The organism is Methylocystis rosea (assembly GCF_003855495.1).
Lineage (GTDB): Bacteria > Pseudomonadota > Alphaproteobacteria > Rhizobiales > Beijerinckiaceae > Methylocystis > Methylocystis rosea_A.
This window is the reverse complement of sequence record NZ_CP034086.1, coordinates 2827718-2882896: the sequence shown is the minus strand read 5'-3', so window position 1 is coordinate 2882896 and position 55179 is coordinate 2827718. Positions and strand designations below refer to the sequence as shown.

Genomic DNA, 55179 nt, shown 5'->3' with positions numbered 1-55179 from the left:
TCACGCGAGCGGCGAACTGAAAGACGTCAGGCCGGCGGGCAGTTACACCGTCAGCCCTCCCACAGACGAGCCTCATCGAGAAGGCGGCGGCGATCAGGACGTCGTCGTGCTGTTCACCATCTATGATCGAGAAGGTCCGCTCTATGAGATTCTCGATGACGATTCGAATGTTGTCGCAACGCTCTCGACGAATGATTTCGTAAATTTTTACGATCGCAGACACTAGAGCGCTTCCCGATCACATGGATCATGTGATCGATAAGGAATCGCTCAAAATCGAAATGGTGGGGCAGGTTCTCATCGAAAAAGTCTGTCATCTTTTTCGGAACCTGCTCCAGGCGCGTTCAGCGCGCTACGAGAGCCACGCCGGCACATGATCCTGCGCAATGAGCGCGGCGACGCTTGGGCGGGGACGGATCACCGCGAAGCGGTCGCCGTCAACCAGGACTTCCGGAATCAGCGGCCGCGTATTGTAGGCGCCTGACTGCACGGCGCCATAGGCGCCGGCCGTCAGCACGCAGAGCAATTCGCCGGCGCGCGGCTCCATGATCTCGCGTCCATGCGCAAGATAGTCGCCCGTCTCGCAGACAGGTCCGACGACGTCGGCGACGATCTTCCGCCGATCGGCGTTCTTTTGGACGGGGATGATGTCGTGCCAGGCGTCGTAGAGCGTCGGACGGATAAGATCGTTCATGCCGGCGTCGACGATCACGAAGGTCTTGGCGTCGCCATGCTTCACATAGATGACGCGCGTGACGAGTATGCCGGCGTTGCCGACGATGAGCCGTCCCGGCTCCAGCACCAGTCTGCAGCCGAGCCCGCCGAAATGCCGGCGCACGATCTCGGCGTATTTGTCGGGATGGTAGGACTGCGGATCGTCGCCGTCACGATAGGGAATCCCCAGCCCGCCGCCGAGATCGACATGCGAGATATCGTGCCCGTCGGCGCGCAGATCGCGCACAAGCTCGGCGAGCAGCGAAAAGGCCTCGTCGAAGGGCGCGAGGTCGGTGAGCTGGGAGCCGATATGCACGTCGGCGCCGGCGAGTTCGATTCCCTTGAGCTTGGCGGCGAAGGCGTAGACTTCCCGCGCCCGCGACAGCGGCACGCCGAACTTGTTTTCGGCGAGGCCGGTGGAAATCTTCTTATGGGTGCGGGCGTCGACGTCCGGGTTGACGCGGAGCGACACGCGCGCCGCGCGCCCGAGAGCGACTGCGGCTTGCGACAGGGCTTCGAGTTCGGGCTCCGACTCGACGTTGAAACAGAAGATTCCGGCGTCCAGCGCCGCCACGATCTCCTCGCGCGTCTTGCCGACGCCGGAAAAGGTGATTTTTTCGGGCGCGACGCCGGCGGCGAGGGCCCGCGCCAGTTCTCCGCCGGAGACCACGTCCATCCCCGCGCCCTCGCGCGCGAGGAGACGCAGCACGGCCTGATTGGAGTTGGCCTTGACGGCGTAGCAGACCAGCGCGTCGAGGCCGGCGAAGGCCTGTGAAAACACCCGATAGTGGCGTCGGATCGTCGCCGCCGAATAGCAATAGAAGGGCGTGCCCACCTCATCGGCGAGCGTCGCCACGGCGACCTCCTCGGCGTGGAGCGCGCCGTTTCGATAGTCGAAAAGATGCATCGGCTTACAGCAGCGGGTCGAGCGGGAAGGGATATTGCGCGGGCGGGCGATTGCCGATGGTGCCCGGAATCGGCGGCGGCGGGAGAGAGGTTTCAGCAGCGCCGGCCGCCGGCCGGGGCGCCCCCCGCGCCGCTCTCGCTTCCGCCTCCGCCCGCAGGATCGCTCCGCGCGCCTGCGTTTCGGGCGGCAGCTCCACAGGCCCGCGACGGCCGCAAGCGCCGAGGCTCGCGGCGACGAGCGCCAGCGCAAGAACCGCCAAGGGGCGGCGGGTGAGGAGCGGCAATGGAGGCGTCACGGCGATTCGTCCCAGGGGAGAGCCGGCGCACTATAGCGATGAAGCAAAAAAAGGCGAGGGCGCAGGCGTGACGAAGATCGGCTTCTTTGCGGGCGAGAGAAGAGTCCGGCATCCGCCGCATGCGCTTTGACCCAGTGAGGCGCGCCGCGAGCGCTCGAGCTTTCCTGTTCCAAAAATGGAACGGAGTTAAGGATTGCCGTCGACGTGACCACAACCAGCTGGGCTGGACGCGGCGCTCCAAGGAGCCAAATTAACCGAGAAAGCCCAAAAGCCGGGCCATCCACCGGTGCGCCTTTACGATTTGGCGTCTGCGTGTTTAGGTCGAGCATGGCCAGTTTTCAGCGACTATTCGCGGCTCTTGCCGCGGCTGTTTTCGTGACGGTGGCCCCTGCAGGCGCCGCGGTGCGCGTCCGCATCGACCTTGCCGCGCAAAGGCTCGAGGCGGTCACGCCGGAGGGCGAGACGGTCAGGTGGAGCATCTCCAGCGGCCGCCGAGGATATGAAACGCCGGCAGGAACTTACAGCGTCATGCGCATGGAGGCCGATCATCATTCCGACGAATATGATCAGGCGCCGATGCCCTACGCGATCTTCTTTTCGCCGCGCGGCCTCGCCATCCACGGGAGCTATGAGCGCGGTTTGGGCCGTCCGCTCTCGCACGGCTGCGTGCGGCTCGCGGTTCCGAACGCGCGGCAACTCTTTGATTGGGTTGGCAAGCACGGGGCGACGATCGAAATCACCGGCGGCGCCCGCCGCGCGGCCGGCCGCCAGGAAGCCGAGCGCCAGGAGACGGAGCGCCCACGCCTGACGCGGCGACCGCGCCCGGTTTACGAAGAGCCCTCATTCGGCTTCGGCATGGAGAGCTTCTCCCCTTATTAGGTCAGCCAGAATACCGCAGCGCTCGGCGTTGCATCTAAGCAACACTCACGGATTGAATCGAAATGGATGCTGCGGCGCGTTTGCGGGGCTGCTTATTAACGGGTAATGCTCGGATTTCTGGCGCTTGTTGTTGACGAGCAGAGTAGAGACATTGACGACATCCAAAACCCCCCTTCTCGACCGCATCGCCTCCCCCGAAGATCTGCGTAAGCTCCGTCCCAGCGAGCTCAAGCAGGTCGCGGAGGATTTGCGGCGCGAGACGATCGACGCCGTGTCCGTGACCGGCGGCCATCTTGGCGCGGGTCTTGGCGTCGTCGAGCTGACGGTCGCCCTGCACTATGTTTTCGACACGCCGCGGGACAAGGTGATCTGGGACGTCGGCCACCAGACCTATCCCCACAAGATCCTCACCGGCAGGCGCGACCGCATCCGCACGCTGCGCATGGGCGGCGGGCTGTCCGGCTTCACCAAGCGCGCCGAAAGCGAATATGACGCCTTCGGCGCCGGCCATTCCTCGACGTCGATCTCAGCGGGACTCGGCATGGCCGTGGCGCGGGATCTCGCCGACGGCGACAATCACGTCGTCGCGGTGATCGGCGACAGCTCGATGTCGGCCGGCATGGCCTATGAGGCGTTGAACAACGCCGGGGCGCTGCACTCTCGCCTGATCGTCATTCTGAACGACAATGACATGTCGATCGCCCCGCCCACGGGCGCCATGTCCGCCTATCTCGCCCGCCTGGTTTCGGGCGGCGCCTACCGCTCGATCCGCGAGGCCGCCAAACAGCTCGCCAGCCATCTGCCGCGCTTCATCTACGACAAGGCGCGCAAGGCCGAGGAGTTCTCGCGCAGCTTCATCACCGGCGGCACGATGTTCGAGGAGCTCGGCTTCTATTATGTCGGGCCGATCGACGGCCACAACCTCGACCACCTGCTGCCCGTGCTCAAGAACGTCCGCGACAAGGACGACGGGCCGGTCCTGGTTCACGTCGTCACGCAGAAGGGCAAGGGATTTGGGCCGGCGGAGGAATCGGCCGACAAATGCCACGCCGTCAATAAATTCGACGTCGCGACCGGCATCCAGATCAAGCCCAAGGCCAATGCGCCGACCTATACGAATATTTTCGCCAAGGCGCTAATCGCCGAAGCCGAACATGACGACAAGATCGTCGCCATCACGGCGGCGATGCCGTCGGGCACCGGCCTCGACATCTTCGGCAAGGCCTTCCCGCATCGCACCTTCGACGTGGCGATCGCCGAGCAGCACGCCGTCACCTTCGCGGCCGGCCTCGCCTGCGAGGGCTACAAGCCCTTCTGCGCGCTGTATTCGACCTTCCTGCAGCGCGGCTACGATCAGGTCGTCCACGATGTGGCGATCCAGAACCTGCCGGTGCGTTTCGCCATCGACCGCGCCGGCCTCGTCGGCGCCGACGGTCCGACGCACGCGGGCGCCTTCGATCTCGCCTATCTCGGCTGCCTGCCGGGGTTCGTCATCATGGCGCCCGCCGACGAGGGCGAGTTGATGCATATGGTGGCGACCGCGGCGGCCTATGATGACGGCCCGAGCGCTTTCCGCTATCCGCGCGGCGAGGGCCTCGGCGTCGAGCTGCCGGAACGCGGCGACATTCTCGAGCTCGGCAAGGGCCGTATCCTGCGCGAAGGCTCGAAGGTCGCGATCCTCTCGCTCGGCACGCGGCTCGCGGACTCCCTGAAGGCGGCGGCGGAACTCGAAAGTTACGGCGTCTCGACCACCGTCGCGGACGCCCGCTTCGCCAAGCCCATCGACCGTGACCTGCTGCGCCGGCTCGCCGCCAATCACGAGGCGCTTATCGTCGTCGAAGAAGGATCCATCGGCGGCTTTGGCTCGCAGGTCTTTCAGGCGCTCTCCGAGGATGGGATGCTGGACGGCGTGCGCGGCGCGTTCAAATTCCGCAGCATGACCCTGCCCGACGCCTATATCGACCATGACAAGCATGAGTTGATGATCGCCAAGGCGATGCTCGACAGCAAGGCGATCGTCGGCAAGGCTCTGGAGCTTCTGGGCGACGAAAAGGCCGCGGCGCGAGTGATGATCGCGTAAGCGGCCGCACAACATTTCGCGGAAGTCTCCATAAAAAACTTCGCGCGGCCACGCGGCGTGCGCGAACCCTCTCCCTGTGGGAGAGGATCGCGCCCGGGCTTTTGAGAAACCGATGATTTTTGTCGCATCCGCCGCCGATGCGCCATCGACGCCCGGCGCCTATGCGCTGGCCTTGCGTCTGGGCGCGCCGCTCGACGTCCGTATCGAGAAAAACTCGGCGACTCTTGCCGCCGGCGATTATCTCTATTGCGGCTCGGCGCGGGGCTCCGGCGGATTGCGAGCGCGATTGGCGCGACACATGCGGAAAGACAAGCGCGCCCACTGGCATGTCGATCAGCTCACGTTGGCCGGCGAAATAGTCGGCGCTTTCATTCTTGAAGGCGGCGACGAATGCGCCCTCAACGCCGCGCTTTCCGATCTGCCAATCCCGGTCGCCGGCTTCGGCAGTTCGGATTGCCGGCGCTGCGCCGCGCATTTGCGATTCTGGCCGGAAGGCGCGGCCCTTCCTTCCCGGTGGGAAAATGCTAGGAAGGCGGCACGTTGTACCTAAGAGCGAGTCGCAGAGAGCGGCCGAACTCTCGCTAGAGGCGCGGGCCATCGGTCCCGCGGCCAATCAGGCTTATGTCCAAAGACGAAATCAAAACCAAAGTTGAAGCGCGCACGCCGCGCGGGCTCGCCGACCGCGAGGCGGGCGAACTCGCCGCCACGGGCCGGATGCTCGACGTCATCCGCGAGGTCTATGAGCTCTATGGCTTCGAAGCGCTCGAGACGCCGGCGATCGAATACACCGACGCGCTCGGCAAGTTCCTGCCGGATCAGGATCGGCCCAATGAGGGGGTCTTCTCCTTTCAGGACGACGACGAGCAATGGCTGTCGCTGCGTTACGATCTGACCGCGCCGCTGGCGCGTTTCGTCGCGCAGAATTTCGACCGGCTGCCAAAGCCCTATCGCTCCTATCGCGTTGGCCATGTCTACCGGAACGAGAAGCCGGGGCCGGGGCGGTTTCGCCAGTTCATGCAGTTCGACGCCGACACCGTCGGCTCCGCCTCGCCGGCCGCCGATGCCGAGATCTGCATGATGGCGGCGGACGCCATGGAGCGCTTGGGGATCGCGCGCGGCGACTACGTCATCAAGATCAACAGCCGCAAGGTGCTCGATGGCGTGATGCAGTCGATCGGCCTTGCCGGCGAGGAGAACGCGGGCCGCCGCCTCGTCGTGCTGCGCGCCATCGACAAGCTCGATCGGCTGGGCCCCGACGGCGTTCGGCAGTTGCTGGGTGAGGGCCGCAAGGACGACAGCGGGGATTTCACCAAGGGCGCGGGGCTCCCTCTGCCGGCGATCGACACGATCCTGTCCTTCAGCCTCGGGGGACAATATCGGGACGGCGCGCCGGCTTTCGATCTCTTCGGCCTGCTCGGCAAGAGCGAGGCCGGCGCTCAGGGCGCCGAGGAACTCCTCGAGATCGAAGATCTCGCGCGCGATGCGGGCTTTGGGCCGGATCGCATCCGCATAGACCCTTCCGTCGTGCGCGGCCTTGAATATTACACCGGCCCCGTTTTCGAGGCCGACCTCACCTTTGAAACCAAAGACGAGAAGGGAAATCCCGTGCGCTTCGGCTCCGTGGGGGGCGGGGGACGCTACGACGGACTCGTCGGGCGTTTCAGATCGGAAAATACGCCGGCGACCGGCTTCTCGATCGGCGTTTCCAGGCTCTTCGCGGCCCTAAAGCTCATCGGCAGCCCCATCGTCTCGGCGCGTCCGCATGTTGGTCCGGTGGTGGTGCTGGTGCTCGATCGCGACAGGCTCGCCGACTATCAGCGGATGGCGGCGCAGCTGCGGGGCGCCGGCATCGCCGCCGAAATCTATCTCGGCGCGGCCGGCATGAAGGCGCAGATGAAATACGCCGACCGGCGCAACAGCCCGCTTGCGATCATCCAGGGCTCCGACGAAAAGGCGCGAGGGGAAGTCACCGTCAAGGATCTCGTCGCCGGCGCGAAGGCCGCCGCCAATATCGCCACCAACGAGCAATGGAAGGCGCTTCGCCCCGCTCAGTACCCCGTGCCGGAAGCCGAACTGGTCGAAGAGGTCCAAAAGGCGCTCAAGGAACAAATTTAACCTGCGGCGAAGCTGATCATTGCCAGGCGCGCAGCCGCGTATAGTTTTGCGAAGGGATAGAGGAGCAAACGCAGATGAATGGCGACACGCCCAAATCAATCGTCCATCCCACCGATCTCTCCTTCGCAAGCCAGGACGCCTTTGCACATGCGCTGCGCATCGCCGTGGCTTGTAAGAGCATGTTTCATGTTCTGCACATCGAAGCGCCCGAGACCGACGAGGACGATTGGAGCCGCTTTCCGCAGGTGCGCGAGATGCTGGCGCGCTGGAAGATGATCTCGCCCACCGCGACGCGTGAGGACGTCGCCGAGCAGCTCGGCGTTAAATTCGTCAAAGCGTCCGTTGAATCGGAATCGCCCGTCGTCGGGGTCGCCGCCTACGTCGAGCGGCACCTGTGCGATCTTCTTGTGATGATGACCCGGCCGCGCAGCGCTCTGGAGCGGCTGCTCGCCAGCTCGGTCGCGGAGGAAACGGCGCGCGAGACGCATGTGCCGGCGCTGTTCCTGCGCGAGGACCACAAAGGTTTCGTCGACCGCGAGACGGGCGCCGTCTCGCTCAATACGGTGCTGATGCCGGTCGAGGCGACGGTCTCGCCGCTCGACGCCTTCCGCCACGTCGCCGCAATCGCGCATTGTCTCAACCCGGCCGCCGACGTCATGCTGCTGCATGTCGGCGACGATCTGCCGCTTTTTGAAGGGCTGCTGCCGCACATCGAGCTACGCCGCGGCCCCGTCGTCGAAACCATTCTCTCCTACGCGAAGGAGATCAAGGCCGACATGATCGCCATGCCGACGCGTGGCCGAAAGGGCCTGCTGGAGGCGCTGCGCGGCTCGACGACGCAGCGTGTGCTGCACGAGGCGCCCTGTCCGCTGCTCGCGTCGCCGGTGAAATAATCGCCGACGTCGCCGCTTGCTCCCGACAGGCCGAAGGCCTGATCGGGACGCCCGTCGCGATCGGCATTCCGGGAGTCTCTTCGGGAATCTCGCTGATCGCGAACGACTGACCGGTGCTAGAGCGAGCGCTGGAAATGCAGCACGCCGCCCTGCGCGCCCTTCAGGATGAGGTCGTCGCCCTTGGTGTCCCAAAAGGGGCCCGAGAGTAGGACCGCCCAATAGTCGCGCTCGAAGGCGGCGAGCGGGCCTTCACATTTGCGTTCGTTGACCGCCGGCATGGTGCGGGGTCCGAGCCGGTTGGGGCCGATGATGAAGATGCCCGACCAGTTCTTGCAGCCCGAAAAACCGTTGGCGCGGCCCGTTGAGTCGATCGAGATCCACATCTCCACCGGCGGCGCTTTGCCGTTGATCTCCTTGAGCACGAAGTTCTGATTGTGCGGGAACGGCTGATAGCGCGGAAGTCCGCCCGTCTCTTTGTTTTCTTCTTCCGGCTGCTTCTGCTCCGCGCCTTGAGGCGGCTTGGCGCTCTTCGCGCTCTTGGCGTCGGTAGGCCCGGAGGCGAGCGCGACGGCGCAGAGCGAGGCGGCTAGGGCGAGCAAAATCCTGTTCATCGCGTCAATCATCCTCCCCATAAAGCGACCCGCGCCAGGCGGCCGAGGCCGCAGCGCAGCGCCTTATAGCATGCTCGGCAGGACGCGGTCAGGCGGGCGGTGGCCGTCCATGAAGGTTTTGATGTTGATGATCACTTTCTCGCCCATATCGATGCGGCCTTCGATCGTCGCCGAGCCCATATGCGGGAGCAGCGTGACTTTCCCGGCCTTGGCGAGCTTCAATAATTTGGGAGAGACGGCGGGTTCATGCTCGAAGACGTCGAGCCCGGCGCCGGCCATCTCATCCGCTTCAAGCATGCGCACCAGCGCGTTCTCGTCGACGATCTCACCGCGTGCGGTGTTGATCAGAATGGCGTGCGGACGCAGATGCGCCAGTCTGCGGGCGGAGAGAAGGTGATAGGTGGCCGGCGTATGCGGACAGTGGATCGACACGACGTCGACCCGCGCCAGCATCTGATCGAGCGACTCCCAATAGGTCGCCTCCAATTGCTCTTCGAGATCGGCCGAGACTCGCCGACGATTATGGTAGTGGATTGAAAGTCCGAAGCTTTTCGCCCGCCGCGCCAAGGCTTGGCCGATCCGGCCCATGCCGACGATGCCGAGCCTCTTGCCGGTGATCCGATGGCCGAGCATCCAGGTCGGCGACCAGCCCGCCCAAGCGCCGTCGGGAATGGCGCTCGCGCCTTCGACGAGACGACGCGCCACCGAAAGGATCAGCGCCATCGTCATGTCGGCCGTGTCTTCGGTCAGAACGCCGGGCGTGTTGGTGACGGTAATGGAGCGATCGAGCGCCGAGGCGACGTCGATATTGTCGACGCCATTGCCGAAATTGGCGATCAGCTTCATTTGCTCGCCGGCCTGGGCGATCAGATGGGAATCGATACGGTCGGTGATGGTCGGCACCAGCACGTCGGCCGTGCGCATGGCCTCGACGAGTTCGTCATGAGTGAGCGGCTTGTCGCTTTCGTTGAGGCGCGTGTCGAACAACTCGCACATGCGGGTTTCGATGACCTCGGGCAGCCGGCGCGACACGACAACGAGCGGCTTCTTTTTCGGCATATCCCTGGTCGTGCCTCCGCGTTTATGTTGTGTTGCAGCAGCGTTTCTGCGATTGCGCTATGAGCTTCGCCGCGTTGCCGCGGCGGATGAAAAGACGCCGGCGAGTTTCGCCGGCTTCAACCGGGTCTTAACGACGGTCAGCGACAAAACCAATACGCCTCCTCAACGGACGCATTCGACTTCCTAGCAGATGACGGGCCAAAGACAAGCGAGCGATCAGTCAATCATGTCGCGAATAAATGCAGAATCTGAGCCAGTTTCGGCAGCTTTCTCAAACGCTCAGGAACTTTTCCAAAAGCGTCGCCGCGGGTTTTTCGCCGCGCTCGTTTGCGCGGTTTTTTGCGCAGCGCACGCCGGCGCTCAGGAGCCGCAGAAGGGCCCGGTGAGCGGCCTGCCCTTGCCCCGCTACGTCAGCCTCAAATCGGATCGGGTCAATGTTCGAGAGGGGCCGAGCAAGGAACATCCGACCCTCTGGATCTACGAACGCGCTGCGCTCCCCGTCGAGATCACCGCCGAATTTGAAACCTGGCGCAAGATCCGCGATTCCGAAGGCGCCGAAGGCTGGGTGTTGCACTCGCTGCTCTCTGGACGGCGCACCGCCTTGGTTGCGCCGTGGAAAAAGGAGCCACAGCTTCTCTTGGCCGCCGATCATTCGACGCCCGCGGCCAAGCTCGGCCCCGGCGTCATCGGCAATTTGCGCAGTTGCGACGGTAAATGGTGCCGCATCGCCGGCAAGGGCTTTGACGGCTACATGGAGCAGGAAAATCTGTGGGGCGTCTATCCGGGCGAGAAATTCGAATAGTCAGCCGGATGGACCGCCGGGCATGCGGCTCTTGAGTTTCTCCAATGCCGTCGAAATGGCGTCCCGACTGAAGGGCTTGGTGACGACCGGCGCATCGGCATGCGCCTCAAGCACGCCCTGTTCGCCGTAGCCCGTCACGAAGGCGAAGGGCTTATGCCGGCGCTCCAGGACGCCGGGGAGAACATGAGCTTTCTGGCCATTGAGGTTGATGTCGAGAAAGGCGAGATCGAAATCTTCGCTCGTCGCCTTTTGCAGAGCGTCCTGCACATTGCCCGCAGTGGCGACGACGCGGGCGCCGAGCTCCTCGAGAAACATCTCGAGGGCCATGGCGATGACCGCCTCGTCTTCCACGATGAGGATACGCGGTTCACTCATTTGAGCATTTCCACTGTGAGGGGGATGTCCATTGCGCATCGCAATCCTTCAGGCGGGAATTTGATCGCGACTTGAGCGCCTGCTTCGGAAGCGAGCGTCCTCTCGATCAATCGCATGCCAAATCCTTTGTCGGACGGAGGGGAGATCGCCGGCCCGCCGTGCTCGCGCCAGACGAGATGCAGCATAGGCGTCCGGCGCGCCGAGTCGACGCCCCAGTCGACGGCGACCCGTCCGCTCGGCGCCGAGAGCGATCCGTATCTGACGGCGTTCGTGCACAATTCATGCAGCGTCATCGCCAGGGCCGCCGCGATGCGCGGGCAGACGTCGACAGGCGGTCCTGAAACGTCGAAATTCTCCTGGCCCGCAGGGGCGATGGCGGTACGCACGAGTTCGTCGACCTGCGCCTTCGTCCAGTTTTCACGGGTCAGCACGTCATGCACGGCGGCAAGCGCCAGCAAACGATTCTCAAAGAGCTCCACCGAATTCTGCTTCAACTCGCGCAAGGAATGCAACGCGATCGAGTGAACCGTCGCAAGCGTATTTTTGACGCGATGGTTGAGCTCGTGGATCAGAAGCTGCAGGCGTTCGCGGTCGCGTTCCTGTTCGGTGACGTCGGTGTTCGTGCCGAACCAGCCGACGACGGCGCCGTTCTCGCGCAGCGGTTCGATGCGCGTCAGGAACGGTCGATAGAGCCCGTCGGCGCCCTTGAGCGGAAAGATCATCTGGAAAAATTCGCCGTGCTGGATCGCATGAGTCCAGCGCTCCAGCATCTTGGGCAGCACGTCCGGATGATGTACCGATTGCCAACCCCACCCCGCCATCTCCTCGGGAGTCGTGCCGGTATATTCGTACCACCGGTCATTGTACCAAAACACCCAGCCGTCCGGTCGCGCCATCCAAGCAAGATTCGGTATGGAATTGGCGAGCGCCTTGAACTGCGCGTAGGTGATCTCGGATTCCTGTTCGGTCGCCCGCTGCGACATTGTTCCTCGCCCCAACCTGTTTTCGAAGAGGTCTCGACGGTCCTACAGGGCGTCGAACTCCTTCGAAAATTTGTCGTCCCCGGAATATAGGGCAGGCTTAGGCGCGGCGAAGACGCACCACCACATCTACGCGTGCGACCCGCAAACCGTCGGGCGGCTGGGGAAGATCGGAGACCGAGACATTCGCGCCGGCGATGTCGTACAGCTCACCGTCGTCTTCGAGGAGGAAATGATGGTGGTCGGCGGTGTTGGTGTCGAAATACACCCGGGCGCCGTCGACGGCGATCTCCCGCAGCAAGCCAACCTGGGTGAACTGGTGGAGCGCATTATACACGGTCGCGAGCGACACGGAGAGATTAGCGGCGAGGGCTTCCTCATAGAGCCGCTCCGCCGTGACATGACGATCGCCGCTTTGACCGAACAGCAGCTCGCCGAGCGCCAGCCGCTGGCGGGTCGGCCGCAGCCCGGCGTCGGCCAACAAGTCCGCGACGGGCTTGCGCGGCGCAGAGTCTGGCGGAACGGTCGAATTCGGCTCGGCGTCCATTGCAGCGGCTCGCGGTTTTCTGCTCTCGCGGTTTTCTCTTTGGCATCATAGGGGGAATGGCGGGAAATTCAACGCCGCTCGGCTGTTGTGAACCCGCTCGCGACGGCGCTTCCGGCCCGAGCGAGGCTATGTTACGGATCGCTTCGCCCAAAGAGCGGCGCCGCTGGCGGCGCAAAAGATAAGGGCGCGCCTTTTGAGGGCGCTTGGGGAGGATGGGCCTTTAAAGGCTCCAACGCGAGGAATAAGGGACGATGGGCGAAAGGCGCTCCTCATTCGGCTACGAGGATTTACTGGCGTGCGGCGAGGAGAAGCTGTTCGGCCCGGGAAATGCGCAGCTGCCGCTGCCGCCGATGCTGATGTTCGACCGGATCACCGAGATCTTCGAAGACGGCGGCGAGCACGGCAAAGGCTACATGCGCGCCGAACTCGACATTAAGCCGAGCCTTTGGTTCTTCGACTGCCATTTCAAGTGCAATCCGGTCATGCCGGGCTGCCTTGGGCTCGACGCGCTGTGGCAGATGGTCGGCTTCTATCTCGCCTGGCTCGACAATCCGGGACGCGGCATGGCGCTCGGCGTCGGCGAGGTGAAATTCAGCGGGCAAGTTCGCCCGACCGTCAAAAAGGTGACCTACGGCATCGACTTTAAGCGCGTCTTCAAGGGCAAGCTTGTGCTTGGCATCGCCGACGGCTGGGCCGCGGCGGACGGCGAGCGCATCTATGAGGCGAAGGACTTGAAAGTCGGGCTCGCCAAGGCCGAGGCGCCGGCCGCCGCCTGACGCGCACAGCAAGGCGCGGGAAAGCGCCGCCAAGGAGTTGGACAATGAGACGAGTCGTCGTCACCGGCATGGGAATTGTGTCGTCGATCGGCAACACCACCCAGGAAGTTATCGCTTCGCTGCGCGAGGCGAAGTCTGGCATCTCGCGCGCGGAGAAATACGCCGAACTCGGCTTCCGTTCGCAGGTGTACGGAATGCCGTCGCTCGACCCCTCGACGATCGTCGATCGCCGCGCCATGCGCTTCCACGCCACAGGCACGGCGTGGAATCATGTCGCCATGGATCAGGCGATCGCCGACGCCGGCCTGACCGAAGCGGAAATCTCCAACGAGCGCACCGGAATCATCATGGGGTCGGGCGGCCCTTCGACCCACACGCTTGTCGAATCTGCCGACATCACCCGCACCAAGGGACCCAAGCGCGTCGGTCCCTTCGCCGTGCCCAAATGCATGTCTTCGACCGCCTCGGCGACGCTTGCGGTCTGGTTCAAGATCAAGGGCGTCAACTATTCGATCTCGTCCGCCTGCGCCACGTCCAATCACTGCATCGGCAACGCATACGAACTGATTCAGTACGGCAAGCAGGACATGATTTTCGCCGGCGGCTGCGAGGAGCTGGAGTGGGAGCTCTCGGTCCTTTTCGACGCCATGGGCGCGATGTCCTCCTCCTACAATGATCGGCCGGCGACGGCGTCGCGCGCCTATGACAAGAATCGCGACGGATTCGTCATCGCCGGCGGCGCGGGCGTGCTGGTGCTCGAAGAACTCGAACACGCCAAGGCGCGCGGCGCGAAGATCTACGGCGAGATCGCGGGCTACGGCGCGACCTCTGACGGCCATGACATGGTGGCGCCCTCCGGCGAGGGCGCGGTGCGCTGCATGCGGCAGGCGCTCGCGACGGTGAAATGCCCGATCGACTACATCAACCCCCACGCCACGGCGACCCCCGTCGGCGACGCCAAGGAAATCGAAGCGCTGCGCGAAGTGTTCGGCGTCGGCGACAAATGTCCGCCGATCGCCGCGACCAAATCCCTGACCGGCCATTCGCTCGGCGCGACGGGCGTGCAGGAGGCGATCTATTCCTTGTTGATGATGCAGAACGGCTTTATCTGCGAGAGCGCTAATATCGAAGAGCTCGATCCGGATTTCGCCGACATGCCCATCATGCGCGAACGCCGCGACAATGTGAAGCTCGGCGCGGTGCTGTCGAACTCATTCGGCTTCGGCGGCACCAATGCGACATTGGTGTTCAAGCATCCAGACGCGTAAGTCCGCGACAACGAGCGTCATGGCCGGGCTTGTCAATCGCCGATACGGCCGGCCCAGAGCGTCCGTTCTACTTCGCTCGTCTGCTATCTCCGATAGGCTTAGGCCCAAACTTTCGATCTCTCCTACGATGACAATCGCCATATGACAGTTTCAACCGGTCTCATGCAGGGTAAGCGCGGCCTCATCATGGGCGTCGCCAATGATCATTCGATCGCCTATGGCATCGCGCGCGTTCTTGCGCGCCACGGCGCGACGCTCGCATTCACCTATCAGGGCGAGGCGCTCGGCAAGCGCGTCAAGCCGCTCGCGCAGGAGCTCGGGTCGAACCTCGTGCTGCCGTGCGACGCCGAGGATATTTCGACGGTGGATCAGGTGTTCGCCCGTCTCGAATACGACTGGGGCGATATGGATTTTCTCGTCCACTCGATCGCTTATTCCGACAAGAGCGAATTGAAGGGACTCTACGCGGACACCACGCGCGAGAATTTCATTCGCACGCTTGTCATTTCCTGTTTTTCCTTCACCGAAGCCGCGCGCCGCGCCGCCACGCTGATGAAGAACGGCGGATCGTTGCTGACGGTCAGCTTCGGCGGCGGCACGCATGTCATGCCGAATTACAACGTCATGGGCGTGGCGAAGGCTGCGCTCGATTCATCCGTGCGCTATCTTGCCGCCGATTTCGGCGATCGCGGCATTCGCGTCAATGCGCTGTCGCCCGGCCCGGTGCGCACGATGGCGGGCGCCGGCATCACAGGCGCGCGGGCGATGGGCGCGTTTCAAAAAAAGCATAGTCCGTTGCGCCGGATGATCACGCTTGATGAAATCGGCGGCTCGGCGCTTTATTTACTATCGGAGCTGTCGGGCGGCGTGACGGGCGAAGTGCATCTTGTCGACGCCGGCTATAATATCATGTTGCAGCCACGTCCCGAGGATCTCAACGGCGAGGAGTAAGGCAATGAGGATAGCGCTTTCTTTGGGCATGGTCCTTGTTGCGGCGCCGGCTATGGCCGCGAGCGCGGATCCGACGACCGGCGCGCAAATCGCCAAAGCCGAATGCGCCTCATGCCATGCCGTTGGATCCGACGCAGAGGCCAAGAGCCCGGATCCCAAGGCGCCGCGCTTTATCGATGTCGCCAACATGCCTTCGACGACGGAACTGTCGCTCAAAGTTTTCCTGCGCTCTTCGCATAAGAACATGCCCAACATCATTCTCGCTCGCGAAGAGATCGACTCGCTGGCGAGCTATATTTTGGGGCTTGGCGGCAAATAGCCGCCAAGCTGAATGCAATCTGCTCCGCGCGGATATTTATGCGGCCATCTTGCGTCCGGACATCCTGCGGCATTCTTCGGCGCAGCGACGGCATTCGTCGGCGCATTCCTTCATGTCCGGAATCGGATCGCACTCCTTGGCGCAGGTTTCGCAAGCCTCGGCGCAAAGCGCGCACATCTGTTTGGCCAGCGGCGAATTCATCAGCATCATTTGCGTGCTGTTGCGGCACATATCGGCGCAGGCGATCATCGCCCGAAAATGTTTGGGCTTCACATGCTCGCCGCCTTCCTCGAGACAATGGGTCATCGCCATGCCAAAGCACATCTGATAACAGTTCAGGCAGGCGTCGATGCAGGCCTGCATTTCCTTCGGGATCATGTGCATGATGGATCGTTCCTCTTACAGGCTTTCCGCCTCCCGCCGCCTCGCAGGCAGCTAGTTCACCGGCCTCGCAGGTCAAGATTTGCGCTTAGAGCGCTTCCCGATCACATGGAATCATGTGATCGATAAGGAATCGCTCAAAATCAAAATATTGGAGCAGGTTCTCATCGAAAAAGTCTGTCAACTTTTTCGGAACCTGCCCTAAGGCGCAGGACGATCGGTCACGCTTCAGCCTTCGAGTAACAGGCGCAGACTTGACGTCCGATCGCCGAGCGCCAACCTTTCTGCGAGGCGCGCGCGACAGAGATCGTGCTAGTCGTGCTAGTCATCGCCATGACATGATCGAGGGATTGAACCGGATGACGCTTGCAAGACGACAAAGGCAAGCTTCAAGAGAGATGATGAGTATGAGGGTTGTGCATTGAGGGCTCCGAGATCCGAGCGTTGGGCGCGAGGGCGGCGTGACCTCGCGCGATAACGACGTATTCGAAGCCACGACGCCGGGGTTGCCCGTCGTGAGGCCACAAGCAAGCGGCGGATTTTTTGGGTCGCTGCGTGAACGGCTGCCGAGAGGCGCGCTCGGCGTGCTGGGCGTGGCGGCCAGTCTCGCCGTCTTTGCACTCGCTGCTTATATCCTAGGCCGAACGCTCTCAAGCCTCAGCTATGCCGATCTGCTGAACGCGTTTCGCGCGACGAGCGGCGCGCAGATTCTCGCGTCCCTGGCCCTCTCCGCGCTCTCCTATCTGTTCTTGACCGGTTATGACGTCGTCGCGCTCTACCATTTGCGAGCGCGTGCGCCCTACAGGGTCGCTGCGCTCGCGTCCTTCGCAAGCTACGCCATTTCCTTCAACCTCGGATTTCCGATCATCACCAGCGCGGCCGTGCGCTACTGGATTTACTCGCGCGTCGCATTGAACGCGCTGCAAGTCGCCAACATCACCGTCTTCGCCGGCGTCACGTTCTGGCTTGGGATGACGCTGGTGATGGGCATAGGCTTCATCTATGGCGCGGACGCGCTCGAGGCGCTCGATGGCTTGCCGGCCTTCCTTCACATCATTCCGGGCGTGCTGATACTTGCAGGCGTGCTGTTCTATTTCGCCTGGGTGACGGTTGATCGCCGCAGCATTCGGCTTCGCGGCCACGCTCTCGAACTGCCGGGCTTCGTCCCGACTTTGGCGCAGTTCACGCTTGGGGTCGCCGACCTGTGCTGCGCCGCAGGCGCGCTCTATGTGCTGCTTCCCGAGGGCGTCCCGCTGGACTTTGTGCCCTTCGTCGCGGTTTATGTCGTCGCCTGCATCCTGGGCGTGATCAGCCATGCGCCGGGCGGCATCGGCGTCTTCGAGGCGACGATGCTGCACGCTATTCCGGCGGCTTCGCATGAAAGCATTCTGGCGTCGCTGCTTCTGTTTCGCATGATCTATTACTTTCTCCCATTCGTTGTCGCGCTTGCGCTTCTCGGCGCCGACGAGGGCGCGCGCCGTTGGGGGACGCTGCGGGATGCAATCGCACGCATCCTGGAAGAGCGCTCGAATTGAACGGCGCCGGACCCGTCGCGGTGACGCTGTCAACCCAGCGGCTCAAATGGCGCGATCAGGCGATCGATCTCCTCGCGCCGATCATCAACGCACTTCCGGAGCCGATCTTCGTTATCGACTCCGAAACTCATGTCATCGCCGTCAACGCCGCGGCGCACGCGCTCTCGCCGGCCATTCGGTCGGGCGAACCGCTCTCCCGCAGCCTTCGCTCGCCGGACATGCTCGACGCCGTGGCGCGCGTGCTCGCCGGCGGCGAGACGGAGAAGACCGTCTGGGTCGAACGTCTGCCGGTGGAATGCTGGTTTGAAGCGCATGTCGCGCCAATGCAAATCGAAGGGTTCGAGCCGGCCGCCGTCGTGAGCCTGCGCGATCTGACCGAATCCCGGCGCGTCGAGCGGATGCGCGTCGACTTTGTCGCCAACGCCAGTCACGAGCTGCGCACGCCGCTCGCTTCGCTGCTGGGTTTTGTCGAAACCTTGCAAGGTCCCGCGCGCGAGGACGCCGTCACCCGAAACAAATTCCTCGGCATCATGCGCGAGCAGGCGCAGCGGATGGCCCGCCTCGTCGACGATCTGCTGTCGCTCTCGCGCATCGAGCAGCACATGCATCTGCGGCCCGCGACTCCCGTCGATCTCACGCTGCTCGTCGCGCATATCGTCGACACGCTGTCGCAGATGGCCGAAGACAGGGGCGTCGCCATCAATCTCGATCTGCAGCCGAACGTCGTCGCGCCGGGAGATCGGGACGAACTTGCCCGGGTGATCGAGAATCTCGTCGAGAACGCCCTGAAATACGGGTGTGGCGACGACGGCGGCTGCAAGCCCATCGACATTTCGCTGGCCCGCAAGGGGACGCTCGTCGTTCTCTCGGTGCGCGACTATGGTCCCGGCGTCGCGCCGGAGCATATTCCGCGCCTGACCGAGCGTTTCTATCGGGTCGACGCCGGCAAGAGCCGCGCCAAAGGCGGCACTGGATTGGGCCTCGCCATCGTCAAACATATCGTGCTGCGCCACCGTGGCCGGCTCGGGATCGAATCCGCGCTTGGCGAGGGAACGCTGTTTCGCGTCATTTTGCCGGCGAGCGATTCAGCCTAGAATTATAAGTATCTGAAAAACAAACATATTTACTGTCATCATCTTGTAATTTTTCCGTCACAAAAAGCTATTGTCGGACCAGTAGTTTCTGTCGCGCGATGACGCGGGGCGCATCGCAAGTCCGTTCTCGAGCAAAAGAGACCTTCAAATGATCTCGACGATTTTCAGGCGCGGCGCTGGCGCGGCGCTGGCGCTCGCCGTCATGTGCGGCGCCGCCGCAGCCATCGACATTTCCGGCGCCGGCGCGACCTTCCCCTATCCGATCTACGCCAAATGGGCTGAAGCGTATCGGAAGGATACCGGCAATGGCCTTAACTATCAGTCCATCGGGTCGGGCGGCGGCATCAAGCAGGTCAAGGCGCGCACCGTCACGTTTGGCGCGTCCGACCAGCCGCTCAAGGCCGAGGAGCTTCAGGCGGCGGGTCTTGTGCAGTGGCCGCAAGTGATTGGCGGCATCGTGCCGGTGATCAATCTCGAAGGCGTCGCCGGCGGCGACCTCACGCTCGATGGCTTGACCGTTGCAAAAATCTTCCTCGGCGAAATCGTCAAATGGGACGATGCGGCGATCAAGAAGCTCAATCCGAAGGCGAAGCTGCCGTCGCAGCCGATCGTCGTCGTGCATCGCTCGGACGGTTCGGGAACGACTTTCAATTTCACGAACTATCTCTCGAAGGTTTCGCCCGACTGGAAGTCGAAGGTCGGCGAGAACACGTCGGTCGAATGGCCGGTCGGCATCGGCGCCAAGGGCAATGAAGGCGTCGCCAACAACGTCGCCAACACCAAAGGCGCAATCGGCTATGTCGAATATGCCTACGCCAAGCAGAACAAGCTGACCTATACCAAGATGGTCAATAAGGACGGCAAGGTCGTCCCGCCCAGCATGGAGACTTTCCAGGCGGCGGCCGCTGGCGCCGACTGGTCGCATGCCGAGGGTTTCTACGAAATTCTGACGAATGAGCCGGGCGCCAAGGCGTGGCCGATAACGGCGGCGACCTTCATCTTGCTGCCCAAGGAGCCTAAGTCCGAAGCCGATGCGGCCGAGGCGCTCAAATTCTTCTCCTGGGCTTTCGCCAATGGCGGCAAGATGGCGGAGGAGCTCGACTATATTCCCATGCCGAAACCGGTGGTCGAGCTCATCAAGAAGAGCTGGGCGAATGTAAAGAGCGCGGACGGCAAACCCCTGTTGCATTAGCCGGACCGCGCTGATCGCGAATAGATCCCGACGGCCGTTTCATGCTGTCGTCGGGAAGGTCATGACGCCGAGGACCGGCGCCGGGAGCGGGTGAAATGCTGTCGATCGAGCCGAGTCGGCGTGAATTGAATGGAGCGGGCGACGTGTCGGATTTAGCTTTGGAGCAACAAGCCTCGCAGTCGGTGATCGCGGATCGCACGCGCGTGCTGGCGCGCATCGCGCTCCTTGATCGCGTCTTTCATCAAATGACCCGTGCGGCGGCCGTTATCGTGCTGGTGATTCTGGCCGGCGTCATCGTCTCGCTCGTCTACGGCTCTATGCCTGCGATCCAGGCATTTGGCTTTGGCTTCCTCACGTCGCAGGCCTGGAACCCGGTCACCGAGAACTTCGGCGCGGCGGCGGCGATATATGGCACGCTCGTCACATCGATCGTCGCCATGGTGATCGCGGTGCCGGTCGGCCTCGGCGTCGCCACCTTCCTTACCGAGCTTTGTCCGCATGCGTTGCGCCGGCCGATCGGCGTCGCGATCGAGCTTCTCGCCGGCATTCCCTCGATCATCTACGGAATCTGGGGCCTCTTCGTGCTGGCGCCTTTTCTGCAATCGCATGTGCAGCCGGCGCTGATATCGGCCTTTGGCGACATTCCGTTTTTCTCGACGCTCTTCGCCGGTCCGCCTTACGGCATCGGCATGCTGACGGCGGGCTTCATTCTCGCGATCATGGTGCTGCCCTTCATCGCCTCGATCTCGCGCGACGTCTTCGAGACCGTGCCGCCGGTGCTGAAAGAAGCGGCCTGGGGCATCGGCGCCACGACATGGGAAGTGATGCGTTATGTCGTCGTCCCTTACACGCGCGTCGGCGTGATCGGCGGCATGATGCTGGGCCTGGGCCGCGCGCTTGGCGAGACAATGGCCGTCACTTTCGTCATCGGCAACGCGCACAAGATTTCCGGATCGCTGCTTGCGCCCGGCACGACGATCTCGGCGACCATCGCCAATGAGTTCACCGAAGCGGTCGGCGATCTTTACACCTCGGCGCTCATCGAACTTGGCCTTATCCTCTTCGTCATCACCTTCTTCGTTCTCGCTCTGGCGCGTTACATGCTGATGCGCATCGAGCAGAAGTCGGCGTAAGAAAGAACGAGCTCATGTCGCTTTATGCTTCACGCCGCGGCGCCAACTCAGCCGCCACCACGCTGTGCTGGGTGGCCGCTGTGTTCGGCCTTTCCTGGCTGGCCTTGATCCTCGGCTCTCTCGTTTATGAGGGCGTGCGCGGCCTGTCGCCGGCGGTCTTCACCGAGATGACGCCGCCGCCCGGCAGCAAGGGCGGCCTTCTCAACGCCATCGCCGGATCGCTTGTCATGACGATCATCGGCGTCGCCATCGGCACGCCGCTGGGCATGCTGGCCGGCACTTATATGGCCGAATACGGACGCTATTCGAAGCTCACGATGATCGTGCGCTTCATCAACGATATCCTGCTCAGCGCGCCATCGATCGTCATCGGCCTCTTCGTGTATGAGATTCTCGTTCACCCGATGGGCCACTTCTCGGCGATCTCGGGCGCCGTGGCGCTGGCGCTGTTGGTCGTCCCTGTCGTCGTGCGAACCACCGAGGATATGCTGCTGCTTGTGCCCGGTTCGATGCGCGAGGCGGCTTCGGCGCTCGGCGCGCCCCGTGCGCATGTCGTTGCCAAGGTCGCCTATCGCGCCGCCAAGGCTGGACTGATCACCGGCGTGTTGCTCGCTGTGGCGCGCGTCTCGGGGGAGACGGCGCCGCTGCTCTTCACCGCGCTCAACAATCAGTTCTGGAGCAGCGACCTCACCGCCCCAATGGCGAGCCTGCCGGTCGTCATCTTTCAGTTCGCCCTGTCGCCCTACAAGGACTGGCAGCAGCTCGCTTGGACCGGCGCGCTGCTCATCACTGTCGCTGTTCTCGCTCTCTCGATCGCGGCCCGCGCGCTCAGCGCCGGGCGGAGGAACTCGAAATGAACGCCGCTGCTCAAATTGCTCAAGTAAAGGCGCCGCTGACCAAGGTTTCAATGCGGAATCTCGACTTCTTTTACGGCGAGTCGCATTCGCTCAAAGCCGTCACCATGCCCTTATACGCTAATAAGGTGACATCCTTCATCGGCCCCTCGGGCTGCGGCAAGTCCACGCTGCTGCGCGTCTTGAACCGCATGTATGATCTCTATCCCGGCCAGCGCGCCGAGGGAGAGGTGCTGCTCGACGGCGAGAATATTCTCGATCCGGCGGTCGACATTAACGCCTTGCGCTCGCGCATCGGCATGGTGTTCCAAAAGCCGACGCCCTTTCCAATGTCGATCTATGAGAACATCGCGTTCGGCATTCGGCTATACGAGAAACTGCCGCGCGCCGACATGGACGCGCGCGTCGAAGGCGCGCTGCGCGGCGCCGCTCTTTGGGACGAGGTCAAGGACAAGCTTCACACCAGCGGTCTGGGCCTGTCAGGCGGACAGCAGCAGCGACTCTGCATCGCGCGCAGCGTCGCGGTGCAGCCGGAGATCATTCTGTTCGACGAGCCGTGTTCGGCGCTCGATCCGATTTCGACGGCGAAGGTCGAGGAGCTGATAGACGAATTGGCCAGCCGCTACACCATAGCGATCGTCACCCACAACATGCAGCAGGCGGTGCGCGTCTCTGATTACACGGCGTTCATGTATCTCGGCGAGCTCGTCGAATTCGGCGAGACGGACGACGTGTTCAACAAGCCCCAAGCGAAGCGCACGCTCGACTACATCACCGGCCGTTTTGGCTAAACCAGCGATTCAAGGACGGCGCTCATGAGCGATCATATTGTTAAATCCTACGACCGGGACCTTGAAGCCCTGGGACGCCGCATCGCTGAAATGGGCGGCGTCGCGGAGAAAATGCTGGCGGAGGCGATGGACGCTTTGTCGACCTTCGACGTCGACCTCGCCCACCGCGTCGTCTCCAGCGATCCTCGTCTCGACGCGTTGCAGCGCGAAATCGAGGAGAACGCCATTCTCACCATCGCGCGCCGGCAGCCGCTTGCGGTCGATCTGCGTGAATGCATCGCCGCGATCCGCATTTCCGGCGACATCGAGCGCGTCGGCGATCTGGCCAAGAACATCGCCAAGAGAACGCTCAAGATCGTGTCGGAGGCGCGCGTGCCGCGCGCGATCGTCGGTCTGAAGTCGATGCATGAAATCGCCGCGATGCAGCTTAAGGACTCGTTGGACGCCTACGCCTTGCGCGACACCGAGCGGGCGCGCGCGGTCTGGCAGAACGATTCCGATCTCGACGCGCTGGAGGATTCGGTGTTCCGCGATCTCCTCACCTTCATGATGGAGGACCCGCGCAACATCTCCTTCTGTACGCATCTCCTGTTCTGCTCGAAGAATCTGGAGCGGATCGGCGATCACACGACCAACATCTCGGAGACGGTCGTTTATCTGGTCACCGGCGAGGCGATGCCCACGGAGCGGCCGAAGACGCGCGTTCCCGACTTCGGCCTGAAGGACGAGGCGGCGCAATGAGCGACGTGACGTCCGCCGTCCTACAGCGGATTGGGAAAAGCGATCGGGCGCCGCGAATCCTCGTCGTCGAGGACGAGACGTCGCTCGCGACGCTGCTCGTGTATAACCTTGAAGCGGAAGGCTATCAGGTCGAACATGTCGACAATGGCGATGAAGCCGAACTGCGGCTCGCCGAGTCGCCGCCCGATCTCGTCATTCTCGACTGGATGCTGCCGGGCGTTTCCGGACTTGAAATCTGCCGACGCCTGCGGGCGCGGGACAGCGCGCGAGACATGCCGGTGATCATGCTGACCGCGCGCGGCGAGGAAGGCGAGCGCGTGCGCGGCCTTTCGGTCGGCGCCGATGATTATGTCGTCAAACCGTTTTCGACTCCGGAGCTGATGGCGCGGGTGCGCGCGCTGCTGCGCCGGGCGCGGCCCGAGCGCGTCGCTTCACGGCTCACGCTCGGCGATATCGACCTCGACCGCGACACCCGTCGCGTGCGGCGATCCGGCCGCGAAATCCACCTCGGTCCGACCGAATTCCGGCTGCTCGAATATTTTATGGAGAAGCCCGGACGCGTGTTCACGCGGGCGCAGCTGCTCGACAGTGTTTGGGGCATGTCGGCGGAGATCGACGAGCGTACGGTCGACGTCCATGTCGGACGGCTCCGCAAGGCGCTGATCCGCGGCCGCGAGAAGGATCCGATCCGCACGGTGCGCGGCGCGGGCTATTCTTTCGATGAAACGTTCGGACACGAGTGACGTGTCCGATGCGGTTCACGCGTAACGCTGCGCCCTGAACTGATCGCGCGCGCGGCGGCGATCTTGCGCAGGCTGATAGGCGACGCGCGCGTGATAGGCGCAGTAGGGGCCGCCGCCGATCGTCGACTTGCCGCCGCAGAAGCGGAACTCCGCCGACGTGGGGTCGCCCATCGGCCAGCGGCACATGGATTCGCGGAGCTCCATGAGCGTGACGCGCTCCGATATCGGGATCACGACCTCTTCTTCAGGCGCACGCCGCGGCGCCGCCAGCGCATGCGGCGCGAAAGCGAGCGCAAGATTGCCGTGCGACGAGACGCCGTTCATGCGCGGGTGCGTCGGGCGAGGGGCCTTGGCGACGCGCGGCCGCTGCGCGCTCGCCGTCTTGGCGCGTTCGGCGAGTCCCAGACGATGGATCTTTCCGATCACAGCGTTGCGGGTGATGCCCGGTCCAAGTTCCGCCGCCACTTGGCTGGCGCTGAGACCATCGCTCCAAAGCTTGCGGAGCAGTTCGACGCGTTCGTCGGTCCATGACATTAGGCTCTCCATTCTTTCGGGTCGAGCGCGGATCGGATGTCTTCCGACCGCTGCGCAGGTCTGAAGCCCTGCGGCGATGTGATGCGCATCAACACTCGAGAGAACACGCCCAAACGAACTACGCGGGCGCTGACTAGAAACTTTCTGTTTACTTTGAATCATGCGCGAGTCGCGCTGGCAAGCGCGCGCTGGCGTTCTCAACAGGCTTTCGGCGAGACTGTTGCCCGCAGGACTCACCCTAGCGCGGCCGCGCCAGCTGGCTTTGACGCCAATATCGAACCGCGCCATGGATTTGACCGCGTCGGGCGGCGCGCATAAAATCCCGTCCTGAACTGCCGCCCTAAACGGGCGGCGCTTTGTTTTTTTAGCCTCCTCTGGCCGGAGCCAGCGACGGGAGCATGGAGCAGGGCTTTTGACGTCAGCGCTTTATCCGACCTATCCGCGCGCCGATCTCGCATTCAAACATGGCGAAGGCGCGTGGCTGACTGCGGAAAACGGCGACCGCTATCTCGACTTCAGCGCGGGCGTCGCCGTACTGTCGCTCGGCCACAATCACCCGCATCTCGTCGAGACTTTGAAGCGCGCGGCGGAAGAGCCGTGGCATGTCTCCAATCTTTTTCGCATCCCGCAGGCCGAGCGGCTCGCGGAGCGGCTTTGCGACGCCACATTCGCCGATCTGGTCTTTTTCACCAATTCCGGCGCGGAAGCGGTCGAGTGCGCGATCAAGACGGCGCGCAAATTCCACGCGGTGAACGGACAGCCCGAGCGCTATCGGCTGATCACGTTCGAAGGCGCCTTTCATGGCCGCACGCTCGCGACGATCGCCGCGGGCGGCAACGCGAAATATCTTGATGGGTTCGGGCCGCCCGTCGAGGGCTTCGATCAGGTTCCTTTCGGCGATTTTGACGCCGTCGAGGCGGCGATCACGCAAGAAACGGCGGGCGTCCTGCTCGAACCGATTCAGGGAGAGGGCGGGCTGCGCGTCTTTTCGCCGTCGTTTCTGGCGCGGCTACGGGAGCTTTGCGACGCGCGCGGGCTGCTGCTGGCGCTGGACGAAGTCCAGTGTGGCGTCGGCCGCACCGGCAAGTTCCTCGCCTGCGAACATGCCGGCGTCACGCCCGACATCGTCGCGCTCGCCAAGGGACTGGGCGGCGGATTTCCGCTCGGCGCGTGCCTCGCGACGCGCGAGGCCGCCAAAGGCATGACGCTGGGCGCGCATGGCTCCACCTTCGGCGGCAATCCGCTGGCGACGGCGGTGGGCGGCGCCGTTCTCGACGTCGTGCTCGAAGAAGGCTTCATGGCGCGCGTCGCGCGGCTTGGCGCGCTGTTGCGCCAGCGGCTGGCGGAGCTCGAGGACCGCTTTCCGTCGCTCATCGAAGAAATCCGCGGCGAAGGGCTGATGTTCGGCCTCAAGATGCGGATACCGAATGGCGATTTCGCCGCCGCCGCCCGCGCCGAAGGCCTGTTGACGGTGCTCGCCGGCGACAACGTCGTGCGCCTTCTGCCGCCGCTCATCATTGACGAAAGCGACGTCGCGGCCGCGGCCTCGCGCCTTGGCGCGGCATGCGCCCGGCTCGCCGCGCCTATTGAAAAGCTCGGAGCTGCGTGATGACCGCCCATTCGCTGACGCGGCCGCGCAGCTTCCTCGATCTTTCCGATCACTCGGGCGAAGAGCTGCGCCGCATTCTTAATCTCGCCAAGTCGCTCAAAGCGCGCCGCGTCAAAGGCGTCGAGGCGGCCGAACGACCGCTCGTCGGCAAATATCTCGGCATGGTGTTCGATAAGCCGTCCACTCGCACGCGCGTCTCCTTCGACATTGCGATGCGCGAACTCGGCGGCGAGACGATCATGCTGACCGGCGCTGAAATGCAGCTTGGCCGCGGCGAGACCATCGCCGATACGGCGCGCGTGCTCGCGCGGTTTCTCGACGCGATCATGGTGCGCATTCTTTCGCATCCGGATCTTATGGAGCTGGCGCGTTATGGCAATCTGCCGGTCATCAATGGACTCACCAAACAGTCGCATCCCTGTCAGGTGATGGCGGACGTTATGACCTTCGAGGAACATCTCGGTCCGATTGAAGGGCGCACGGTCGCCTGGAGCGGCGATGCCAATAATGTGCTTGCAAGCTGGGTGCATGCCGCCGGCCGCCTGGGCTTCACGATCAATGTGGCGACGCCGGCGGACTTTGCGCCCTCGGAAGATCTGGTCAGCTGGGCGAAAGCCAATGGCGCGAAGATGAATCTGACGCGCGACGCCTATGAGGCGGTGGACGGCGCCGACGCCGTCATCACGGACTGCTGGGTGTCGATGGGCGACGCGGACGAGGACCAACGCCGCGCCGCGCTCGCGCCCTATCAGGTCGACTCGAAACTGATGCGGGCGGCCGCGAAAAATGCCGTCTTCATGCATTGTCTGCCCGCGCATCGCGGCGAGGAAGTCACCGCGGAAGTGATCGACGGGCCGCAGTCGGTGGTCTTCGACGAAGCCGAGAACCGCCTTCACGCCCAAAAAGGGGTGCTGTGCTGGTGTCTCGCGCCGGGGCAGTTCTGATGCCGCAAGGCGGGGGCTCGGCGCCGAGCCGGCCAGTCGCGCTCCATTCCGAGGATGACCGGGTGCTGCCCTTCGCGGTCGAAGCGCTCGACCTGCGCGGCCGCGTCGTGCGTCTCGGCCCCACGGTCGATGCCATCCTGAGTCATTACGCCTACCCGCCGCAGGTCGCGCGACTGCTCGGCGAGGCGGTGGCGCTCGCCGCGCTGCTCGGCTCGATTTTGGAATCGCATGGCCGCTTCCAGCTGCAGACGCGCAGCGACGGTCCCGTCGATATGCTCGTCGTCGACTATGATGCGCCGGGGAAGCTGCGCGGCTTCGCCCGCTTCGACGCTGAGCGCGTCGCCCAAATACGCGACGCTTCGCCGGGGGCGCTGTTCGGACGCGGTCATCTGGCGCTCACCATCGAACGCGAGGAAGACGCCGCGCGCTACCAGGGCGTCGTGCCACTGGAGGGCGAGAGTCTCGCCGAAGCCGCGCATATCTATTTCCGGCAATCGGAGCAGATCCCGTCCTTCGTCAGACTGGCCGTCGCCGAAATTGTCACGCCGCAAGGCGCGAGCTGGCGCGCGGGCGGACTGCTGCTGCAATATTTGCCGCCCGGAGGCGCGCGCGCCCGCGACCTTCCGCCCGGCGACGCGCCGGACGGGGCGGAGGAGCCTTCCGAGGACGACAGCGACCATTGGACCGAAGGCCAGGCGCTCGCGGCGACTCTCGAAGACCACGAACTCGTCGACCCGGCGCTGTCGAGCGAGCGCCTGCTCTATCGCCTTTTCCATGAGCGCGGCGTCAAGGTTTTCACCGAACGCGCGCTTGAGGAATTCTGCCGCTGTTCGAACGAGCGCATCGACAAGCTCCTGAGGAGCTTCTCGCCGCAAGAGCGCAGCGATATGATTGGCGACGACGGCCGCATCGGAGTCACCTGCGAATTCTGCGGCACGCTGCGCAGCTTCAATCCCGCCGATTTCGACTGATCAGCCGCCAAGCGCGAAGCCAATAGAATGTCCGCTGAGTTTATCTTTCAGCCGCCGCCCTTTCCAAGCGTCGCCATCGCGCAAGACGCGCGCCGATTTCCCGTGCGGCGGATCTTCTGCATTGCGCTGAACTATGCCGCCCACGCCCGGGAAATGGGAAAGGACCCCGCCAAGGGCGGGGCCGCGGAGCCGCCGGTGTTCTTCTCCAAGCCTGCCGACGCGGTGGTCGAAAGCGGCGCGACGATTCCCTATCCGACGCTGACGCATAATCTTCACCACGAGATCGAGCTGGTCGCGGCGCTGGGCGCGGGGGGCGCCGATATTCCGGCGGCGCGGGCGCTCGACTGCGTCTTCGGCTATGCCGCCGGCATCGACCTGACGCGGCGCGACCTACAGACGGCGGCGCGCGGCGCCGGACGGCCGTGGGACATGTCAAAAGGCTTCGACCATTCCGCGCCCATCGGCGCGATCACCCCCGTCGCCGCCATCGGCCATCCGACGCGGGGGCGCATCGCGCTCTCCGTCAATGGCGTGCTTCGACAGGCGGGCGACCTTGGCGATCTGATCTGGAGCGTGCCGGAAATCATCGCGGCGCTGTCGCGAAATGTCGCGCTTGCGCCCGGCGATCTCATCTTCACCGGCACGCCATCGGGCGTTGGACCGCTCCTTCCCGGCGACGTCGTTGACGGCGAGGTCGAACATGTCGGCTCTGTGGCCATAAGCATCGGAAAATAAGCCAGGTTGCGCCGGGTAGGGAAACCCGGCTATTTGCACAAGCGTGAAACGCCTTCGCGCGATCTTTCGCAACCGTGGTTGCGCCTCCACCGAGCCGCCGGCGCGCGAGGCCCTGGACATGCCGGTTAATCTCGACCCCGAAAACTGGGACGAATTTCGCGCCGAGAGCCATCGGGCGCTCGACATGATGCTCGACCATCTGCGCGATCTTCGGGAGCGCCCCGTCTGGACCGAGCCAAGCGAAGAGGCGCGGGCGCGCTTCAAACGCGATCTTCCGCAAGAGGGCCGCGACCTCTCCGCCGTGCTCGAGGATTTCGACCGCTACATCATGCCGTTCGCGACCGGCAACACCCATCCGATGTTCATGGGCTGGGCCCAGGGCGCAGGCACGCCAGCCGGCATGATCGCGGAAATGCTCGCCGCCGGCATGAATTCGAACTGCGGCGGTCGCAATCACATCGCCATCGATGTCGAGCGCCAGATCGCCGCCTGGATGGCGCAGGCCTTCGGCTTTCCATCCGACGCGAGCGGCATTTTCGTCACCGGAACCTCGATCGCCAACTTCCTGTGCCTGCTGGTCGCGCGCGACCAAGCCTATGGCGACAAGGATGTTCGGCTTAACGGGCTCTGTGCGCTTCCCGGCCAGCTCATCGCCTATGCGTCGCGCGAAGCGCATAATTGCGTGCGCCAGGCGATGGAGCTTGCCGGCCTTGGGGCGCGGCATCTGCGCCTCATTCCTTCGGACGAGCGGCGCGCGATGAAAGTGCGCGATCTTCGCCGCGCCATCGCCGCCGACCGCGCGGCGGGCTTCAGGCCGTTTCTGATCGTCGGCACGGCGGGCACGGTCGACACCGGCGCGATCGATCCGCTCGACCGGCTCGCCGACGTCGCGCACACCGAGGACCTGTGGTTCCATGTCGATGGGGCCTTCGGCGCGCTGGCGGCGCTCTCGCCGGCGCTCAAGCCTTTGGTCAAGGGATTGGAGCGCGCCGACAGCGTCGCCTTCGACTTCCATAAATGGCTGCACGTCCCCTATGACGCCGGCTTCTTTCTGGTGCGCGACAAGGCGGCCCATAAGCGCGCCTTCGCGGCCAACGCCGCCTATCTGACGCGTGCGCCGCGCGGCCTCGCGGCGGGCGACACCTGGCCTTGCGATCTCGGCCCCGACCTGTCGCGCAGCTTTCGCGCGCTCAAGACCTGGTTCACCATCGAAACCTTCGGCGCCAAGCGTTTGGGCCAATGCATCGAGCAGACCTGCCGCATGGCGGAGCGGCTCGAGGCGTGGATCGCGCAATCGGACGCCTTCGCGCTGCGCGCGCCGGTGACGCTCAACATCGTCTGCTTCGGCGTCAAGGACGATGAGGATGGTTCGCTGGCGCGCGAAATCGTCATGGAGCTGCATGAGCGCGGCGAGGCGGCGCCGTCGCTGACGATCCTCGACGGGGTTCCGGCGATCCGCGCGGCGATCATCAACCACCGAACCGAAGCGCGCGACATCGACGCCTTCACCGAGTTTCTCGACGCCGCGCTTCGGCGCGCCCGCAAGGAGCCGCATGATTTCGGCGCGCTGATCGAACCGCATGGACCGGGCAAGACCCGGCTCTCCGAAGATTGACGCCGCGCTTGTCGTAAGTCTGTTATCAATCGTCCCATTCTCTTAGCGCCTTCCCCACGAGCGCCGCCATGAGCATAGATCGCCTCGCACAAGCGCCGCGCGCCGACATTCCCGGGTGTCTTTGGTTCGTGCGGTTCAACCGCGCGGGCGAAGCCGAGCCCGGAACCGCCGAGGATTTCGTAAATATCAGCGCGCCGCGCGAGGGATTCTTGTGGCTGCACATGGATCTCGCCGACGTGCGCACGCGCCCGCTGCTGGCGCGCATCGCGGCGCTTTCCGAAGACGCGCGCGATTCGCTGTGCGATCCCGTCGACCATCAGCATCTCGAATATTCAGAAGGGATGGTCAGCGGCGCGCTGCTCGACTATGAGCGCGATCTCGGCGGCCCGACCTCGCGCACCGACTTTGTCCGCTTCGCCGCTGGCGCAAGCTTTTTCATCAGCGCGCGACGGCTGCCGATGGATAGCGTCGAGGCGGCGCACATCGCCATCAATCGCGGCGCGCGTCTCACCTCGCCGATTGATCTGTTCGAAATGCTGACGGATGCGTTGATCGACGGGCTGGCGCGTAAGGCCGCCGAACTCGGCGCGGCGTTCGATCGCGTCGAGGACCGCATCATCGATCAGCGCGGCCGCCAGGCGCGGCCGGCGCTCAGCGCCGCGCGGCGCGACGCGGTGCGTTTGGCGCGCCAGATCAGCGGCCTGTCGTCGACGGTGGCGCGCCTCGAAACGATTGAGGAGGAGGCCGACGAACAGCGGGACAATGATCTGCGCGACGCCGCGGCAAGGCTCATTCAACACGCCGGCGCGCTGACTCAGGATGTCACGAGCCTTCAGGAGCGCGCCCGTCTCCTGCAAGACGAACTCAACGCCATCCTCAGTCTTGAGACCAACGACCGGCTCTATGCTTTGACGGTGACGACGATGCTGCTGCTGCCGGCGACCTTCGTCACCGGCTATTTCGGCATGAACACCAAGAATCTGCTGTTCGCGGAGGACGAGAACGGCACATTTTACGCGACGATTCTCTGCGTCCTGGCCTCGGCGACGGCGCTTTTCCTGATGCGCCGCTGGGGCCTCGCCGGCGCGCCGGAGAGCGAGGACCAGCGTCCGGCCGCGCCGGAGCGTCGGGACGACCGGCCGGCGGACAGGAGTTTTTGACGTTGGCGTCGTGAGTTGCGGGTTTACAGGCGCGCGCGCGCCGCCTAATTTCCGCGCCGAATGGGGCGAAGCCCTCCGAAAACCCGGGAAATCCATGCGCGCCGAACCGCTTGCGCTGAAAGCCGACATCGAGCAGTCCATCGGACTGCTGAGGAGGCATCTTTGACGTCGACGCCTCGCAACGGCGCCTCGCCGAACTGAACGTCCGGGCGGAAGATCCCGCGCTCTGGAACGATCCCGAAGCCGCGCAAAAACTCATGCGCGAGCGCACCCAGCTCGAAGAGCAGGTGGGGGCGCTCTCGAGCCTCGAGCGCGAGCTCGAAGACGCGCTGACGCTTGTCGAGCTTGGCGAGTCCGAGGACGACGCGGCGACCGAAAAAGAGGGCGTCGAAGCGCTTAAAAGCATCTTGAAGCAGGCGCGCGCGCGCCAGACCGAGGCGCTGTTCGCCGGCGAAGCCGACGCCAATGACACCTATATCGAGGTTCATTCCGGCGCCGGCGGCACCGAGAGCCAGGATTGGGCGCGCATGCTGTTTCGCATGTATGCGCGCTGGGGCGAGCGCCACAAATTTCACGTCGAAGTGATCGAGGAGACGCCGGGCGAAGAGGCCGGCATCAAGTCGGGCACGCTGCTCGTCAAGGGACACAACGCCCATGGCTGGGCGAAGACCGAGTCCGGCGTGCATCGGCTGGTGCGGATTTCGCCCTTCGACTCGAACGCCCGCCGCCATACGAGCTTCGCCTCGGTCTGGGTCTATCCGGTGGTCGATGATCGGATCGACGTGAACGTCAATGAGTCCGACTGTCGTATAGACACGTATAGATCGTCGGGCGCGGGCGGCCAGCACGTCAATACGACCGACTCGGCAATCCGCATCACCCATATTCCGACCGGCATCGTCGTCGCCTGTCAGGCGGAGCGTTCGCAGCACAAGAACCGCGCCACCGCCTGGAACATGCTGCGCGCGCGGCTCTACGAGCTGGAGCTGGAAAAGCGCGAGGCCGAGGCCAACAAGACTGCGGCCTCAAGGACCGAGATCGGCTGGGGCCATCAGATCCGCAGCTATGTGCTGCAGCCCTATCAGCTGGTGAAGGATCTGCGCTCCGGCTTCACGTCGGGGACGCCCTCCGACGTTCTCGACGGCGAGCTCGACGACTTCATGCAGGCCTCTCTGGCGCAGCGCATATACGGCGGTCCGGAAAGCGTCGAGGACGTCGAGTAGCTGCGCTCACGCCCATTTCTCGACCGTCAGTCCGGGGATATCGTCGAAATCCTCGGTGTTCGCGGCGACGAGCGTGAGGTTGAGATCGAGCGCCTGCGCGGCGATCATTCGATCGAGCATGCGGCGGCGTTTCGGATCGAGCTTGCGCAGCAGCGCGCCATAGGCGTCGGCGGCGCCGCGGTCGAAGGGCAGCACATCCAAATTTTCGGCGAGCAGCGCGATATTCTCCGCGAGCCGTCCGTTATTTTCGGCGGCGGCGGCGCCAAGCGTTTCTGCGAGACTGATCGCCGAGAGCGCCACGTCGCCGATTTCGAGGGCGGAGAGCCGATCGAGCACGCCGGAAAGGCCAAGCGCCGCGGCGATGACGATGTTGGTGTCGAGGAGGTAGCGCGCCATGCGCTAGCGGGGGTCGAACAGCCGCTTCGGCGGCTTGAATTCGGGGCGCGCGATGGTATGTGGCGGCGCGGCTTTGAGGCGCGCGACGAGTTCGGCCATATCGAGCCGCGCTGGCGTCACCACGAGACTCCCGCCTTGCCGCCGCACGACGACTTCGGCGCCTTCATCAAACGCGATCCCGCGCGGCAGCCGAACCGCGAGACTATTGCCAGATTTGAAAATGCGCGTGGAGCTCATGACATCAGTCTGCCAAGGAGCTCATGTTCTGTCAATCTCAGTATATACGCTGGGTTTCACCGCCGCCCTTCTGAAAGCCATAAGGCCTCGTTGAGGCCCGCTAGCACCGATCGATGGCTGCCGGGCGACCTGCGCGCCAGGGCCGACTCGATTCCACCTCGATTGCCAAGAGGTAGGCTCAGCGCGACCACATTTGCGTCCCCGAAAGCACGAATCGACCGGGCTGACGAAACTTAGTTTCATCATGCACACGGCGCGCGCTTGATCCCTCGGGCGAGCGCGTGCTATCTGCGACGCGCCACGCATGAGCCGCGGAGAGGTGGCTGAGTGGTTGAAAGCACCGCACTCGAAATGCGGCATACGGGCAACCGTATCGGGGGTTCAAATCCCTCCCTCTCCGCCAGACACACCGGTCATCAGTTGAGCGCGGCCGAAGGGTTCGAGCAAACGCGGATCGCTTCCACGCCCCGAAAAGACGCGAGAACTGCCGCGCTCTCGTGTCCTGTACGAATACCCCTTTCTCAGCCGCAGACGTAGCTCAACTCGCTATTTTTGATTTGAGCGGCGAGCCATGCGGCGCCTTTTTTTCTGTGCGTTTCAACCATGTCGGACGCGCGGCTGAGATCGGACTCCGAGAGTGAGATATCGCATGCCTTTTCGATCTGGCGGCTGATTTCTGCTTTACGCGCAGCGGGGGTCCGCTGCGAAAGAACCGCGTTTACGGCGGAGACAGTCGGCGGCTTTGCGATGGCGAGCGACGACATCGCAGTGAACGCGCAACATGTGAAGATGACGATCTTTCGCATTCGATTTTCCTCGTTAAAGGCGCTTTTTCGCCCAATCGCCGGTAGTAGCGCCCATGATCTAGATCCACCGCCGGACGAGAAGACACATCGTTGATTTGGTCGTTCTGGGGGGAGTTTTAGAGATTGGTTCTTGCTTTGGATTAGCAAGCGTCGCGGAAGAAGAGCGCAGAATTTAAAACTTGCTTTACAGCGGAGGTTGCAAAAAGAGCTACAGCAAAACGTCGGGCCACCGCTTAGATCGTCTCGAGGACGGCCGGGTTTGCAGACGATGAAAGCGCTTTATGCCGCTGTTTTATTTTCGTTTGGGCGGCGAGACGTCCGCACCCGTTGCAGATGTTCTTGCCGCGCGCGGCGCGCCTTCGTATTTTATAGGCCAGACGCTGCCGGGCGCCGTCATGGCGAAATGTCCAATCCGCTTCGTCACAGGGGAGTGGTCGATGCGGTTTTTCCATCGTCAAGGACTGAGGAACGCTAGGCAATGACGCGCGGGGATATTTGCTGCATTGCTGACGCCAGGCCTGACGAATGACTCGAAAATTCAACGGCGGCGAGTTTGAAGCCCTAAGGGCGCTGCTGCTGGCCCTCGAGGACGTCCAGCGCTCGCCTCCGGAGCCGATCTTCGTCGCCGTCGGCGAACTCGCGCAGATTCTGCACAGGTCGCGGCCAGAGATCATCGCGGGGCTCGACACGCTCGCCGGCCTGAATTTCATCGAAGGTCCCGGCGTCTATCGCGAGCGCGACTGGCTGTTTCGCCGCCTGACGCGCCGCGGCGCGGCCCTGGCCGATTTGATCCGCGACCCCGTCGATTGGAAACGAGCGCTCGACGCCTATGCGCCATTCTTCGCGCGTTGACCCCAGTTGGCCCGCACGCGCCGCCACCGGGCTACGGCCTCCCGGCGTCGCGCCTTGATCAGCTGCGCAAGCTCTGTGCGCCGCAGATTGAAGCGGTCGTTCGGCGCAAGCGCCATGTAGCGCTCGGCGATTTCGGTGATGACGATATCGGGCTTCAGGCGCTTGACCAGCCGCCAATCGACATTGGCTGACCAGACAAAGACGAGTTCGCGTGCCGTTTCGGCGAGCTGCGCCGTCAGACGGTCAGACCCGACGCCGGCGAAGGAATCGCCGAAAAGCAAAATCCGCACGTCATTCGGCGCCGCGTCGTTCCTGTAGATCGCATGCGCGCCGACATGGATGTCGCCGCCGTGAACGGGATCTTCGAGGATGCGCACGACCGCATTGGCGTAAACGCGTTGCGCGCCGGCGATCCAATCGATTTCGCGAATCTGCTCCCAGCGCGGCGGATCGAATTTGCCGCCGAGATCCATGATTTTATGAATCGTGTTGCAGGGCCGGTTCGCGAGTTCCGCATTCGGCGTCAGCTGCAGCGCCTCGCACAAGAGGCGATAGGCGAGCAGACTGCCGTCCGGCGTCCAATGCGTGTCGCTGCGCCAGTAGAGTTCGACCTCGTCGCGCCGCTCGCGCATAGGCCAAACGAGATCGACCCATCCGGCCGTGCATGCGGCGCCTTCGAAGAGCTGTTGCAGGCGGATCGCTGGCGCGAGATCGACATTGACGAGCGGCGTCGCTTGTTTGTGCCCGTAGATCGTCAGCTTTTCCGGTGCGACGAGATGGGCGTAGGCGACGCCGAGTCCGTCGCAACGATGCTTTCGCTCAATGATGGCGTCCCGCCATCGGCGCAGGTTGACGTCCGGCAGATGGCCGCCGTCGCGCTCATAGAGCGTGGTGACGAAATTCGTTCCGCCCGTGAGGAACAGCCATCCGTCGTGACCTTCGTGAACGATGAGTTCGGTCACGGCGCTGACGTTGTGATGGGGTTCGCCGTGGAGTCCGGCGCGGGCTTGCGCGCGTAAAGGATCGTCGCGGCGGCGAGTTCGAAAAGTTTCTCGCGAGTCAATTCCCGCGCCCATGGCTTTTCGAGCAGCGGGCCGGGATAGGCGATCAGATCTTCGACGCGCGTGCGCAGGAATTGTTTGCGGGCGCGGGGCGAAAGACCTTGCGACCAGGAGCGCAGCTGCCAGGCGATCGCCCAGATCGGGTGCGTCGGATTGGTGACCTCCTGCCGTTCGATGGTCAAATGCTCCTCGAAAAGCGTGCGCAGTCCTTCATGCGTCATATTGAAATAGTGATGCGGATAGCCGTGCAGCGGCTGCAGGAAGGGCACGCAGCACTTGAGCCATCCGCCCGGCTTGAGCACGCGCGCGATTTCCGCGGCGCAGCGAAACGGATCCTTCACATGCTCCAAGACCGCGATCGAGATGACGCCGTCGAAGGCGTCATCCTTGAAGGGCAGCCGATGCGCCAGGCCGACCACATCGGTCGTTGCATAATCCATCATCTCGAAGTTGACGACATTGCTGTAATAGACTGGACGGTAGCCCGCGCCGACGTCGAGGATCAAGCCGTCGGCGTGGCGCTCGATCAGCTCGACTGTTTCATCGTCATAGCCGTTCTCGCTGATCGGCATATCCTCGGCGGCGTCTTGCGCCTGAAGCGAGGGTTCATCCGAAAACACGAATTTGCCCGAACCCGACAGCGGCGCTTCCGGGTCGAGCAGCAGCGGTCGCACCGCGCTGAGCTTTCGTGCGCGAATGGCAGGGATGTCGCTCATACGCAGCTGACGCCGTCCCTGGGCGCGACCGAGCTGATCGAAATGCGCGCGGCCTGAGACGAGCTGGCCGAGTTCGATCGCCTGTCGCACGTCCGGGTTCGCCGCCAGATAGCGCGCCTCGTCGAAATTCTCTGGCGTCGCGGGCTCGTCATCGGCGACCTTCTGCCGGCGGCCCTCAATATGGCCGAATTTTTTGAAATGCCGCCAGCCCGAGCCGATTTTGCCGAGGCGAACGGCCTCGGCGACGTCGGGGTTGACGGCGAGATAGGCCTTTTCGTCAAAGGTTTGCGGCGTCGGCGTCTCTTGCAGCGCCGCCGACTGAAAGGGATTATTCATGCAGACGGCGAAATGATACTCAATAGCCACCTCCGCGGGATTGTTAGCACAAGCGGCAGTACAGGAAAACACGCGATCTGCTTTTCAATCGATGCGCTTCGTGGCGAGGTAGGGGCGATGATGTGATCAAAAGAGTTTCCAAAACCACTATGCAGTCCGGTGAACGTGAGATCGCTCACGCGGGCGAGGCGCCAATCGTGGTCGAGGCGTTCTATCGCTACGGCTACAGGGGTCGCTCAATGCTCGCCATTCGCGCCCCCTTCGCGATGGGCGCGGACGGCGCCGACATCATTGGGCGCGCCATCGAAACGGGCGCGCGCCATTATGTCGTGGTCTCAATCGCGCGCCAGACCTCTGGGCCGATTCATCCAGGCGAACCGCTCGGCGTCGAGCTGCGCGCCAGTGACGCATGTGAAGACTCATCGGGCTGAAGAATGACCAAGATTTTGGGGCTTGGGCACAGTCATATCGTGGCGATCGCCAAAGGCTGTTACGAGCTGCAGCACGAGGGCTTTCGGCTTGGCGGCGCGCCGCTCCTTTCGCGATTCCTCTATCTCTATGATCCCGAGATAACGCCGACCTTAGCGGAGGAGGGCTCAGGTTCGCGCCTCAATGCCCGCCTTCGCCAAATCATCGACGAGGAGCGGCCGGATGGCGTCGTATTGTCGGTTGGCGGCAATGAGCATATCGCTCTTTCAGTGACGCAGCCCAAAGAGCGCTTCGACTTTATTCTCGGCGCGGAGCCGGAGCTTGATCTCGAGCAGGGGGCCGAGGTGCTGCCCGAAGCCGCCATTCGCGAGACTTTGCGGGAAAAAATGGCGCCAACGCTTACAACCATCGAAGCGATAAGAAACGAAACGGCTGCGCCGATCGTTTGCCTTGAGCCCCCGCCGCCCTTTCCAAATTCGCGCATCTTGGAATGTCCGCAAGAGTTTTTTCGTAAATCATTCGATCCAAAAAAACTGTCGGGCGAGATGTTTCGCTATAAAATGTGGCGTACGCAGTCTGCGCTTTATCGTGAAGTTTGCGCGCGCGCAGGCATTCTTTTTGCGGCCGTTCCGATGGAGTTCATCGCGCCGTCGGGCGTGCTGGCGGAGGTTGTTTGGGGCGCCGACGCCTCCCACGCGAACGCGCTCTTTGGCCGACGCATGATCCAAAGCGCCGCAGAGCTGATCGAGCCGCGGCTGAGTGATGGACGGCAATGAAGACGCATCCCTATTCGAAACGCCCCGACTACGCCCTGTGGCGCCGCGCGGTCGCGGATGTCGCGCCCGGCGAACTCGATCCCGTCGTGGAGGCGCCTTTCCGGCTCGGCCTTCGTGAAAAAATCGCAACCGCCGGGAGCTGTTTCGCTCAACACATCGGCCGCTATTTGAAGTCGAGCGGCTGCAATTATCTCATCACCGAGTCGCCGCATTGCTTCATCGGTCAACAGGCCGCCGACGCGCTCAATTACGGACTCTACACGGCGCGCTACGGCAATATCTACACGAGCCGCCAGCTGCTGCAGCTTTTCGATCGCGCCTATGGGCGGTTCACGCCAAAGGAAAACTACTGGCCGGAAGACGCCGCGCATGTGATCGACCCGTTTCGGCCGCAAATTCAGCCCGGCGGATTCAACTCGGTCCGCGAACTCGATTATGATCGCGAACGTCATTTCGAAGCCGTGCGCCGGGCGTTCGAGACGCTCGACGTCTTTGTGTTCACGCTCGGACTGACAGAACTCTGGCGTTCGCGCGAGGATGGCGCGGCGTTTCCGCTCTGCCCGGGCGTTGCGGGCGGCGATTACTCTCCCGCGCGACACGAATTCGTCAACCTTGGCGTCGATGACGTCGTCGCCGACATGACCGCCTTCATCGCGCGTCTGCGCGCCGTCAATCCTGGCGCGCGGGTGATTTTGACCGTTTCGCCCGTGCCGCTCGTCGCCACCGCCGAGCCGCGTCATGTGCTGATCTCCACGATGTATTCGAAGTCGGCGCTGCGCGTCGCCTGCGATATGCTTTCGCGCGCGCTCGGTCAGGTCGCCTATTTTCCTTCTTATGAAATTGTCGCCGGCGGCTATGCGCCGACCGATTATTTCGCGCCAGACAGGCGCAGCGTCACGCAGGAGGGCGTGGCGCATGTTATGCGCGTGTTTGAACGGCACTTCATCAAGCGCAACGCCGCCGGCGAAGCCTTGCGCGGGGCGCTGCGCGCGTTTGCCCCGGCGCGCGCGGCCTCGGCCGAAGATCCGATCGCCGCCGCGATGCGCCTCATGTGCGACGAGGAAGCCCTATCCCTGGAGCCAATCGAAGCGTCGTCGAGCGACGCCGAACAGGTGGAAGTGGAGCCGGCGCCGCAGAACGAGTCAGGAAAAGAATTTGCCGCGCAAGAACCGCTCGCCGATGAGACCGAGCGTGAGGCTAATGCCGCCGACCCTCAGAATCATGGACTTGTTGATTAGCTCGACATCATAGCTCGTAGGGTAAGCGGAGCGCATCGCGAACCCGTGGCCGCCTGAGTGCGCCGCGGCAACTCGGGCTCGCGTCTTGGCGGATCAGTTGGTCAGCGCCGGACTTTCACGATAGAGCGTCGGAAAAAGGCGCTTGAGATCTTCGATTTTCGGCAAGTCGTTATAGACGATGTAAGGTTGCGCAGGATGGCGCACCAGATAATCCTGATGATAGGGCTCCGCCGGATAGAACGCCTTCAGCGGTTCGAGCGTGGTGACGATCGGCGCCGAAAGGACCTTTGCCTTTGAAAGCTGCGCGATATAGTCGCGCGCGGTTTTGTCCTGGTCGGCGTTCGCCACGAAAATCGCCGAACGATATTGCGCGCCTGCGTCAGGACCCTGGCGGTTAAGCTGCGTCGGATCATGCGCGACGGAAAAATAGACGCGCAGCAGTTCTCCAAGACTGACGGTCTTCGGATCGTAAGTGACTTCGACTGACTCCGCGTGACCGGTGTCGCCTTGCGAAACCTTTTCGTAGCGCGCCGTCTCCTTGGCGCCGCCGGCATAGCCGGATACGGCGCGCGAGACGCCTTTCACGCGCTGAAACACGCCCTGCACGCCCCAAAAGCAGCCGCCGGCGAGGACGAGCTTTTGTTCGCCGCCGTTCGTGACGACGGGATCGTAAGCGGGAGCTGGCAGAACGACAGCGTGTTCAGCGGCGCTGGCGTGCAAAGAAACCAGCATGATCAGCACGGCGACGAGAACAGCGGCGGTGGATCTCATGGCGATATCTCCTACGCTTGTCCGCGCCCGACGAAGCGCAGCGCGACGCCATTCATGCAGTAACGCAGGCCCGTCGGCTTTGGACCGTCGGTGAACACATGGCCAAGATGCGCGTCGCAGCGCTTACAGGAGACCGCGACGCGTCTCATGCCGAACGACGTGTCGGCGCTCTCAAGGACATTCGCCTTGGAAATCGGCGCGAAGAAGCTCGGCCAGCCTGTGCCTGAGTCATATTTGGTTTTGGAGTCGAACAGCGCCGTATCGCAGCAGACGCATCGATAGCTTCCGTCCGCGTGATTATCCCAGTTGGGCCCGGAGAAGGCGCGCTCCGTGCCGTCCTTGCGTGTAACGTCGAAGGCGAGCGGCGAGAGTTGCGCGCGCCATTCGGCATCGGTCTTGACGATTTTTTCGACGCGCGAAAGACCGAGGCTCTTGCCGTTCGGGTCGAATGTTTCGATCTCGACCATTTCGGGGGCGGCATGCGCCTTCCGAGCGAACGCCAGAAAAACGGCGCCAGACATGAGGCTGCGACGATTCAAGATCAGCTCCTGCGTTCTCACTCTGTCTATTCGCGCGGGGTCAGGCAAAGGTTACGCCGTCGCAGAGACTTTCTGACTCACCTGCGCCCGAAAAGCTTTTCGATGTCGGCGAGCTTCAGCTCAATATAGGTGGGCCGGCCGTGATTGCATTGAGCGGCCCCGGGCGTCGTCTCCATCTCGCGCAGCAGCGCATTCATCTCGGGCGCCGAAAGCCGCCTGCCGGCCCGCACGGAATGATGGCAGGCGCAGGTCGCGAGCACGTGATCGAGCCTGCGCGACAGTCCGCGCGCGTCGCCTTCCTCCGCCAAGATGTCGGCGATGTCCTCCACGAGACGCTTGCAGTCCACCTCGCCGAGCAGCGCCGGGGTCTCGCGCACCAGCACGGCGCCGGGGCCGAAAGGCTCGAGCGAGAGACCAAGCGCCGCAAGTTCGTTCAGGGCCGGCGCAAGCGCATTCATGCGTGACTCGTCGAGTTCAACCACCGCGGGGATCAGCAGCATCTGTCGCGCGACGCCGGCCTGCTCGCGCTGGCGTTTGAGCTTCTCATAGACGATGCGCTCATGCGCCGCGTGCTGGTCGACGATGACGAGACCGTCGCGCGTTTGGGCGATGATGTAGGTTTCGTGCAGCTGCGCGCGCGCCGCGCCGAGCGGCGCCTCGGGCTCCTGCGCCGGCGCGTCATGCGCGCGCGCATCGGCCATCGGCGCGCCGGCCTCAAAAGCCGCTTGTGGCTGGTCTTCGAAGCCGGCGGGCGCGTAAGGCGAGCGCGGCAGGCTCCAGTTCGCCGGCGCCGGCGCGCGATATTGGGCGCCGTTGCCGCGCGCCAAAGCGTCGATCGCCGCGCGCGCGCGCGTATCGGCGCTGCGATGGCTCTTCTCGGCAAGCGCCTGCTTCAACGCGCCGACGACGAGGCCGCGCACCAGCCCCGGATCGGCGAAGCGCACTTCCGCTTTTGCCGGATGCACATTGACGTCGACGCTGCGCGGATCGCATTCGATGAAGAGCGCGACGACGGGATGGCGGTCGGAACTTAAGTAATCGAGATAGGCGGCGCGAATGGCGCCGGCGAAGAGCTTGTCGCGCACCGGCCTTCCATTGACATAGACATATTGCAGCTGGGCGTTGCCGCGACTGTAGGTCGGCAGGCCGGCAATGCCCGAAAGGCGCACGCCTTCGCGCTCGGCGTCCAGCCGAAACGCGTTGGCGGCGAATTCTTCGCCAAGAATCTGGAAGATGCGCCGCGCGGAATCGTCGCCGCAGGCGGAATAGTCGAAGAGCGCGCCGCTGTCGGCGGACAGCGAGAACCGCGCCTGCGGATGGGCCATGGCGAGTCGCTTGACCACGTCGACGATCGCCGCCGTCTCGGTGCGCTCGGTTTTGAGGAACTTGAGCCGCGCCGGCGTCGCGGCGAACAGCGCGCGCGCTTCGATCTTGGTGCCGCGCGGCCAGTTCGAGGCCGAGAGTCCGCGCTTCTCGCCGGCCTCGACCCGGATCGAAAAGCCGTGCGGGGCGCCCATCACCCGGGTGTCGATCGTCAGGTCCGCGACCGCGGCGATCGAGGGCAGCGCCTCGCCGCGAAAGCCAAGCGTCGCGATGCTGGTCAGATCGCCGTCGGGGATTTTCGACGTCGCATGGCGCTCGATGGCGAGGGCCAGGTCGCGCTCGTCCATGCCGCTGCCGTCGTCGATGACGCGGATGAGGCTTTTGCCGCCCCGTTCGACCGCGACGTCGATGCGCGTCGCGCCGGCGTCAAGCGCGTTCTCGACCAGCTCCTTGACGGCGGACGCCGGGCGCTCGACCACTTCGCCGGCGGCGATGCGATCGACGAGGATGGGATCGAGACGGCGAACGGGCATAATTTGAAAGCGCCTTAAGGGAACGCGGATCTGGAGGTTACACCTGTTCGGGAGGATTTGCCCGGCTCGCACAGGCTGGAAGTTCAGCTTGCACGTTGTACCGTGAGGCGGTACACTGACCCACCTCGGCGAGGTCGTCGGAATGATCGTGAGTTTTCGGGATGACTGGCTGCGCAATTTTTTCGTCGACGACCTTCGGTCAAAGAAAATTCCTCCCGAACTTGATGGCCGTCTTTTTCGAAAGATTCAGATGATCGACGATGCGACGACGGATCAGGATCTGCGTGTTCCGCCCAGCAATCATTTCGAAAAGCTCCGCGGTGCGCTCGAAGGTTTACATTCAATCCGGGTCAATAAGCAGTGGCGGCTGATCTTCGAATGGAACGGCGCGACGGGAGAAGCGAAGGCCCTTTATCTCGATGATCACAGCTATGATTGAGGCGACATGCTGACAACGAAACGCAAGCCGGCGAGCGTCGGCGAGATCCTTACTGAAGAGTTCATGATCCCTTCGAGGCTCACGCAGGTCGCATTGGCGGACGCCATGGGCGTTCAGCGCAAACACGTCAATGAACTCTGTAATGATCGGCGAGCTGTCACCGCGCCGACGGCGCTTATTCTCGCGCGGGTTTTTGGCAACAGCCCGGAGTTTTGGCTGAACGTGCAGCGCCGCAGCGATTTGTGGGAGGCGATGCACTCGCCCAAGGAGCGCGAGCGTATCGCCCGCGCCAAGCCGCTCAAATCTGTGGCCTGATACGGTCTGTTTAAACGGCTCGGATGTCATTCCCGACGCGCGCGCAAAGCGCGCGATCGGGAATCCAGAGCAAGACCAGTGTTCTTGGATTGGCTCTGGATTTCCCGGTCAGGCCTTCGGCCTGCCGGGAATGACAGGGTCCAGAGCGAACGGATCAGCCGGAGCGGGTATGAACCTCTCCATGCCGCTCGCGACTGTCAACGCGAACATCGCGCTCCGAAGGACGACATCTCCCCTCCACTTCAGGAGCGCGGCGCCAGCACCAGCGCCAGATTCTCCACCGCCACCACCCGCGCCCGCGCGCCGGGCGCAAGGCTCTCGACGGCCGAGTCTTGCGCAAGCCGCGCCTGCCATTCGACGCCGGACCAGAACACGACGCCATGGGTTTTCGTCACTACATGCGTCGTCGTCAGTTCGCGGCCGATCAGATCGCTGCTCTTATCTTCTTCGACGTCGGCGTTTTGAAACCGCTGCAGCGGTTTCCTGCCGACGATGGCGATCAAGAGGCCAGCGCCGGCGACGATCGCCGCGGTTTCGACGAGCGATGGCCGCCAGCCGGTCGCATAGAGAACCGCGCTGGTCAGCAGCGCGCCCACCGCGACGAACATCACTGGCGACAGGCCGATCACGACGATGTCGAGTCCGAGCAGAATCAGGCCGGCGATCAGGCTCGCATTGGCGGGATCGTAGAGGAAGGCGGTCTCCATCTTTTATTCCGCTTCCCGCCAGGGCTGCGCGCGGCGCTGCGCCTCGCTGGGCGCAGGGCTGGCGTTGACGGCCTTGAGCACCGCCATCGCCTTGGCGATCCAGCCGGCGGGGTCGGCGCCGTCGCCCATCAGCACCAGCGAATTGCCGGCCTTGGCGAGGCGGCCATATTGCTCGATGGCGCTTTTGGCGACTTCGAGCTGCACCGCCTGATCGCCGCCGACCTGGGTGATTTGCGTGCGCACCAGCTCGATCGCCTTCGCCTGGCCTTCGGCGCGCAGAATCGCCGCCTGCTTCTCGCCTTCGGCGCGGTTGATCTCGGATTGTTTCACGCCTTCCGATTCGAGCACCGTCGCCCGCTTGTCGCGCTCGGCCTTCATCTGCCGCTCCATCGACTGGCGCAGCGATTCGGGCATGGCGATGTCCTTGATCTCATAGCGCGTGACATGCGCGCCCCAGAGCTGCGCCGCGTCTGACACTGCGCGCACGACGCGCTCGTTGATCTCGCTTCGGTTCTCGAAGGTCTTGTCGAGCTCCATCGAGCCGATGGCCGAGCGCATCGAGGTCTGCGCCAGATTGATGATGGCGCGGCGGATGTCCTGCGCGCCATAGGCGGCGTCCTTGGCGTTGACGATCTTATAATAGAGAACGCCGTCGATGGTGACAGTGGCGTTGTCCTTGGTGATCGCGTCCTGTTCCGGCACGTCGATCACCTGTTCGCGCAGATCGAAGGTGTAAGCCACCCGCTCGACGATCGGCCAGACGAAATTGACGCCGGCGGTCAGCGATCGGTTGTAACGGCCCAGCCGCTCGATGACGAGCACGGTCTGCTGGCGCACGAAGCGCACCATCGTCGACAGAGCCAGCAGCGCGACATAGGCGAACCAGAACAGCGGATTTTGGAAGAGGCCGATCGGCAGGCCGAGGTTGAAGGATCGGTCGATGATCAAGAGGCCGATGGCGGCGGCGCCGACGACAAAAAGTGCGAAACCCATGGAATGAACCCTCCGCGACAGGCGCGTTGAGAGAATGTTATCGAGCGACAGGGACACGGGCGCTCCTATTCATGCCGCAGGGGGTAGAGACCTTCCCGCGAAGGCGAGCCCTGGGCGCCCATCGACGTCTAGCGCGCCAGACCCGCCGAAAACGTGCGCCGGCGCATGTCTGCTGCGATGCTCAGCGCTGTCTCCACCAGCTCTCGAGCGTCGGACTGAACATCGGCGATGCATAGCGCGGCAATCGCGCCGGGCGCGCAATGTCGGTCGAATGCGCGAGCCATTGGTCGGACGCATGATACAGCGGCACGACGTAGAAGCCGGATAGCAGCACACGGTCGTACGCGCGCACCGCGGTGATGAAATCGTCGTGGCTGGTCGCGGCCAGCAGGGCGGCGATGAGCGCGTCGATCGCGGGCGAAGCGGCGCCGGCGAGGTTGAACGAAGCTTCCTGGTTCGCGCTCGAAGACCCCCAGCGCATGCGCTGCTCGTTGCCGGGCGAGGCCGAGGCGAGCCATTGGCCGAGCATCATGTCGAAATCGAACTTCTGCCGTCGGCGCTGATATTGCACCTCGTCGACGAGTCGCACGCGGGCGTCGACCCCGATGCGCTGCAGCGAGCCGGCATAGTTGAGCGCAAGCCGCTCCTGATTTCGGTCCTTGACCATGATCTCGAAGGAGACAGGCTCGCCGTCCTTGCGCAACACGCCGTTTTCGATGCGGTAGCCGGCGCTCTCGAGCAGATCCAGCGCGCGCTTGGCCATCTCGCGGTCGCGGCCTGACCCGTCATTGACGGGCGGCCGCCAGCGGCCTTCCAGAATGTCTTCGCGCACCGCGTCCGGAAACGGCGCCAGCAAGGCGCGCTCCCCGGGGGACGCCGGGCGGCCGGAGGAGGACAATTCGGATTCATCGAAGAAGCTTTTGGTGCGGGTGTAGAGGCCGGCGTAGAGATTCGCGTTGACCCATTCGAAGTCGAACATCATGCCGAGCGCTTCGCGCAGGCGGATGTCCTTGAACAGGGGACGGCGCGTATTGAAGACGAACCCCTCCATGCCTTTGGGATTTTCGTTTTTCAGCGTCTCCTTCACCACGCGTCCGTCGGTGAGCGCCGGGAAGTCGTAGCCGCTCGCCCAGCGGGTTGTGCTGGTTTCGTCGCGATAGTCGAGCAGGCCCGCCTTGAAGGCTTCGAAGAGCGAATTGCCGTCGCGGAAATATTGGATGTCGATCTCGTCGAAATTGTAGAATCCGCGCTGGCTCGGCAGGTCGGCGCCCCAATAGTCCTCATTGCGGCGCAGCAACAGGCGCGCGCCGACTTGCGCGTCTGCGATCACATAGGGGCCGGAGCCGACGGGCTTGGCGAGCGTCGCTTCGGAAAAGCGCTCGACGTCGGTCGCGTGTTTGGGCAGCACCGGCATGATCGCGAGAATGAGCGGCAGCTCCCGGTCGCCGACGCCTGAGAGGTCGTAACGCACGGTATGCGCGTCCGGCGCGTCGATCGATTTGACCAGCCCATAGGCGATGCGCTGCTGCGGCCGTCCCTTCGTCTTTAAGAGATCGAACGAGAACAGCACGTCTTCGGCGGTGATCGGCTTGCCGTCGGAAAAGCGCGCGCGCGGGTCGAGGTGGAAAGTCACCTGCGAACGCGCCGGATCGATGTCGATCGAGCGCGCGATCAGGCCATAGAGGGTGAAGGGTTCGTCTTGCGAGCGGGCCATCAGGCCTTGAAAGACATTGCCGACAAGCCCCTGCGCCGCGGTTCCCGACTTGAGATTGAACGGGTTGAGGCTGTCGAAGGTGCCGGCGAGGCCGACGCGAAGTTTGCCGCCCTTCTTCGCTTCCGGCTCGGCGTAAGGGAAGTGATGGAAATCGCTTGGCAAAGCGGGCGCGCCGTGCATGGCGATCCCATGCGTCGGGCAGGGCGCTTCGACCGCTCGAGGGGTCGGGGCCGCGCCCGAGGCGGGCGCGGCAATAAGGAGCGAGAGGGCGAAGCTGAGCGCGCGGCGCCCCCGCGTTCGCTGTTCAGCGCCGCCGCTGGAGGGGCGTCTTGCAGGAATGGGGCGAATCTTCATCGGCGGACCATAATCCAACGTCCCGCCGCAAGAAGCGAGTCGCGCTTAAAGTTTCCGCCATTTTTTCGCGATAGTTGTGGGCAAAAAGCGCCCACGCCAAGCATTGAGCGCTCCGTCCGGCTGGAATTTACTGCCGCGACCATGTAAGAGCGGTGCCGTCGCCTCGTCGGCGTCTCGCGATCGCGCTGGAACACGGGCTGGTCAAGTTCCATGGCGCTGTGGCGCGAAGGCGGCTCCCGTTATGACGCGATCTCGAAACTATCCGGAGCCGGAGAGCGCCGGCCAGCAGGACAATCGAAAGGAACTTCCGATGTCGACCCATATCTCGCGTTCTTGCGCGATCGCCCTTGCGGGAGCGTTGCTGTTCGTCGGCGGCGGCGCATTGGCTCAGCAGGCGCCCGCGGCCGGCGCAGCGCAGCAGCAACAGCAGCCTCAGGGGCCGATTGCCGCCGAACTCGTGGCTGTCCAGCCAGACTGGACCAAAGTTTGCGGCGCCGATCCCCAGACCAAAAAGGAAATGTGCTACACGACCCGCGACTTCGGCGTGTCGGCGAAGGAGGGCGAGGCGCCCCAGCCGCTGCTCGCGCTGGCGATCTACGATCCCAAGGGCGACGATCAGAAGATCATCCGTCTGCTGCTGCCGCCGGGCCTCATGCTGAAACCCGGCTTCCGCTTTTCGATCGATAAGGGAGCGCCGGAAAGCGGCGCGTTCGAAATCTGCTTCCCCAATGGCTGCTTCGCCGAGGCGAAGGTCAAGAAGGCGGTCGTCGACGGCATGAAGAAGGCCGAAAAGATGACCGTGGTCGTTAAGAATCAGGCCAACGGCGAGGTCACCTTCTATCTGCCGCTCGCCAATTTCGGCAAAGCCTTCGACGGCCCGGCCGTCGACCCGAAGGTTCTCGAAGAGCAGCAAAAGAAGCTGCAGGAAGAGCTGCAGAAAAAGGCCGAGGAAGAGCGCAAGAAGCTCGAGGCCCAGAAGGGCGCCGCCACGTCGCCCGCGCCGGCCGCTTCCAAGAAGTAAGGGTTGTAAAAACCCCGAGAGTAAGACCCGCGTGGGACATTGTCCCCGCGGGTTTTTTTACGGCCACGGCCTCGCGCGCGACTTGTGCGTGGCGCGGCGTCGCCCTTCCGCCCTCGTCTTTTCCGGGGAGGTTCGCCGAGACGCGCACAACGGCAGCGTCACTTTGACGCGCGGCGATTAGCCGGTCTATATAGGCCGTCGGGCCATATCGATCGCAACCACCGGCGAGGTCAAAGCACGCATGTCTATCGCCATCGCTATGGTCCTGGTCGTCGTGGGTTCGATCCTGTTTCACGTGTTGAGTCCCTGGCGGGCGACGCCGATCGCGTCGAACTGGGGCTTCATCGACGACACGATGGGGCTGACCTTCCTTGTCACGGGGGCCGGATTCGTCGCGGTCATCCTGTTCATGGCGTATTGCCTCTATCGCTTTCGCCATGTGCCGGGCCGGCGCGCCGCCTATGAGCCGGAGAATCAAAAGCTCGAAGCCTGGCTGGGAATCGTCACGACGATCGCCGTCATCATTCTCCTCGCGCCCGGCCTGCTCGTCTGGGGCCAGTTCATCACCGTGCCCAAGGACGCGATGGTGATCGAAGCGGTGGGCGTCCAGTGGAGCTGGAGCTTCCGCCTGCCGGGCGCCGACAATCAGCTCGGCTCGAGCGACGTGCGCTACATCGACACCACCAATTCCATGGGTCTGAGCCCGGCCGATCCGAAGGGGCAGGATGATCTGCTGATCGCAAGCAGCGAATTGCATCTGCCGATCGGCAAGCCGGTCAAGGTCCTGCTGCGCTCGATCGACGTCCTACATGACTTCTATGTCCCCGAGATCAGGGCCAAGATGGACCTCGTGCCGGGCGTCGTCACATATTTTTGGTTCACGCCGACCAAGATCGGCGAATATGAGATACTCTGCGCCGCCTACTGCGGCACAGGGCATCCGCAGATGCGCGGCAAGATGGTCATAGAGTCGGAGGCCGACTTCGAGACCTGGCGCGTGGCGCAGCAGACGTTCGAGCAGTCGCGCAAGAGCGACGCGAGCCGAGACAAGCGGGCCTCTGCTCAATGACGCTCACCAATGTGAGTCGCGCCGCTTTGACATTCATCGCCGCTGATAGAGCGCCGCTGCGACGGGGCTCCATCAATCGCCGGAAGCGCGATAGGGGCGAAGGGAGGATCGTTCCATGACCGACGCCAGCGTACCACAGAACGTCGCGCCGCCGCCGGCGGAGGTGGCGGACGTCGAACTCTATCACGCGCACAGCTGGATCACGAAATATGTGTTCAGCCAGGACGCCAAGGTCATCGCCATTCAATACGCCGGCACGGCCATCACCGTCGGCATTTTGGCGCTGGTGCTGTCATGGGTGATTCGCCTGCAGCTCGCCTTTCCGGGGGCGATCCCTTTCATTGACGCCAACGTCTATTACCAGTCCGTGACCATGCATGGCATGATCATGGTCGTGTATATGCTCACCGCCATCTTTCTCGGCGGCTTCGGCAATTATCTCATTCCGCTGATGGTCGGCGCGAGGGACATGGTGTTCCCTTACGTCAACATGCTCAGCTACTGGGTCTATCTGATCGCGACCCTCGTTCTCGTCTCGAGCTATTTCTTCCCGGGGGGCCCGACCGGCGCCGGCTGGACGCTTTATCCGCCGCAATCGATTCTGACGGGGACGCCGGGCCACGAATACGGCATCATCCTGATGCTCGTCTCGTTGATCCTTTTCATCGTCGGCTTCACGATGGGCGGGTTGAATTACGTTGTGACGGTGCTGCAGGCGCGCACCCGAGGCATGACGCTGATGCGCATGCCGCTGACGGTCTGGGGGATTTTCGCCGCCGCCGTCATGGCGCTTCTCGCCTTCCCCGGCCTCTTCGTCGCCTGCGTCATGCTGCTCCTCGACCGCACGCTCGGCACGAGCTTCTTCATGCCGTCGCTCGTCGAACTCGGCGAGCGCAAGGACTATGTCGGCGGCAGTCCGATCCTGTTCCAGCACCTGTTCTGGTTCTTTGGTCATCCGGAGGTCTATATCGTCGCGCTGCCGGCCTTCGGCGTCGTTTCCGATCTGATCAGCGTGCATGCGCGCAAGAACATCTTTGGCTACAAAATGATGGTCTGGGCCATCATTGCCATTGGCGTGCTCAGCATGGTGGTCTGGGGCCACCACATGTATATCAGCGGCATGGATCCGTGGTTCGGGTTCTTCTTCGCGGTGACGACGCTCGCGATCGCGGTGCCGACGGCGTTGAAGGTGTATAATTGGGTGCTGACCCTCTGGCACGCCGACATCCACTTCACGACGCCGATGCTGTTCGCGCTGGGGTTCCTCGTCACCTTCGTCAACGGCGGCATCACCGGCCTCTATCTCGGCAATGTCATCGTCGACGTGCCACTGTCGGCGACGCTGTTCGTCGTCGCCCATTTCCACATGGTGATGGGCATCGCGCCGGTGCTCGTCATCTTTGGCGCCATCTATCATTGGTATCCGAAGATCACCGGCCGCATGATGGACGAGCGGCTCGGCAAGATTCACTTCTGGATCACCTTCCTTGGCGCCTATGCGATCTTCTTCCCCATGCACTATCTCGGCGTGCTCGGGATGCCGCGGCGTTTCTACGAGATGGGCGAAACCGCCTTCGTTCCCGCGTCGGCCGCCACGCTCAACATTGTGATCACGGTCATCGCGTTGGCGGTCGGTTTCGCGCAGTCGATCTTCTTCTACAATCTGTTCAAGAGCCTGAAATATGGCGCGCCGGCCGGCGGCAATCCGTGGCGCGCCGCTTCGCTCGAATGGCAGACTCCCGAAACGCCGCCGGGCCACGGCAATTGGGGCGAGCAGCTCCCGGTGGTTTATCGTTGGCCTTACGCCTATAGCGTGCCCGGCGCGCCGGAGGATTACCTGCCGCAGAACGCGCCGCCGATGAGAGGAGAGCATTCGCCATGAGCGTCATGGGGCTCTTCTTCGTCTTTATCGCCACTGTTGCGGTCATGTGGTTGGTGCGCCAGGGGGTGCTGGAGTCGCCTTGGCTCGAGGAAGGCGAGGTTGCGCATTATCGTCGCGCCGGCCGAGCCGCAGAGCCGCCGACGGCCGGGAGAGTGGGGCTCGCGGTCTTTCTCGCCGTCGCCGGCTGTCTGTTCTCGCTGCTCGCCGCCGCCTTTTTCATGCGCGGCGACGCGCCCGACTGGCAGATGCCGCCGATCCCCGGCGTTCTCTGGGTCAACACTTTCCTTCTCGCCGCCAGCAGCGCCGCCCTGCAGGTCGCGGTCGTCGCCGCTCGGCGCGCTGACGCCGAGCGGGTCAAGACGGCGCTGCTTGTCGGAGCCGTAACGGCGGCTCTTTTCCTGATCGGCCAGATCTGGGCGTGGCGCGAACTTCTCGAGCTGCGATTCTTCGCCTCGAGCAACGCCGCCAACGCCTTCTTCTATCTGCTGACGGGCGTGCATGCGCTGCATCTCATTGGCGGTCTGGTGGCGCTTGCGCGAACGACTGACAAGGTCCGCGGCGCCGAGCGAGTCACCAAGGCGCTGACGACGCGCGTCGAGCTCTGCGCCATCTACTGGCATTTTCTGCTGTTCGTCTGGTTGCTGATGTTCGCCATGCTGATCGGCTGGGCCGATGGTTTCGGCGCCATCTGCCGGCGTCTGCTTTCGTAAAGGGAACGCGCTATGACGGCGGAGCCTGTCACGACTGAACATGTAACGACTGAGTCCACGCTGCGAAACAGCCTGCATGGCATGGTCGCTGACTGGTCCTCGGATCAGCGCTCTTTTAAGAGCGCGTCCTGGGGCAAGGCGATGATGTGGATCTTCCTCGTCAGCGACACCTTCGTCTTCAGCTGCTTTCTGATTTCCTACATGACGGTGCGCATGTCCACGACGGTGGAATGGCCGCACCCGAGCGAAATCTTCGCCCTCGAGATCGGCGGCAAGAAAATCCCGCTCATCCTCATCGCCATCATGACGTTCGATCTCATCACGAGCTCGGGCACCATGGCGATGGCGGTCAACTTCGCCTATGCGCGCGAGCGCAGGAAGGCCGCGATTTTGATGCTGGTGACGGCGTTCTTTGGCGCCGCGTTCGTGGGCATGCAGGCCTTCGAATGGACTAAGCTCATTCACGAGGGCGTGCGGCCGTGGGGCAATCCCTTCGGCGCGGCGCAATTCGGCTCGAGCTTCTTCATGATCACCGGGTTTCACGGCTTCCACGTGTCGATCGGCGTGATTTTCCTGCTCATCGTGGCGCGCGCCGTCTGGCGCGGCGATTACGACGTCGGACGGCGCGGCTTTTTCACGAGTCGCAAGGGCCGATATGAGATCGTCGAGATCATGGGCCTATATTGGCACTTCGTGGATCTTGTGTGGGTCTTCATCTTCGCATTCTTCTATCTGTGGTGACGTCTCCGACAGGGGGAAATGATGACGGCGACGACGGACGATACGACCCATAGCCATGTTCATGTCGCGCAAGCGGCGCAGCCCGCGGCGCAGGCGCATGGCCAACAGCATCCGATCAAGCTCTATCTACTGGTGTGGGGGCTGCTCTTCGTTCTGAGCGCCTGCTCCTATCTCGTCGATTATTTCGACTTTCAGGGCTATTTGCGCTGGTTCCTGATCGTCGTGTTCATGCTGCTGAAGGCCGGGCTCATCGTCGCCGTCTTCATGCACATGGCGTGGGAGCGGCTGGCGCTGGTCGTCGCCATTCTGCTGCCGCCGCTGGCGGTGCTGGTTCTGATGGCGATGATGGCGTGGGAAGGCGACTACACCAATTATCTTCGCGTGATCTTTTTCGGCGCGTGACGCGGGCTCGCCCGCTCCGCCTGAATGAATCGCGCTGATCTCGGGCCGTCGGAGAATGGCAAATGCGAGAACACGATCAGCGCGTCGCCAATAAGGCGATCCTCATCGTCCTCTCGGCGCTGTGCCTCGTCATGATCATTTTTCTCGGCGCCTGGACGCTCGTCGCGCATCTGCAATAGCGCGGGGGCTATTCCTCGAGCGCGCCCTCCTCATTGACCGCATGCGCCAGGCCGGCCGTCGTCACCAGCCCCGCGACGCTGACGACGACCATGAGGGCGACGACGCCCGTGAGTCCCCACCCCGCCTGCAGTTGCGGCACCACGAATGTGCCGAAAGTGGCGCCGACCTTGGCGCTCGCCGCCGCGAAGCCGCTGGCCGAGGCGCGAATGGTCGTCGGGAAAAGCGTCGGCGCCAGGGTGAACGTCGTGGCGTTGGGTCCGGCGTTCATCGCGAAATTGAACAGCATGAAGCCGCCGATGACGAAGGCGAGATGCGCATTGGCGCCATTGTCTGACATCGCGGCGAAGAGCAACAGCAGCATGCCGAGCCCCATGCCGCTAAATCCCGCGACCTGCATGGTGATCCGGCCAAAGCGCGGAACCGCCCAGAGGCTCGCCACAAAGCCGATGATGAGAAAAGCGTCGACGATGGCGCTGCCTTCCGCGTCGGCGAAGTCGGCGGCGATCGAGCCCGCGTCGGCGGCGCCAAGATGCATGGCGCCGAGAATGACGGGCGTGAACAGGCCGACGCCGTAGGTCGCTACGTCCATCAGCATCCATGGGAGGGAGACGAGCATCGTGCGAGCGCGAAAGGCTTCGCTGAACAGCGCTGAATAGCCGACGTCGCGCGCACTGGGCGCGGAAACCTGCTTCGACGCCGCCATGGCGACTGCTTCCGCGCCAAGGTTCTCGGGCTTCTCGCCGAACTCGATCGACAATGTCTTGAGCAGCGCCGTCGCTTCGCCGATGCGTCCCTTCGTGACCAGCCAGCGCACGCTTTCCGGCGCCCATAGGCGCGCAGATAAGAAAAGCAGCGCAATCACGCCGCTGGCGCCGAACAGCAGCCGCCAGTCTTCTGTTGACGGTCGCAGCCTCAATAAAGCGAGGCCGGTGAGAGCCGCCGCCGCCATGCCGACCGATTGCAGGGCGATCGTCGCGACGGTCATTCTGTTGCGCGTCGCGCGCGGCATGAGTTCCGACACATAGGCGCCGCTCGTCGGAAAATCGATGCCGACGCCAACGCCAAGCAGGAACTGCGAGAGCAGGATGAAGCGCGCGTTCGGCGCGAGCGCGCCGATAAAGCACGCGAGCGCGATGATCGCCATGTCGGCGATGAAGACGCGCTTGCGGCCGAATTTGTCCGCGCCGATGCCGCCGAGAGCGGACCCGGCGACCGCGCCGAGCACCAGCGCCGATCCTATCAGGCCGACGAAAAGCGGGCTGATAGGAAAGTCGCGCTTGAGCAGCGGCAGCGCGACGCCCAATCCGGATACGGAGAAGCCGTCCAGAAAGGCGCCGCCGCTCGCTGCGAGCCAATAGGCGTAATGACGCCATGTCATCGGCGCTTCGTCGAGCGCCGAAAAAATTGAGGCGGCGTGAGCCGGCGACGCCGTCACCGAGCCTTGCTCCGTTCCTCTTCGTTCTTTGCCTGTTGATAAAGCTTGCGGATTTCGTCGATGTCGACGGAGGGCTTCGGCAGCTTCAGATTAAGATCGTCGAGCGTATCGGCGATGATGCTGGAAACCGCGAGATTGCGAAACCATTTGTGGTTTGCTGGGATGACGAACCATGGCGCATGTTCGGTCGAGCAGCGCGACAACGCCGCCTCGAAGGCCTTGATGTAGTCGTCCCATTTTTCGCGCTCGGAATAGTCGCTGGCGCTTATCTTCCATTGACTCGCCGGATCGTCGAGCCGCGCCTTGAAGCGCTTGAGCTGTTCTTCTTTGGAGATGTAGAGAAAAAATTTCAAAATCGTCGTCTTGTTTTCTACCGTG

60 protein-coding genes and 1 tRNA gene (2 of these 61 only partly in view) are annotated in these 55179 nt (G+C 63.4%); 39 read left to right on the top strand and 22 right to left on the bottom strand.

From position 1 onward, the window contains the following. A protein-coding gene (locus tag EHO51_RS13935; protein WP_124739390.1) for a regulator crosses the window boundary here: on the top strand, positions 1 to 226 show its 3' portion. Its footprint begins 203 nt before the window's first position; only the last 226 of its 429 coding nucleotides appear in the window; its start codon lies beyond the left edge, outside the window; the stop codon is at positions 224 to 226. Positions 227 to 352: 126 nt separating this feature from the next. Here EHO51_RS13935 and lysA read toward each other — a convergent pair whose 3' ends face one another. Next, the gene (gene lysA, locus EHO51_RS13930) at positions 353 to 1621 is read right to left on the bottom strand and encodes a diaminopimelate decarboxylase (RefSeq protein WP_124739389.1); all 1269 of its coding nucleotides are present in this window, start codon (positions 1619 to 1621) and stop codon (positions 353 to 355) included. 4 nt (positions 1622 to 1625) lie between these two features. Continuing rightward, on the bottom strand, positions 1626 to 1916 hold the full coding sequence (lptM, locus tag EHO51_RS13925) for an LPS translocon maturation chaperone LptM (RefSeq protein WP_124739388.1): 291 nt from the start codon (positions 1914 to 1916) through the stop codon (positions 1626 to 1628). Positions 1917 to 2228: 312 nt separating this feature from the next. On the opposite strand from lptM, the gene EHO51_RS13920 reads away from it, so the two are divergent. The 5 genes from EHO51_RS13920 to EHO51_RS13900 all read left to right on the top strand — a co-directional run bounded on the left by EHO51_RS13920 (position 2229) and on the right by EHO51_RS13900 (position 7883). Beyond that, the gene (locus EHO51_RS13920; RefSeq protein WP_245434605.1) at positions 2229 to 2795 is read left to right on the top strand and encodes a L,D-transpeptidase; all 567 of its coding nucleotides are present in this window, start codon (positions 2229 to 2231) and stop codon (positions 2793 to 2795) included. Positions 2796 to 2946: 151 nt separating this feature from the next. Further along, the gene (gene dxs / locus EHO51_RS13915; protein ID WP_124739387.1) at positions 2947 to 4875 is read left to right on the top strand and encodes a 1-deoxy-D-xylulose-5-phosphate synthase; all 1929 of its coding nucleotides are present in this window, start codon (positions 2947 to 2949) and stop codon (positions 4873 to 4875) included. Between the two features lie 112 nt (positions 4876 to 4987). Further along, positions 4988 to 5425, top strand: a complete 438-nt coding sequence (locus EHO51_RS13910) for a GIY-YIG nuclease family protein (RefSeq protein WP_124739386.1) — start codon at positions 4988 to 4990, stop codon at positions 5423 to 5425. A gap of 71 nt (positions 5426 to 5496) precedes the next feature. Beyond that, on the top strand, positions 5497 to 6990 hold the full coding sequence (gene hisS, locus EHO51_RS13905; RefSeq protein ID WP_124739385.1) for a histidine--tRNA ligase: 1494 nt from the start codon (positions 5497 to 5499) through the stop codon (positions 6988 to 6990). A 74-nt stretch (positions 6991 to 7064) separates the two neighbouring features. Next, a complete protein-coding gene (locus EHO51_RS13900; protein ID WP_124739384.1) occupies positions 7065 to 7883 on the top strand; it encodes a universal stress protein in 819 nt (272 codons plus the stop codon). Positions 7884 to 7999: 116 nt separating this feature from the next. Here the strand turns inward: EHO51_RS13900 and EHO51_RS13895 are convergent, their stop codons facing one another. Further along, complete coding sequence (locus EHO51_RS13895; RefSeq protein WP_245434604.1) at positions 8000 to 8494, bottom strand: META domain-containing protein; 495 nt, start codon at positions 8492 to 8494, stop codon at positions 8000 to 8002. Positions 8495 to 8557: 63 nt separating this feature from the next. Next, positions 8558 to 9553, bottom strand: coding sequence for a 2-hydroxyacid dehydrogenase (locus EHO51_RS13890; protein ID WP_018406282.1), 996 nt, complete (start codon positions 9551 to 9553; stop codon positions 8558 to 8560). Between the two features lie 190 nt (positions 9554 to 9743). Here EHO51_RS13890 and EHO51_RS13885 point away from each other — a divergent pair, with 190 nt between their 5' ends. Beyond that, positions 9744 to 10355, top strand: a complete 612-nt coding sequence (locus EHO51_RS13885; RefSeq protein ID WP_124739382.1) for an SH3 domain-containing protein — start codon at positions 9744 to 9746, stop codon at positions 10353 to 10355. Here EHO51_RS13885 and EHO51_RS13880 read toward each other — a convergent pair whose 3' ends face one another. The 3 genes from EHO51_RS13880 to irrA form a co-directional block, all read right to left on the bottom strand. Next, on the bottom strand, positions 10356 to 10730 hold the full coding sequence (locus tag EHO51_RS13880; RefSeq protein WP_124739381.1) for a response regulator: 375 nt from the start codon (positions 10728 to 10730) through the stop codon (positions 10356 to 10358). Then, positions 10727 to 11713, bottom strand: coding sequence for a sensor histidine kinase (locus tag EHO51_RS13875; protein WP_124739380.1), 987 nt, complete (start codon positions 11711 to 11713; stop codon positions 10727 to 10729). Before EHO51_RS13875 ends, EHO51_RS13880 begins: the two co-directional genes overlap by 4 nt. Positions 11714 to 11810: 97 nt before the next feature. Beyond that, complete coding sequence (irrA, locus tag EHO51_RS13870; RefSeq protein ID WP_124739379.1) at positions 11811 to 12257, bottom strand: iron response transcriptional regulator IrrA; 447 nt, start codon at positions 12255 to 12257, stop codon at positions 11811 to 11813. A 251-nt stretch (positions 12258 to 12508) separates the two neighbouring features. On the opposite strand from irrA, the gene fabA reads away from it, so the two are divergent. The 4 genes from fabA to EHO51_RS13850 all read left to right on the top strand — a co-directional run bounded on the left by fabA (position 12509) and on the right by EHO51_RS13850 (position 15571). Further along, positions 12509 to 13033 (top strand): 3-hydroxyacyl-[acyl-carrier-protein] dehydratase FabA, encoded by a 525-nt coding sequence (gene fabA / locus EHO51_RS13865; RefSeq protein ID WP_124739378.1) that lies wholly within the window; start codon positions 12509 to 12511, stop codon positions 13031 to 13033. 44 nt (positions 13034 to 13077) lie between these two features. Then, positions 13078 to 14301 (top strand): beta-ketoacyl-ACP synthase I, encoded by a 1224-nt coding sequence (gene fabB, locus EHO51_RS13860; protein ID WP_124739377.1) that lies wholly within the window; start codon positions 13078 to 13080, stop codon positions 14299 to 14301. A gap of 141 nt (positions 14302 to 14442) precedes the next feature. Beyond that, positions 14443 to 15252 (top strand): enoyl-ACP reductase FabI, encoded by an 810-nt coding sequence (gene fabI, locus EHO51_RS13855; protein ID WP_124739376.1) that lies wholly within the window; start codon positions 14443 to 14445, stop codon positions 15250 to 15252. A 4-nt stretch (positions 15253 to 15256) separates the two neighbouring features. Next, positions 15257 to 15571 carry a c-type cytochrome gene (locus tag EHO51_RS13850; RefSeq protein ID WP_124739375.1) on the top strand — a complete coding sequence of 105 codons (315 nt, stop codon included), beginning with the start codon at positions 15257 to 15259 and terminating at the stop codon, positions 15569 to 15571. A gap of 36 nt (positions 15572 to 15607) precedes the next feature. On the opposite strand, the gene EHO51_RS13845 is transcribed toward EHO51_RS13850, so the two are convergent. Then, positions 15608 to 15955, bottom strand: a complete 348-nt coding sequence (locus EHO51_RS13845) for a four-helix bundle copper-binding protein (RefSeq protein ID WP_124739374.1) — start codon at positions 15953 to 15955, stop codon at positions 15608 to 15610. 458 nt (positions 15956 to 16413) lie between these two features. Here EHO51_RS13845 and EHO51_RS13840 point away from each other — a divergent pair, with 458 nt between their 5' ends. From EHO51_RS13840 to phoB, 8 genes are all read left to right on the top strand, one after another. Beyond that, positions 16414 to 17487 (top strand): lysylphosphatidylglycerol synthase domain-containing protein, encoded by a 1074-nt coding sequence (locus tag EHO51_RS13840; RefSeq protein WP_124739373.1) that lies wholly within the window; start codon positions 16414 to 16416, stop codon positions 17485 to 17487. Then, entirely contained in the window at positions 17484 to 18581 is a 1098-nt protein-coding gene (locus EHO51_RS13835) for an ATP-binding protein (RefSeq protein WP_124739372.1), read from the top strand. Before EHO51_RS13840 ends, EHO51_RS13835 begins: the two co-directional genes overlap by 4 nt. Positions 18582 to 18729: 148 nt before the next feature. Further along, positions 18730 to 19773: a phosphate ABC transporter substrate-binding protein PstS gene (gene pstS, locus EHO51_RS13830; RefSeq protein WP_124739371.1), complete on the top strand. Its 1044-nt coding sequence runs from the start codon at positions 18730 to 18732 to the stop codon at positions 19771 to 19773. Between the two features lie 245 nt (positions 19774 to 20018). Further along, entirely contained in the window at positions 20019 to 20906 is an 888-nt protein-coding gene (gene pstC, locus EHO51_RS13825; RefSeq protein ID WP_245434888.1) for a phosphate ABC transporter permease subunit PstC, read from the top strand. A 14-nt stretch (positions 20907 to 20920) separates the two neighbouring features. Continuing rightward, positions 20921 to 21763, top strand: a complete 843-nt coding sequence (gene pstA, locus EHO51_RS13820; RefSeq protein WP_124739369.1) for a phosphate ABC transporter permease PstA — start codon at positions 20921 to 20923, stop codon at positions 21761 to 21763. Further along, complete coding sequence (gene pstB, locus EHO51_RS13815) at positions 21760 to 22551, top strand: phosphate ABC transporter ATP-binding protein PstB (protein WP_124739368.1); 792 nt, start codon at positions 21760 to 21762, stop codon at positions 22549 to 22551. Before pstA ends, pstB begins: the two co-directional genes overlap by 4 nt. Positions 22552 to 22575: 24 nt before the next feature. Then, positions 22576 to 23292: a phosphate signaling complex protein PhoU gene (phoU, locus tag EHO51_RS13810; RefSeq protein WP_124739367.1), complete on the top strand. Its 717-nt coding sequence runs from the start codon at positions 22576 to 22578 to the stop codon at positions 23290 to 23292. Next, complete coding sequence (gene phoB, locus EHO51_RS13805; RefSeq protein ID WP_124739366.1) at positions 23289 to 24035, top strand: phosphate regulon transcriptional regulator PhoB; 747 nt, start codon at positions 23289 to 23291, stop codon at positions 24033 to 24035. The genes phoU and phoB overlap by 4 nt, the downstream gene beginning before the upstream one ends. Before the next feature lie 15 nt (positions 24036 to 24050). Here the strand turns inward: phoB and EHO51_RS13800 are convergent, their stop codons facing one another. Continuing rightward, positions 24051 to 24569, bottom strand: a complete 519-nt coding sequence (locus tag EHO51_RS13800; RefSeq protein ID WP_029651175.1) for a GcrA family cell cycle regulator — start codon at positions 24567 to 24569, stop codon at positions 24051 to 24053. A gap of 412 nt (positions 24570 to 24981) precedes the next feature. On the opposite strand from EHO51_RS13800, the gene EHO51_RS13795 reads away from it, so the two are divergent. The 7 genes from EHO51_RS13795 (at position 24982) to prfB (ending at position 32826) form a co-directional block, all read left to right on the top strand. Beyond that, positions 24982 to 26178, top strand: a complete 1197-nt coding sequence (locus EHO51_RS13795) for an aspartate aminotransferase family protein (RefSeq protein WP_124739365.1) — start codon at positions 24982 to 24984, stop codon at positions 26176 to 26178. After that, positions 26178 to 27122, top strand: a complete 945-nt coding sequence (gene argF / locus EHO51_RS13790) for an ornithine carbamoyltransferase (RefSeq protein WP_124739364.1) — start codon at positions 26178 to 26180, stop codon at positions 27120 to 27122. The genes EHO51_RS13795 and argF overlap by 1 nt, the downstream gene beginning before the upstream one ends. Continuing rightward, the gene (locus EHO51_RS13785; RefSeq protein WP_124739363.1) at positions 27122 to 28093 is read left to right on the top strand and encodes an Hsp33 family molecular chaperone; all 972 of its coding nucleotides are present in this window, start codon (positions 27122 to 27124) and stop codon (positions 28091 to 28093) included. Before argF ends, EHO51_RS13785 begins: the two co-directional genes overlap by 1 nt. Positions 28094 to 28120: 27 nt before the next feature. Then, positions 28121 to 28828, top strand: coding sequence for a fumarylacetoacetate hydrolase family protein (locus EHO51_RS13780; protein WP_124739362.1), 708 nt, complete (start codon positions 28121 to 28123; stop codon positions 28826 to 28828). Positions 28829 to 28946: 118 nt separating this feature from the next. Continuing rightward, on the top strand, positions 28947 to 30443 hold the full coding sequence (locus EHO51_RS13775) for a pyridoxal phosphate-dependent decarboxylase family protein (RefSeq protein ID WP_124739361.1): 1497 nt from the start codon (positions 28947 to 28949) through the stop codon (positions 30441 to 30443). A gap of 68 nt (positions 30444 to 30511) precedes the next feature. Then, on the top strand, positions 30512 to 31603 hold the full coding sequence (locus EHO51_RS13770) for a CorA family divalent cation transporter (protein WP_124739360.1): 1092 nt from the start codon (positions 30512 to 30514) through the stop codon (positions 31601 to 31603). 94 nt (positions 31604 to 31697) lie between these two features. Next, positions 31698 to 32826, top strand: a protein-coding gene (prfB, locus tag EHO51_RS13765; RefSeq protein ID WP_124739359.1) for a peptide chain release factor 2 whose coding sequence is annotated in 2 segments (ribosomal slippage) — positions 31698 to 31766 and positions 31768 to 32826 — 1128 coding nt in all. Because the reading frame shifts where the segments join, the coding sequence is not laid out codon by codon here. Between the two features lie 6 nt (positions 32827 to 32832). Here the strand turns inward: prfB and EHO51_RS13760 are convergent. Further along, positions 32833 to 33222: a PIN domain-containing protein gene (locus tag EHO51_RS13760; protein ID WP_124739358.1), complete on the bottom strand. Its 390-nt coding sequence runs from the start codon at positions 33220 to 33222 to the stop codon at positions 32833 to 32835. 3 nt (positions 33223 to 33225) lie between these two features. Then, positions 33226 to 33459, bottom strand: a complete 234-nt coding sequence (locus EHO51_RS13755; protein WP_124739357.1) for an antitoxin — start codon at positions 33457 to 33459, stop codon at positions 33226 to 33228. A 313-nt stretch (positions 33460 to 33772) separates the two neighbouring features. Here EHO51_RS13755 and EHO51_RS13750 point away from each other — a divergent pair. Next, positions 33773 to 33862 (top strand) — tRNA-Ser (locus EHO51_RS13750). A gap of 118 nt (positions 33863 to 33980) precedes the next feature. On the opposite strand, the gene EHO51_RS13745 is transcribed toward EHO51_RS13750, so the two are convergent. Continuing rightward, positions 33981 to 34223, bottom strand: coding sequence for a hypothetical protein (locus tag EHO51_RS13745; protein WP_244471430.1), 243 nt, complete (start codon positions 34221 to 34223; stop codon positions 33981 to 33983). A 567-nt stretch (positions 34224 to 34790) separates the two neighbouring features. Here EHO51_RS13745 and EHO51_RS13740 point away from each other — a divergent pair. Beyond that, positions 34791 to 35117 carry a hypothetical protein gene (locus EHO51_RS13740; protein ID WP_124739356.1) on the top strand — a complete coding sequence of 109 codons (327 nt, stop codon included), beginning with the start codon at positions 34791 to 34793 and terminating at the stop codon, positions 35115 to 35117. On the opposite strand, the gene EHO51_RS13735 is transcribed toward EHO51_RS13740, so the two are convergent. Together EHO51_RS13735 and EHO51_RS13730 are read right to left on the bottom strand one after the other, a co-directional pair. Continuing rightward, positions 35093 to 36079: an alginate O-acetyltransferase AlgX-related protein gene (locus tag EHO51_RS13735; RefSeq protein ID WP_124739355.1), complete on the bottom strand. Its 987-nt coding sequence runs from the start codon at positions 36077 to 36079 to the stop codon at positions 35093 to 35095. The two genes, EHO51_RS13740 and EHO51_RS13735, sit on opposite strands and share 25 nt — an antisense overlap. Next, entirely contained in the window at positions 36076 to 37230 is a 1155-nt protein-coding gene (locus EHO51_RS13730) for a class I SAM-dependent methyltransferase (protein WP_124739354.1), read from the bottom strand. The genes EHO51_RS13735 and EHO51_RS13730 overlap by 4 nt, the downstream gene beginning before the upstream one ends. 149 nt (positions 37231 to 37379) lie before the next feature. Here EHO51_RS13730 and EHO51_RS13725 point away from each other — a divergent pair, with 149 nt between their 5' ends. Genes EHO51_RS13725 through EHO51_RS13715 form a run of 3 tightly spaced genes read left to right on the top strand, consistent with a single transcriptional unit; the run spans position 37380 to position 39673 of the window. After that, on the top strand, positions 37380 to 37661 hold the full coding sequence (locus EHO51_RS13725; RefSeq protein ID WP_124739353.1) for a hypothetical protein: 282 nt from the start codon (positions 37380 to 37382) through the stop codon (positions 37659 to 37661). A 3-nt stretch (positions 37662 to 37664) separates the two neighbouring features. After that, positions 37665 to 38435 carry a hypothetical protein gene (locus EHO51_RS13720; RefSeq protein ID WP_124739352.1) on the top strand — a complete coding sequence of 257 codons (771 nt, stop codon included), beginning with the start codon at positions 37665 to 37667 and terminating at the stop codon, positions 38433 to 38435. Then, entirely contained in the window at positions 38432 to 39673 is a 1242-nt protein-coding gene (locus EHO51_RS13715; protein ID WP_124739351.1) for a GSCFA domain-containing protein, read from the top strand. The genes EHO51_RS13720 and EHO51_RS13715 overlap by 4 nt, the downstream gene beginning before the upstream one ends. 93 nt (positions 39674 to 39766) lie before the next feature. On the opposite strand, the gene msrA is transcribed toward EHO51_RS13715, so the two are convergent. From msrA to mutL, 3 genes are all read right to left on the bottom strand, one after another. Next, positions 39767 to 40444 (bottom strand): peptide-methionine (S)-S-oxide reductase MsrA, encoded by a 678-nt coding sequence (gene msrA / locus EHO51_RS13710; protein WP_124739350.1) that lies wholly within the window; start codon positions 40442 to 40444, stop codon positions 39767 to 39769. A gap of 11 nt (positions 40445 to 40455) precedes the next feature. Beyond that, positions 40456 to 40965 (bottom strand): peptide-methionine (R)-S-oxide reductase MsrB, encoded by a 510-nt coding sequence (msrB, locus tag EHO51_RS13705; RefSeq protein WP_124740167.1) that lies wholly within the window; start codon positions 40963 to 40965, stop codon positions 40456 to 40458. Between the two features lie 95 nt (positions 40966 to 41060). Beyond that, the gene (gene mutL, locus EHO51_RS13700; RefSeq protein ID WP_124739349.1) at positions 41061 to 42839 is read right to left on the bottom strand and encodes a DNA mismatch repair endonuclease MutL; all 1779 of its coding nucleotides are present in this window, start codon (positions 42837 to 42839) and stop codon (positions 41061 to 41063) included. 142 nt (positions 42840 to 42981) lie between these two features. Here mutL and EHO51_RS13695 point away from each other — a divergent pair, with 142 nt between their 5' ends. After that, positions 42982 to 43278, top strand: a complete 297-nt coding sequence (locus tag EHO51_RS13695; protein WP_124739348.1) for a type II toxin-antitoxin system RelE/ParE family toxin — start codon at positions 42982 to 42984, stop codon at positions 43276 to 43278. 6 nt (positions 43279 to 43284) lie between these two features. Further along, positions 43285 to 43593 (top strand): HigA family addiction module antitoxin, encoded by a 309-nt coding sequence (locus tag EHO51_RS13690; RefSeq protein ID WP_124739347.1) that lies wholly within the window; start codon positions 43285 to 43287, stop codon positions 43591 to 43593. Between the two features lie 242 nt (positions 43594 to 43835). Here the strand turns inward: EHO51_RS13690 and EHO51_RS13685 are convergent, their stop codons facing one another. The 3 genes from EHO51_RS13685 to EHO51_RS13675 all read right to left on the bottom strand — a co-directional run bounded on the left by EHO51_RS13685 (position 43836) and on the right by EHO51_RS13675 (position 47361). Further along, entirely contained in the window at positions 43836 to 44300 is a 465-nt protein-coding gene (locus tag EHO51_RS13685; protein ID WP_124739346.1) for an NfeD family protein, read from the bottom strand. A gap of 3 nt (positions 44301 to 44303) precedes the next feature. Further along, complete coding sequence (locus tag EHO51_RS13680) at positions 44304 to 45293, bottom strand: SPFH domain-containing protein (RefSeq protein ID WP_124739345.1); 990 nt, start codon at positions 45291 to 45293, stop codon at positions 44304 to 44306. 181 nt (positions 45294 to 45474) lie between these two features. After that, complete coding sequence (locus EHO51_RS13675; protein WP_124739344.1) at positions 45475 to 47361, bottom strand: extracellular solute-binding protein; 1887 nt, start codon at positions 47359 to 47361, stop codon at positions 45475 to 45477. A gap of 310 nt (positions 47362 to 47671) precedes the next feature. On the opposite strand from EHO51_RS13675, the gene EHO51_RS13670 reads away from it, so the two are divergent. The 6 genes from EHO51_RS13670 (at position 47672) to EHO51_RS13645 (ending at position 53186) form a co-directional block, all read left to right on the top strand. After that, positions 47672 to 48382: an invasion associated locus B family protein gene (locus EHO51_RS13670; protein ID WP_124740166.1), complete on the top strand. Its 711-nt coding sequence runs from the start codon at positions 47672 to 47674 to the stop codon at positions 48380 to 48382. Positions 48383 to 48623: 241 nt separating this feature from the next. Next, on the top strand, positions 48624 to 49451 hold the full coding sequence (locus EHO51_RS13665) for a cytochrome c oxidase subunit II (RefSeq protein WP_164479403.1): 828 nt from the start codon (positions 48624 to 48626) through the stop codon (positions 49449 to 49451). A gap of 115 nt (positions 49452 to 49566) precedes the next feature. Then, positions 49567 to 51333 (top strand): cytochrome c oxidase subunit I, encoded by a 1767-nt coding sequence (locus tag EHO51_RS13660; protein WP_124739343.1) that lies wholly within the window; start codon positions 49567 to 49569, stop codon positions 51331 to 51333. Next, the gene (locus EHO51_RS13655; protein WP_124739342.1) at positions 51330 to 52043 is read left to right on the top strand and encodes a cytochrome c oxidase subunit 3; all 714 of its coding nucleotides are present in this window, start codon (positions 51330 to 51332) and stop codon (positions 52041 to 52043) included. The genes EHO51_RS13660 and EHO51_RS13655 overlap by 4 nt, the downstream gene beginning before the upstream one ends. A gap of 81 nt (positions 52044 to 52124) precedes the next feature. Next, positions 52125 to 52784 (top strand): heme-copper oxidase subunit III family protein, encoded by a 660-nt coding sequence (locus tag EHO51_RS13650; protein ID WP_018406230.1) that lies wholly within the window; start codon positions 52125 to 52127, stop codon positions 52782 to 52784. An 18-nt stretch (positions 52785 to 52802) separates the two neighbouring features. Further along, entirely contained in the window at positions 52803 to 53186 is a 384-nt protein-coding gene (locus tag EHO51_RS13645; protein ID WP_029651145.1) for a cytochrome C oxidase subunit IV family protein, read from the top strand. Between the two features lie 187 nt (positions 53187 to 53373). Here the strand turns inward: EHO51_RS13645 and EHO51_RS13640 are convergent, their stop codons facing one another. Then, positions 53374 to 54801, bottom strand: coding sequence for an MFS transporter (locus EHO51_RS13640; RefSeq protein ID WP_124739341.1), 1428 nt, complete (start codon positions 54799 to 54801; stop codon positions 53374 to 53376). Next, on the bottom strand, positions 54798 to 55179 hold the 3' portion of the coding sequence (locus tag EHO51_RS13635; protein WP_124739340.1) for a polyphosphate kinase 2 family protein. It continues 473 nt past the right edge of the window; 382 of the gene's 855 nt are visible here — the last part of the coding sequence; the start codon falls outside the window, past its right edge; the stop codon is at positions 54798 to 54800. Before EHO51_RS13635 ends, EHO51_RS13640 begins: the two co-directional genes overlap by 4 nt.

Coding starts and splice junctions, on each gene's coding strand:
- EHO51_RS13660 (WP_124739343.1), top strand. CDS start 49,567: ATGACCGACGCCAGCGTACCACAGAACGTCGCGCCGCCGCCGGCGGAG.
- EHO51_RS13715 (WP_124739351.1), top strand. CDS start 38,432: ATGAAGACGCATCCCTATTCGAAACGCCCCGACTACGCCCTGTGGCGC.
- pstS (WP_124739371.1), top strand. CDS start 18,730: ATGATCTCGACGATTTTCAGGCGCGGCGCTGGCGCGGCGCTGGCGCTC.
- EHO51_RS13645 (WP_029651145.1), top strand. CDS start 52,803: ATGATGACGGCGACGACGGACGATACGACCCATAGCCATGTTCATGTC.
- EHO51_RS13690 (WP_124739347.1), top strand. CDS start 43,285: ATGCTGACAACGAAACGCAAGCCGGCGAGCGTCGGCGAGATCCTTACT.
- EHO51_RS13885 (WP_124739382.1), top strand. CDS start 9,744: ATGACGGGCCAAAGACAAGCGAGCGATCAGTCAATCATGTCGCGAATA.
- fabA (WP_124739378.1), top strand. CDS start 12,509: ATGGGCGAAAGGCGCTCCTCATTCGGCTACGAGGATTTACTGGCGTGC.
- EHO51_RS13730 (WP_124739354.1), bottom strand. CDS start 37,230: ATGAATAATCCCTTTCAGTCGGCGGCGCTGCAAGAGACGCCGACGCCG.
- EHO51_RS13910 (WP_124739386.1), top strand. CDS start 4,988: ATGATTTTTGTCGCATCCGCCGCCGATGCGCCATCGACGCCCGGCGCC.
- EHO51_RS13800 (WP_029651175.1), bottom strand. CDS start 24,569: ATGTCATGGACCGACGAACGCGTCGAACTGCTCCGCAAGCTTTGGAGC.
- EHO51_RS13845 (WP_124739374.1), bottom strand. CDS start 15,955: ATGCACATGATCCCGAAGGAAATGCAGGCCTGCATCGACGCCTGCCTG.
- fabI (WP_124739376.1), top strand. CDS start 14,443: ATGACAGTTTCAACCGGTCTCATGCAGGGTAAGCGCGGCCTCATCATG.
- EHO51_RS13695 (WP_124739348.1), top strand. CDS start 42,982: ATGATCGTGAGTTTTCGGGATGACTGGCTGCGCAATTTTTTCGTCGAC.
- irrA (WP_124739379.1), bottom strand. CDS start 12,257: ATGGACGCCGAGCCGAATTCGACCGTTCCGCCAGACTCTGCGCCGCGC.
- pstA (WP_124739369.1), top strand. CDS start 20,921: ATGTCGCTTTATGCTTCACGCCGCGGCGCCAACTCAGCCGCCACCACG.
- EHO51_RS13680 (WP_124739345.1), bottom strand. CDS start 45,293: ATGGGTTTCGCACTTTTTGTCGTCGGCGCCGCCGCCATCGGCCTCTTG.
- pstB (WP_124739368.1), top strand. CDS start 21,760: ATGAACGCCGCTGCTCAAATTGCTCAAGTAAAGGCGCCGCTGACCAAG.
- mutL (WP_124739349.1), bottom strand. CDS start 42,839: ATGCCCGTTCGCCGTCTCGATCCCATCCTCGTCGATCGCATCGCCGCC.
- EHO51_RS13895 (WP_245434604.1), bottom strand. CDS start 8,494: ATGAACAGGATTTTGCTCGCCCTAGCCGCCTCGCTCTGCGCCGTCGCG.
- EHO51_RS13675 (WP_124739344.1), bottom strand. CDS start 47,361: ATGAAGATTCGCCCCATTCCTGCAAGACGCCCCTCCAGCGGCGGCGCT.
- pstC (WP_245434888.1), top strand. CDS start 20,019: ATGACCCGTGCGGCGGCCGTTATCGTGCTGGTGATTCTGGCCGGCGTC.
- EHO51_RS13890 (WP_018406282.1), bottom strand. CDS start 9,553: ATGCCGAAAAAGAAGCCGCTCGTTGTCGTGTCGCGCCGGCTGCCCGAG.
- EHO51_RS13725 (WP_124739353.1), top strand. CDS start 37,380: ATGCAGTCCGGTGAACGTGAGATCGCTCACGCGGGCGAGGCGCCAATC.
- argF (WP_124739364.1), top strand. CDS start 26,178: ATGACCGCCCATTCGCTGACGCGGCCGCGCAGCTTCCTCGATCTTTCC.
- EHO51_RS13785 (WP_124739363.1), top strand. CDS start 27,122: ATGCCGCAAGGCGGGGGCTCGGCGCCGAGCCGGCCAGTCGCGCTCCAT.
- hisS (WP_124739385.1), top strand. CDS start 5,497: ATGTCCAAAGACGAAATCAAAACCAAAGTTGAAGCGCGCACGCCGCGC.
- msrB (WP_124740167.1), bottom strand. CDS start 40,965: ATGTCTGGCGCCGTTTTTCTGGCGTTCGCTCGGAAGGCGCATGCCGCC.
- EHO51_RS13850 (WP_124739375.1), top strand. CDS start 15,257: ATGAGGATAGCGCTTTCTTTGGGCATGGTCCTTGTTGCGGCGCCGGCT.
- phoB (WP_124739366.1), top strand. CDS start 23,289: ATGAGCGACGTGACGTCCGCCGTCCTACAGCGGATTGGGAAAAGCGAT.
- EHO51_RS13880 (WP_124739381.1), bottom strand. CDS start 10,730: ATGAGTGAACCGCGTATCCTCATCGTGGAAGACGAGGCGGTCATCGCC.
- EHO51_RS13780 (WP_124739362.1), top strand. CDS start 28,121: ATGTCCGCTGAGTTTATCTTTCAGCCGCCGCCCTTTCCAAGCGTCGCC.
- EHO51_RS13655 (WP_124739342.1), top strand. CDS start 51,330: ATGAGCGTCATGGGGCTCTTCTTCGTCTTTATCGCCACTGTTGCGGTC.
- fabB (WP_124739377.1), top strand. CDS start 13,078: ATGAGACGAGTCGTCGTCACCGGCATGGGAATTGTGTCGTCGATCGGC.
- EHO51_RS13670 (WP_124740166.1), top strand. CDS start 47,672: ATGTCGACCCATATCTCGCGTTCTTGCGCGATCGCCCTTGCGGGAGCG.
- EHO51_RS13770 (WP_124739360.1), top strand. CDS start 30,512: ATGAGCATAGATCGCCTCGCACAAGCGCCGCGCGCCGACATTCCCGGG.
- EHO51_RS13740 (WP_124739356.1), top strand. CDS start 34,791: ATGACTCGAAAATTCAACGGCGGCGAGTTTGAAGCCCTAAGGGCGCTG.
- EHO51_RS13720 (WP_124739352.1), top strand. CDS start 37,665: ATGACCAAGATTTTGGGGCTTGGGCACAGTCATATCGTGGCGATCGCC.
- EHO51_RS13900 (WP_124739384.1), top strand. CDS start 7,065: ATGAATGGCGACACGCCCAAATCAATCGTCCATCCCACCGATCTCTCC.
- msrA (WP_124739350.1), bottom strand. CDS start 40,444: ATGAGATCCACCGCCGCTGTTCTCGTCGCCGTGCTGATCATGCTGGTT.
- EHO51_RS13665 (WP_164479403.1), top strand. CDS start 48,624: ATGTCTATCGCCATCGCTATGGTCCTGGTCGTCGTGGGTTCGATCCTG.
- EHO51_RS13775 (WP_124739361.1), top strand. CDS start 28,947: ATGCCGGTTAATCTCGACCCCGAAAACTGGGACGAATTTCGCGCCGAG.
- EHO51_RS13760 (WP_124739358.1), bottom strand. CDS start 33,222: ATGGCGCGCTACCTCCTCGACACCAACATCGTCATCGCCGCGGCGCTT.
- EHO51_RS13755 (WP_124739357.1), bottom strand. CDS start 33,459: ATGAGCTCCACGCGCATTTTCAAATCTGGCAATAGTCTCGCGGTTCGG.
- EHO51_RS13650 (WP_018406230.1), top strand. CDS start 52,125: ATGGTCGCTGACTGGTCCTCGGATCAGCGCTCTTTTAAGAGCGCGTCC.
- phoU (WP_124739367.1), top strand. CDS start 22,576: ATGAGCGATCATATTGTTAAATCCTACGACCGGGACCTTGAAGCCCTG.
- EHO51_RS13745 (WP_244471430.1), bottom strand. CDS start 34,223: ATGTCGTCGCTCGCCATCGCAAAGCCGCCGACTGTCTCCGCCGTAAAC.
- EHO51_RS13685 (WP_124739346.1), bottom strand. CDS start 44,300: ATGGAGACCGCCTTCCTCTACGATCCCGCCAATGCGAGCCTGATCGCC.
- lysA (WP_124739389.1), bottom strand. CDS start 1,621: ATGCATCTTTTCGACTATCGAAACGGCGCGCTCCACGCCGAGGAGGTC.
- EHO51_RS13875 (WP_124739380.1), bottom strand. CDS start 11,713: ATGTCGCAGCGGGCGACCGAACAGGAATCCGAGATCACCTACGCGCAG.